Below are 56,966 nucleotides of genomic sequence, written 5' to 3'. Positions count from 1 at the left end.
CTTGTGGAACTGGCCGGTGGAGTGCAGGAACCGCGGTCCCCAGCCGAAGGTGACCGGCCGGCCGCTCACGGCGGCGAGGTCGTCCCGGACGCCCTCCAGCTGGGAGTAGGCCAGACGGTCGAAGTAGGCCTGAACGCTCAGGTAGCCGTCGCCACCCAGCTGCCCTAGAAGAGCGGAGACCGCAGCTGCTGCCGTGGCGGCGTCGCCGAGCCACTCGCCGCCGCGGACCTCGATCGCGCCGTCAACGAACTTGGCCGGGGTCGGTTCCGGCTGCGCGTCCAGCAGTCCGCGGGCAGCCACCTTAGCGGCCTCGACGTCGGGCTGGTCGAACGGGTTGATGCCGAGCAGGCGCCCGGCCACGGCGGTGGCGAATTCCCACACCATCATCTGCGAGGCAAGCCCGCCGGCAACGGCAACTTCGTTCTCGCCGAGTTCGACGTCGGAATCAGCGCTCACGAGGCGGACCACCAGGACGTCTTCAGCGCCGGAGGTGACTTCCGGAGCGTCCGGCCCCGCGACCACCGGCAGGATGCCGGTGCCGAGCTTGCCCGTGGATTCAGCGATGAGCTGTTCGGCCCAGTCAGCAAATCCGACGATGCCGGAGCCGTCCTCCGCGATAACCACCTTGTTCCGCAGCGGGTTGGTGCCGCCCAGGGCAGCACCCAGGGCCAGCCCGATGTTCTCGGGGGCGTCCTCGTTCAGGATCTCGGCAACTTCCTCTGCCTCGTCCAGCAGGGCTGCGATGTCCACACCGGCCAGGCCGGAGGGGACCAACCCGAAAGCGGTCAGCGCCGAGTAGCGGCCGCCCACGTTCGGGTCCGCGTTGAACACGGCGCGGTACCCGGCGTCGCGGGATGCCTTGTCCAGCGGGGAACCGGGATCGGTCACCACGATGATCCGGCTCTTGGCATCGAGGCCGGCTTCGGTGAAGGCATGCTCGAAGATCCGGCGCTGCGAATCGGTTTCCAGGGTCGAACCGGACTTCGAGGAAACCACGATCGCGGTTTCCGTCAGACGGTCCGCAAGGGCAGCACCGACCTGTTCGGGGTCGGTGCTATCCAGCACAGTCAGCTCGACGCCAGCGGTGCCGGCGATGACTTCCGGAGCAAGGGAGGACCCGCCCATGCCGCACAGGACAATACGGGTCACCCCCTCGGCCTTCAGGGCATCCCGGAGTTCCAGGATGCCGTCCACCAGGGGCCGGGAGACGGTGGCCGCCTCGACCCAGCCAAGGCGGATGGCCGACTCGGATTCCGCATCCGGACCCCACAGGGTGTGGTCCTTGGCGAAGATGCGCGTGGCAACGCGGTCTTCCACGAGGGCGGGCAGGTGCTGCTCAAGAGCCTTCCGGGCGGCACCGGTGGCGTCGTAGCTGAGTGTGCTCATTGTGGACTAGGAAGCCTTCCGTGCAGTGGCGAGGGCACCTTCAACATCGGCCAGCAGTTCCTTCCAGCTGGCCACAAACTTGTCCAGGCCTTCGGATTCCAGCAGGGCGACGACCTCGTTGTAGGACACACCGAGGGCGTCGAGGGCGTTGAGGGTGGCGTTCGCTTCATCGTAGCCGTTGGTGATGGTGTCGCCGGTGACCACTCCGTGGTCGAAGGTGGCGTCCAGGGTCTTCTCCGGCATGGTGTTCACGACGCCGGGGGCGACGAGCTCGGTGACGTAGAGGGTGTCCGGGTAGGCCGGGTCCTTCACGCCGGTTGAAGCCCACAGCGGCCGCTGCGGCAGGGCGCCGGCCTCGGCCAGGACTGCCCAGCGTTCGGTGGAGAAGAGCTCCTCGTACACCTGGTACGCGAGACGGGCGTTGGCAACGCCGGCCTTGCCCTTGAGGGCCTTGGCTTCCTCGGTGCCGATCGCGTCCAGGCGCTTGTCGATTTCGGTGTCCACGCGGGAGACGAAGAACGAGGCGACGGAGTGGATCTTGGACAGGTCGTGGCCGTTGTCCTTGGCCTGCTCCAGACCGCTCTGGAAGGCGTTGATGACTGCCCGGTAGCGCTCGAGGGAGAAGATCAGGGTCACGTTGACGCTGATGCCCTCGGCCAGGGTTGCCGTGATGGCTTCCAGGCCCTCAAGCGTGGCAGGGATCTTGATGTGGACGTTGTCGCGGTTGACCTTCTTGTAGAGGTGCTTCGCTTCGGCGATGGTGCCTGCAGTGTCCCAGGCCAGGCGGGGGTCCACCTCGATGGAGACGCGGCCGTCGACACCCTTGGTTGCCGCGGCGATCGGGGCGAAGAGGTCGCAGGCGTCGGCGACGTCCGTCGTCGTGATCTCGAAGATGGTCTCTTCGATGGAGGCGCCGGCAGCGGCCTGGGCCGCGATGGTGGCGTCGTAGTCAGTGCCGGAGGTGATGGCGGCGTGGAAGATGCTGGGGTTCGTGGTGACACCCACAACGTTCTTCTCTTCGATCAGCTTCTGCAGCGTGCCGGTCTTCAGGCGGCCGCGGGAGAGGTCGTCAAGCCAGATGGACACGCCGGCGTCGGAAAGCTGCTGGGTGGGAGTGCTAGTCATTTCTAATCTCCTTGAACTGTGGGGGGTCTGTCAGGACTGGAGTCCGGCGAGGGAATCCTTGGCGGCGGCGGCAACAGCTTCTGCCGTGATGCCGAATTCCTGGAACAGGCGCTTGTAGTCGGCGGATGCGCCGTAGTGCTCGAGGCTGACGGAGCGGCCGGCGTCGCCGACGAATTCCTTCCAGCCCAGGGCAAGTCCTGCTTCGACAGAGACGCGGGCCTTGACCGCTGCGGGCAGGACAGCCTCGCGGTAAGCAGCGTCCTGCTTGTTGAACCACTCGACACACGGCATGGACACCACGCGGGCGGCGATGCCTTCGGCCTGGAGGGCCTCGCGGGCCTGGACGGCCAGCTGGACTTCCGAGCCGGTGCCGATCAGGATGACCTGCGCGTCCACGGTCTTGCCGTCCTTTGACGCCTCGGCCAGCACGTAACCGCCCTTCGCGACGCCCGCCGTCGAACCGAAGGTGTCACCCTCGGCCGCGCCCTCGCCACGCTCGTAGGTGGGGATGTTCTGGCGGGTCAGGACAATGCCGGCCGGGTTCTCGTGGTTCTCCAGCATGGTCTTCCAGGCTGCCGCAACCTCGTTGGCATCGCCCGGACGGACGACGTCGAGGCCGACGATCGCACGGAGGGTGGCGAGCTGCTCAACCGGCTGGTGGGTCGGGCCGTCCTCACCCAGGCCGATGGAGTCGTGCGTCCAGACGTACAGGGACGGCACGCCCATGAGGGCGCCGAGGCGGATTGCCGGACGCTGGTAGTCGCTGAAGATCAGGAACGTGCCGGAGAACGCACGGGTCTTGCCGTGCAGCGAGATGCCGTTCACGATCGACGCTGCGGCGTGCTCACGGATACCGAAGTGCAGCACCCGGCCGTAGGGGTTGCCGGACCAGGCGTTGGTCTGCTTGCCGGCGGGAACGAACGACGGCGAGCCCTCGATCGTGGTGTTGTTGGACTCCGCGAGGTCGGCCGAGCCGCCCCAGAGTTCCGGCATGACCGGACCGATGGCGTTCAGGACCTTGCCGGACGCGGCGCGGGTGGACACATCCTTGCCTGCCGGGAAGACCGGCAGGACGCCGTCGAGCTCGGCGGGGAGCCGGCGGGCCTCGACGCGCTCCAGCAGGGCAGCGGCTTCCGGGTTGGCGGACTGCCACGCGGAGAAGGACTCTTCCCACTCCTTGCGTGCGTGGGCACCGCGGTCGACGACGGAGCGGGCGTGGGCCAGTACGTCCTCGTCCACCTCAAAGGACTTCTCGGGGTCGAAGCCGAGGACGTTCTTCAGGGCTGCCACTTCTTCCGAACCGAGGGCCGAGCCGTGGATCTTGCCGGTGTTCTGCTTCTTCGGAGCCGGGTAGCCGATGATGGTGCGCAGCGAAATGATGGACGGCTTGGAAGTCTCGGCCTTCGCAGCAAGCAGAGCGGAGTAGAGCTCCTGAACGTCTTCCTTGTAGTCGCCGGTCTTGGTCCAGTCCACGCGCTGGGTGTGCCAGCCGTAGGCTTCGTAGCGCTTCAGGACGTCCTCGGTGAAGGCGATGTCGGTGTCATCTTCGATGGAGATGTGGTTCTCGTCGTAGATGACCACGAGGTTGCCCAGTTCCTGGTGGCCGGCCAGGGACGAAGCCTCCGAGGTCACGCCTTCCTGCAGGTCGCCGTCGGAAGCGATGACCCAGATGGTGTGGTCGAACGGGCTCTCGCCGGCGGGAGCATCGGCGTCGAACAGGCCGCGCTGGCGGCGCTGGGAGTACGCGAAGCCGACCGAGGAGGCCAGGCCCTGGCCCAGCGGGCCGGTGGTGATTTCCACGCCGGCGGTGTGCTTGTATTCCGGGTGGCCCGGGGTCAGGGAGCCCCACGTGCGCAGTGCCTCAAGGTCCTTCAGTTCCAGGCCGTAGCCGGAGAGGAACAGCTGGATGTACAGCGTCAGGGACGTGTGGCCGGGGGAGAGGATGAAGCGGTCGCGGCCGATCCAGTCCGGGTTCTTCGGGTCGTGCCGCATCAGCTTCTGGAACAGAAGGTAGGCGGCCGGAGCCAGGCTCATCGCGGTGCCGGGGTGGCCGTTGCCGACTTTCTCCACGGCGTCGGCCGCCAGGACGCGCACAGTGTCAACGGCGCGCTGGTCGAGGTCGGTCCAAGTCAGTTCTTGCTCTTTCAAATGTGCCACGTAACCGGGCCCCTCTCTGTGTTAACGGCAACCGGTAAAGACACACAGCGGGAGGGCATAATCGGTGCCCGCTGCATTTGTCCTTACCAGCCGTTCACCATTGAAACGTTTGATCTTCATTCAGTCGCCGGACGGTATGGAATGCGGTTTCTTGCCCGTCTTCCAGTGTGCGCTGATCTGCAGACAGCTTAGCTCTATTCCACACTTCGAGCGGCCAAAATCTCACCAGTTGGACGCAATTTCTCTTTTGTGAATCACCCGTGCCGTGAGGCTGCGTTAATGTGATTGAAGCAAGCGCGAACGAATCATTTTCAGTGATTTCCCGTCACACGCCGATGCCAGCGATCCATGCGGGACCGCGGTATGATATCGGGAGGCCACCGGCGGACAGGGCGGGCTCAATTGCGCACATGACAGCCCCGCGACCGCCGTTGAGGGATCGGTCCGGACCGCGTGTCCGGACGGACTGATCAGATAAACAGCCAGACAGAAACAGAGTGACTGCCACGTGAGCACAACAGATACGCCGCTGACCTCTTCCCGGGTCCACGGAAGAGCCGGACTAGCCCGCAAGGCCAAGGCGTACCTTGCACTCACCAAGCCCAGGGTTATTGAACTCCTGCTGGTCAGCACCCTGCCCACCATGATTTACGCGCAGCGCGGCTTCCCGTCGCTCGGCCTCATTATGGCCACCCTCGTGGGCGGCGCGTTCGCTGCCGGCAGCGCCGGTGCCTTCAACTGCTACATCGACCGCGACATCGACAAGCTGATGCACCGCACGGAGAAGCGCCCCCTGGTGACCGGTGAGGTCACGCCGCGTGAGGCCCTGATCTTTGCCTGGCTGCTGGGCGCCGCTGCCATCGCCATCCTTTGGTTCGGCGCGAACCCGCTCTCCGCCTGGCTCGGACTCGGCGCCATCATCTTCTACGTCGTCATTTACACGATGATCCTCAAGCGCCGCACGGCGCAGAACATCGTCTGGGGCGGTGCCGCGGGCTGTTTCCCGGTGCTGATCGCCTGGTCCGCGGTGACCAACACGGTTGAGTGGCCGGCCTTCGTGCTCTTCATGGTGATCTTCCTCTGGACCCCGCCGCACTACTGGCCGCTGTCCATGCGCTACGGCGAGGACTACCGCAACGCCAACGTGCCGATGCTCGGTGCCATCGCCGGCGCAAAGGTCGTGTCCGTCCAGGTGGTCCTGTACGCCTGGGCCATGGTGGCCTGCTCGCTGCTCATGATCCCGGCGGGCAACGCGGGCTGGGTTTACACTGCGGTAGCCGTGCTGGCCGGCGCCTGGTTCCTGTACGAATCCCACGCGCTCTACAACCGGGCGCAGGGCGGGGACCTCTCCGACAAGGGCGCCATGAAGGTCTTCCACGGCTCCATCAGCTACCTGACGCTCCTCTTCATCGCGCTGGCCGTCGATCCGTTCGTCGGCTCGCCGATTATGGGCTAACCCACCCGCCCGGAACGCCCCCTCACATCCTGCGGGTTTTCCCCGGACGCCCCCTCACGTCCTGCGGGTTTCCCCCGGACGCCCCCTCACATCCTGCAGGTTTCCCACGGACCCTTCCTCAGGTCCTGCGGGTTTCCCACGGACCCTTCCTCAGGTCCTGCGGGTTTCCCACGGACCCTTCCTCAGGTCCTGCGGGTTTTCCCCGGACGCCCGCCCAGGACCTGCTGAATGCAGAAACGCCCCTTCACTTCATATGAAGGGGCGTTTTTCTTGGCCGCAGGATCTGTCAATTATTTGCTGTAATCAGGGTGGTTTCTTGCGCGCCCAGTCAGCTGCCGAACTAGTTCATCGTCCACCGTATCGATCTAGGCGGCCGTCTCATCCGCTACGGCGCTCTCCCTCTCCCTCGGAGATTACGCCAGACAATGTACGCTCCCGCGCGAAGCGACGAAACCTGAGGAAGCGTCCCGCGTGAAGCGACGGGACCTGAGGAAGCGTCAGGAATGCAGCGACGGGACCTGAGGAAGCGTTGTAACTACCCGACGGGGCTGGAGCGGGCGATGTCGGCGGCGTTGGTTGCCGCGGCCATCAGCAGGGCAGCACCCAGCATGTGCGCGCCCACGAGGAGCGCCGGGATGCCGTTGTAGTACTGCGTGAAGCCAATGACGGCTTGGAGCAAGGTGACGCCGAGAAGCATCAGCACGGCCGTCCGGAACGTCCCCGAGATGCCGCGGCGGAACACAAAGTACACGGCGAGCAGCGTGCCGGCGGTGACCAGGTAGGCGGGCACGGCATGGACGTGCGAGAACAGGTCCCAGTCCAGGTTGTTGCGGGGAGCCTTGGCGTCACCCGCGTGCGGTCCGGCGCCGGTGACCACAACGCCCAGCATGACGGCGATCGCGGAGAAGAGCGCGACGGCGGTCATCACCGGCCGCAGGACTCCCGGCAGTGACATGAGCGGAAGGGCCCGGAACCGGCCCGTCCTTCCGTAGGCCCGGTTGACCAGCAGCGTGGCGAAAACCACCAGGGCCATGGACACCAGGAAGTGCAGGCCAACCACCCACGGGTTCAGCCGGGTCAGGACGGTGATGCCGCCGATGATGGCCTGCGCCGGGATGCTCGCCAGCAGACCCAAGGCCAGCAGGAACAGGTCCTTGCGCTCCTTGCGCAGGTTCCACAGGTAGACCAGCATGAGCGCTGCGACGGCGGCCAGGGCGAACGTCAGCAGACGGTTGCCGAACTCGATGAAGCCGTGGATGCCCATTTCGGGGGTGTTCACCAGGGAATTGTTCGTGCACCTGGGCCAGGTGGGGCAGCCCAGGCCCGAGGCGGTCAGCCGGACGGCGCCGCCGGTGACCACCAGGACCGTCTGCCCGATCAGGGACAGCACGGCCAGGCGGCGGACGGTGGAATCGACGGTGACGGGCAGCCTGGATGCCAGGCGGCCGACGAACTGGGGGAGGCGCGAAGCCGTACTCACTTTATTCTCAATTCCATTTGAACCAGCGGATGGCTGCTGCGCCGGCGAGAACCGTCCACATCAGCAGGACAAGGACAGCGTTGCCGTTCACGGCGCCATGCAGGAACGCGTCGCGCAGGCCTTCGCCGAGGGCCCCGGACGGCAGCAGGTGGACGGTGTTCTGGGCAAGTTCCGGCAGCCGCTGCATGGGGATCACGATGCCGCCCAGGGCGCCGAGGAGGATCCACAGCAGATTCGTGATGGCCAGCGTGGCCTCGGGCCGGACAGTGCCGGCCACCAGCAGGCCCAGAGCGGTGAATGCGGCCGCGCCCAGGACAAGCAGGCACAGACCGGGCAGCACGCCCAGCGGATTTGGCCGCCATCCCAGGGGGAAAGCGACGGCGGCGACGATGACTATCTGGATCACCAGGACGGCCAGGACCGCGAGGATCTTCCCGGCGATGAGACCGGCCCTCCCCAGCGGCGTGGTGGACAGGAACCGCAGCACGCCGTACCGGCGGTCGAAGCCGGTGGCGATGCCCTGTCCGGTGAAGGCAGTGGACATGGCGCAGAGCGCGAGGATGCCGGGGACGGCAACATTGATCCGGCTGTCCCCTATGCCGTCCAGCAGCGGAGTGACCGTCAGTCCGATCAGGGCAAGGAGCGGCAGGACCACTGCCAGAATCAGCTGCTCGCCGTTCCGGAGCATTGTGGTGGCCTCGTATTTGCCCTGCAGCAGGATCCGGCGGAGCAGGGGAGCAGGTGCGCTGCCCGTGGCTGTCGTCATCGGATTTCCCTTCCGGAAATGTCAAGGAATACATCTTCAAGGCTCCGGGCCTCCATGCTCAGCGAGCCCGGCATGATGCCGTGGTGTGCCCACCATGCCGTCAGCGCGGCGAGGTCCTCGGGGGTCAGCGCCCCGGTGGCCGAGTAACTGCCCGAACGGGTCTCGCGGATCTCGATCTCGGCGGGCAGCACTCCGGTGAAGTCCAGCCCCGGCAGTGCCTCGAAGTGCAGCGTCCGGACGTGGTCCCGGTGGGGCGTCTCCGGCATGTTGTGCTGGAGCAGCTGGGCCACGGTGCCCTCCGCAACATTTCTGCCGGCGTCGATGATGTAGACGTAGTCGGCGAGGCGCTGCGCATCATCCATGAGATGAGTTGTCAGGATGATGCCCATCCCGCCGTCCCGGAGTTCGGCGATCAGTTCGAAGACCAGCTGGCGGGATTGCGGATCCAGCCCGGCGCTTGGTTCGTCCAGGAACAGCACCTCAGGGTTGCCGATCAGGGCGGCGGCGAGGGCCAGTCGCTGCTTCTGTCCGCCGGACAGCCGGCGGACATTGGTCCGGCTGAGGGTGTCGATGCCCAGCCGCTGCACCAGCTCATCAAGCGGCCTGGGGTTGCGGTACATTCCGGCGATGTGCCGGAGCAGGGGAATGGGACGGGCCGACGGCGGGAGGCCGCCGTCCTGGAGCATGACGCCGACCCGGGCGCGCAGTTGCGCACCGGCGGTGCCGGGATCGGCTCCGAGCAGCGTGATAGTTCCGCCCGTGCGCTTCTGGAGCCCCTGGGCGCATTCGATGGTGGTAGTCTTGCCGGCACCGTTGGCTCCGAGCAGCGCCGTGACTTCGCCGCGGCCGGCGACGAGTGAGACGTCGCTCACCACCCTGAGCATCTTGCCATCGAGGGTGGGGAGCGGACCGACGTCCTTGATGAGCCCGTCGATGGTCAATACGGGGGATTTGGGGGATCGCACCCCAGCATTCTACGGGAAGTAGTACTGCCGCCGGTGAGCGGATGAGCTCAGCCTGCTGGGTGAAGCAGGTCAGCCTTGCCTTACTGGAAGGCGGCAATAAATTACGACATGATTGTGTTGTGTATTCCATGACCAATACCACTTCCGCGCCTTTGGCCGGGCAGGGCGCGCCTGCAGGCGCGCTGCGCGGTGGAAAACGTGCTGCCCTGGCCGCTGTGCCTGCCGCGGCCGACGCCGACGAGCGCACGCGTGACCGCGTCCTCAGCGCCGTCCTGGAGCACGGGCCGGTCAGCGCCGCGGAACTGGGCGACCTGCTCGGGTTCACCCCTGCCGCCGTCCGCCGCCATCTGGACCACCTGTCCCGCGCGGGCGTCATCGAAGTCAAGCGCGTTGCGCGCGCAGGCGCCGGTGCCGGCCGCCCCGCCCGCCGCTACGTCCTCAGCTCCCAGGGCCAGTCCTCGCTGGGTGACGATTATCTGAACATTGCGAGCCTGGCGCTCAAGCAGCTCGGCGCGGTGGCGGGGGATGAAACCGTCCGCCAGTTCGCCGTCGAGCGTTTCGCGGAGATGGAACGCCGCTACGCCCCCGAGGTGGAAGCGGCCGGAACGGACATCACCGCCCGCGCGCAGGCACTGTCCGCCGCCCTGTCCCGGGACGGCTTCGTCGCTTCCACTGCCTCGATCGAAGCCAAGGCCCCGCTGCCCGCCGCGCTGTCCAGCGTGCAGCTGTGCCAGGGCCACTGCCCCATCCAGCAGCTGGCCACCCAGTTTCCCGTGTTCTGCGACGCGGAAACGGAAATGTTTTCGCGCCTCGTCGGTGTCGATGTCCGCAGGCTTTCCACGCTCGCCCGCGGCGGACATGTCTGCACCACCCACATACCTACAGGCCGTCCGGCCGTGCCGGTGGCGCAGGCCGCCGGCAGCCAACCGGACAACCTGAACGAAGTATCCAACCATCTGCAAGAAAGGCCGTGATGACGGACCAACTATCAGAGAAGACGGTTGCCGAGACTGCTGTGATTTCGGAGATTCTGGAAAAGAATCCCGAGCTCCACGGAATCGGCACCTACGAGTACGGCTGGGCCGACAAGAACGACGTCGGAGCCAACGCCCGCCGAGGCCTCAACGAGGACGTGGTCCGCGACATCTCGGCCAAGAAGAGCGAGCCGGAATGGATGCTGGACCTTCGTCTCAAGGGTCTGAAGTACTTCGACCGCAAGCCCATGCCCACCTGGGGTGCAGACCTCTCCGGCATCGACTTCGACAACATCAAGTACTTCGTGCGCTCCACGGAGAAGCAGGCCGCCACCTGGGAAGACCTTCCCGAGGACATCCGGAACACGTACGAGAAGCTCGGCATCCCGGAAGCCGAGCGCAGCCGCCTGGTCTCCGGCGTGGCAGCCCAGTACGAGTCCGAGGTGGTCTACCACCAGATCCGCGAGGACCTCGAGGCCCAGGGCGTCATCTTCCTGGACACGGACACCGCGCTGCGCGAGCACCCGGAGATCTTCCAGGAGTACTTCGGCACCATCATTCCGGTGGGCGACAACAAGTTCGCCTCGCTGAACACGGCCGTATGGTCCGGCGGCTCCTTCGTGTACGTGCCCAAGGGCGTGCACGTCGACATCCCGCTGCAGGCCTACTTCCGCATCAACACGGAAAACATGGGCCAGTTCGAGCGCACGCTGATCATCGCCGACGAGGACTCCTACGTCCACTACATCGAAGGCTGCACCGCGCCGATCTACACCTCGGACTCGCTGCACTCGGCCGTCGTCGAGATCGTGGTCAAGAAGGGCGCCCGCGTCCGCTACACCACCATCCAGAACTGGTCCAACAACGTGTACAACCTCGTGACCAAGCGCGCTATCTGCGAAGAGGGCGGCACCATGGAGTGGATCGATGGCAACATCGGCTCCAAGGTCACCATGAAGTACCCGGCTGTTTACCTGACGGGCGAGCACGCCAAGGGTGAGACCCTTTCCATCGCGTTTGCCGGCGAGGGCCAGCACCAGGACACCGGCTCCAAGATGGTGCACATCGCGCCGAACACCAAGAGCTCCATCATCTCCAAGTCCGTGGCCCGCGGCGGCGGACGGGCGGCCTACCGCGGCCTGGTCCAGATCCGCGAGGGTGCCAAGCACTCCGCGAACACGGTGCGTTGCGACGCTTTGCTGGTGGACACCATCAGCCGCTCGGACACATACCCGTACATCGACATCCGCGAGGATGACGTGCAGCTGGGACACGAGGCCACCGTCTCGCGTGTTTCCGAGGAGCAGCTCTTCTACCTCATGTCCCGCGGCATGCGCGAAGACGAAGCCATGGCCATGATCGTGCGCGGCTTCATTGAGCCGATCGCCCGCGAGCTGCCGATGGAATACGCCCTCGAGCTGAACCGCCTCATTGAACTCCAGATGGAAGGATCCGTCGGTTAATGACTGCCGAAATTACTACTGAAAAGGCCCGCATCGGAGCTCCTTCCATCGCCGGCTTCACCGAGGAAGGCGAGGGGCTGGTCCCCGCGAAGGTGGATCACAGCCATAACCACGGCGTCACCGTCATGTCCTCGCGTGCCGAAAGGCTCACGAGCTTCGACGTCGCCGACTTCGCGCTGCCCACCGGCCGCGAAGAGGAATGGCGCTTCACCCCGGTCCGCGGACTGGCCAACCTGCTCTCCGATGCAGCGACGGACGGCGAAGCGGCCGCGTTCACGGTGGAAGCCCCCGAAGGCTACGTCCGCGACAGCCTGGCACAGGGAGACGCCCCGCGCGGCACCGTCCTGACCCCGGCCGACCGGGCCGCCGTCGTCGCCTCCGCCAACACGGACGAGGCACTGCACGTTGTCATCCCGGCCGACGCCGAACCGGCTGAGCCGGTGCGCATCCTGGTCGACGGTGCGGGCGCAGGCCGCCGCTCCAACGCACACTTTGTGCTGGAAGCCGGCGCCAATTCCCGCAGCGTCGTCATCGTCGAGCACACGGGCGCGGCGGACCACAACGGAAACCTGGAAGTGATCGTCGGCGACGGCGCGCACCTCACGGTGATCTCCGTGCAGCTCTGGGAAGACGACGCGCGGCACCTGGGTCAGCACGACGCCCAGGTGGGCAAGGACGCCGTCTACAAGCACATCGCCGTTTCGCTTGGCGGTTCCGTGGTGCGCCTGAATTCCAACGTCCGCTTCTCCGGCGAGGGCGCCGAGGCCGAGCTGCTGGGCCTCTATTTCGCCGACGCCGGCCAGCACCTTGAGCACCGGTCCTTCGTTGACCACAATGTGGCCAACTGCAAGTCCAACGTGCTCTACAAGGGCGCCCTGCAGGGCAAGAACGCGCACACCGTCTGGGTGGGCGACGTGCTGATCCAGAAGCAGGCCCTGGGCACCGACTCGTACGAGAAGAACCAGAACCTGGTGCTCACCGACGGCTGCCGCGCGGACTCCGTGCCCAACCTCGAAATCGAGACGGGCCTCATCGAGGGTGCCGGCCACGCCAGCTCCACCGGACGCTTTGACGACGAGCACCTGTTCTACCTGATGGCCCGCGGCATTCCCGAAGAGGTGGCCCGCCGGCTCGTCGTGCGCGGCTTCCTCAACGAGATCATTCAGCAGATCAAGGTTCCGGCACTCGAAGAGCGCCTGACCGAGGCTGTTGAGCGCGAACTCGCCGCCACGAATTCCTAAGCAGCCCCGAAAGTACAGGACACCGGATGACTGAACAGCCAAAGGGCGAACTCGTCTGCCATGTCAACGAGATCCAGCCCAAGCAGGCCCTGCGGATCCTGATCGACGACTTTCCCGTCGCGATCGTCAAGGACTCCATGGGAGAGATCCACGCCATTGGGGACACCTGCTCGCACGCGGACATCTCCCTCTCCGAGGGTGAGGTCGAAGGCTGCGCCATCGAATGCTGGGGACACGGTTCGCAGTTCGACCTGCGCAGCGGCGAACCGCTCCAGCTTCCGGCCTACGACCCCGTTCCCGTGTTCGCGGTGGAGATTGTCGGAGACGAGGTCTATGTGGACTTCACCAACGTCCTGAACGGCGCCGAAGCTCCGAACTTCAGTTAGCCCGCCCTGTACCAGAACTTAATAACTTCCAGACCAAAAGACCGCACCGCCGCCCCAACGGCACGGTGCAGAGGAGAACAAGACACATGTCTACTCTTGAGATCAAGGACCTGCACGTCAGCATCGACACCGAGCAGGGCACCAAGGAGATCCTGAAGGGCGTCAGCCTGACCATCCGCACCGGTGAGACCCACGCCATCATGGGCCCCAACGGCTCCGGCAAGTCCACCCTGGCGTCCACCATCGCGGGCCACCCCCGCTACAACGTTACCCGCGGTACCATCACGCTGGACGGCGAAGACGTGCTGGCCATGAGCGTTGACGAGCGCGCCCGCGCCGGCGTCTTCCTGGCCATGCAGTACCCGGTGGAGGTTCCCGGCGTCACCATGACCAACTTCCTGCGGACCGCCAAGACCGCCATCGACGGCGAAGCACCCGCACTGCGCACCTGGACCAAGGACGTCAAGGCAGCCATGCAGCAGCTGCGCATCGACGCCGACTTCGCCCAGCGCAACGTCAACGAAGGCTTCTCCGGCGGTGAGAAGAAGCGCGTGGAGATCCTGCAGCTGGAACTCTTCAAGCCGAAGTTCGCCGTACTCGACGAGACCGACTCCGGCCTGGACGTTGACGCGCTCAAGGTCGTCTCCGAAGGCGTCAACCGCGCCCACGCCACCGGCAACATGGGCACGCTGCTCATCACGCACTACACCCGCATCCTGCGCTACATCAAGCCTGACTTCGTGCACGTCTTCGTGAACGGCCAGGTTGTGGAAGAGGGCGGCCCGGAACTCGCCGACCGCCTGGAAGAAGAAGGCTACGACCGCTACGCCGCGGGCGCCGGATCAGCCGCGGCTGCCGCAGCGGTCCAGGCCTAGTTAGGACTGACTGACCATGACCGAAATCGACGCAGCCCGCACCGGGCTGGAGGATGTCGAAGAGGCGCTCAAGGACGTCATCGACCCCGAGCTCGGGGTCAACATCGTGGACTTGGGCCTGCTGTACGGCCTGAAGTACTCGGAGGACGACGGCGCCCTGCTGATCGACATGACCCTCACCACGGCCGCCTGTCCGCTGACCGACGTGCTCGAGGAGCAGGTTGGCAAGGCACTTGACGGCGTTGTGGACGAGTGGCGCCTGAACTGGGTGTGGATGCCGCCATGGGGTCCGGAGCGGATCACCGACGACGGCAAGGACCAGATGCGGGCCCTCGGCTTCAACATCTAGAATCCCAAAAATTACGACGGCGGCCGGTCACCTTCTCAGCGAAGGTGGCCGGCCGCCGTCGGCGTTTAACTGCTACAGTGTTGCGGCGCTGAACGTGTCGCACTGGTTGATGTCGCCGGTCTTATAGCCCTGGTAGAACCACTTCTGCCGCTGCGCGCTGGACCCGTGCGTCCAGCCCTCGGGATTGACCCGGCCCGTGGCGGCCTTCTGGATCCGGTCGTCGCCGACGGCGGAGGCAGCCGACAGCGCGTCGTTCAGGTCCTTCTGCGTGAGCGGCTCAAGGAAGGGCTTGCCGGTCTTCGGGTCCTTCTGCGTGGTGGCGTACCGCGTCCAGAGCCCGGCGTAGCAGTCGGCCTGAAGTTCCACCCTGACGGCGCCGGAATCCGCGCCCTGCGGATCCTGCTGCGCCTTGTCCAGATCCCCGAGGATGTTCTGGATGTGGTGGCCGAACTCATGTGCCACCACGTATTCCTGGGCCAGCGGGCCACCCGAGGAGCCGAAACGGGTCACGAGGTCCTGGAAGAACCCGGGATCGAAGTAGGCCGTGGTGTCCGGCGGGCAGTAGAACGGGCCCACCTCGGACGTGGCCGTGCCGCAGCCGGTGCGGGTGGCGCCCTCGAACAGCACAGCCTTCGGCCGCGGGTATTTCACGTTGTAGTCAGCGAGATAGGCCGGCCAGAACACGTTGAGGCTGTTCACCGTTCCGGCAATCCGGCAGTCGAGGTCCTTGTCGGCATCGGAACCCAGCTTGCACTGCGTGAGGGGCGTTCCTGTGCTCTGCGCTGGCTGCTCTTGGCCGGTGCCCAGGAGCCCGCCAAGCAGCTGCGGGTTGATGCCGAACAGGGCCGCAAGGAGCAGGACGACGCCGCCGCCGATGCCTCCGCCGATCTTTGTGCCGCGGCCAACTCCACCGCCGCGCCGGTCTTCCACCTGGGATGGGTCCAGCTCGACCCCGTCATTGAAGCTCATGTTGTCACAATAGTCTTTGCCACAGGGCCGTGGCGGGTTCAGGCCGGTAAAGTTGGTCCGATGCCTTTTCTCAACAACCTTCAGCGCTGGGCCGATGAACGCCCCGACGACACCGCCGTCGTCGTGGCCGGAAAACGGCTCAGCTGGGCCGAACTGCGCGATGGTGCGCAGGCCGCCGCAGCCGTCAGCACGGCTCCCGTCACAGTCCTCGCCCAGCCCAATTCCACCCGGTTCGCGGTTGATTTCGCCGCTGCCGTTGCCGGTGACCGTGAGTGCGCGGTCCTGGACCCGACGTGGCCCGAAGCCCTGCAGGACGAGATTGTCCAGCGGCTGGGCAGCAGGGTTGACCCCATGCCCGGCAACGCCGGCACAGAGCTGGCGGACGGGGATCCTGCAGCCTCGTTCCTCATCGGCCTGACCTCCGGCACCACCTCCGTGCCCAAGGCCTTCACCCGTTCGCGCCGCTCCTGGCAGCAGTCCTTCGAGGCCTCCATGGAGTTTTTCGGGCTCAGCCAGCAGGACAAAACGCTTGCACCGGGCCCGCTGGCCGCCAGCCTAAACCTGTACGCGCTAGCCGAGTGCCTATATGCCGGGTCTGAGTTCCACACGCTCGAATCCTTTGACGTCGGGGACGTCCACGCCGCCATCACCCACGACGGCATCACCCGGCTGGTGCTGGTACCCACCATGCTGCGGCTGCTCAGCGAACGCGGGCTCCTGGGCTGCGTGGACGCGTCGGGCGTCCGGACCATCATCTGTGCGGGCTCGAAGCTGGACGCACGCACGCTGGAGGCTGCCCGCCGGTGGGCCCCGCACGCCACCATCTTCGAGTACTACGGTGCGTCGGAGCTGAGTTTCGTCTCCGGCGCCGGACTTGCCGCGGGGGAACCGTTCGCCGCCGGGAGCACCGCGATCGGCCGGCCGTTCCCGGGCGTCGAAGTGCGGATCCTGGACGACACCGGGGCTGAACTTCCCGACGGGGCCGCCGGCAACATCAGCGTCCAAAGCGGCATGGTCAGCAACGGCTACCTCTGGGGCGACGACGGCCAGGCGCTGCGCTGCTTCGACGGCTGGTTCACCGTGGGGGACCAGGGCTACCTGTCCGGCGGGGTGCTTCACATCCTCGGCCGCCGCGCCGACATGATCATCACCGCGGGCAAGAACGTTTACCCGCACGAGGTGGAGCTGGCGCTGTCCTCCGTGCCGGGAGTCGCGTCTGCGATAGCCGCCGGCATGGACGATGACCTCCGCGGCCAGCGCGTGGTGGCCGGAATTGTCCCGTCCCATGGCGGGGTCACGGCGACGCAGCTCAAGACCGGCCTGGAGGACGTCCTGGCCAAGGACAAGCGGCCGCTGCAGTACTACGCCCTCGACGAGCTTCCGGTGACGGACCGTGGAAAAGTCAGCCGCCGCCTGCTGCTTGACTGGATCGCAGCCCGTGACAGCCGGGTCCGGCACCTTGTCTAGGAGCGCGGGGGCGGGCGGTGCGGAGTCCAGCCCCGGGGGGTTCCAGCTCCCGGACGACCGGCAGCCGGTGATCATCGCGGCGCTGCGCACACCCGTCTGCCGGGCAAGCGGAGCGCTGAAGCACCTGCGCTCCCACGAGCTGCTGGCCCCGGTCCTCACGGCACTGCTCGCCGAAACGGGAGTGGCCGCGGACGGGATAGCGGACGTCGTCATCGGGAACGCGGTGGGTGCCGGCGGCAACGTCGCACGGCTCGCGGCCCTTGAAGCCGGCCTGCCGGTCACCGTTCCCGGCCTTACCGTGGACCGGCAGTGCGGCTCCGGCCTGGACGCCATCGTCCTCGCCTCGCGGCTTGTCGCCGCCGGCGGCGGCACCTATCTCGCCGGCGGCGTCGAAAGCATCAGCACCGCGCCGCTTCGCGCTCACCGGAACGACGACGGCGAGCCCGCCTTCTTCAGCCGCGCCCAGTTTGCGCCGCACAGCCACGGCGACCCGGACATGGGCGTCGCGGCCGAGAACGTGGCACGGGAGTACGGCATCAGCCGCACCCGGCAGGACGAGTTTGCGCTGCGCAGCCACCGCAGGGCAGTGGCCGCGCAGGTTAACGGCAGGTTTGCCGGGGAGACAGTTGCGCTCCCGGCTGCTGCTGGACCAGTCCCGGCTGCTTCGGGTGCAGTGACCACTGACGACGGTCCGCGCCCCAAACTCAGCGAGGCCCTGATGGCGCGGTTCCCCGCGGCGTTCGTGGAGTCCGGAACTGTCACGGCCGGAAACTCGTGCTTCGACGCGGACGGCGCTGCCGCCGTCGTCATCACCTCCCTGGCCAGGGCCAGGGAACTGGGCGCTGCCGACGGGCTGGCCGTGCTGGGCACGGACACGGCCGGGGTGGAACCGCAACTGCTGGGCATCGGTGCCGCAGCCGCAGCCTCGAGACTCCTGGCAGCACAGTCGGTGGATGCCGTGGACCTGGACCTCGTGGAGTTCAACGAGGCATTCGCCTCGCAGACCCTCGCCTGCCTGGACCACCTTGGAATTGACGCCCTCCGGGCCAACGCCGACGGCGGTGCGCTGGCTTTGGGGCATGCCTACGGGGCGTCCGGAGCCGTGCTGGTCACCCGGCTGCTGGCGCAGGCCCGGCAGGAACCGGCCGCTCCTGGCCAGGGAGCGTTGGCCCTGGCCATGATCAGCATCGCCGGCGGCATGGGCACCGCGGCGCTGTTCCGCCACATCCGGCTATAGACGGACGGAAGCAGCCAAGAACCACCGGAGACCGTAGCGCTACAGAGCCGCCGGGTCGGGGAAAAGCTGCTGCCGGAGGTCCTTCTTGCGGATCTTCCCGCTGGCCGTGCGCGGCATGTCGTCGACGAATACCACCGTCTTGGGGATCTTGTAGCGCGCCAGCCGGCCGTCGAGGTGTGCCCGGACCTGCTGTTCTGTGAGGCTCGCACCTTCGCGGACCACCACAACGGCCCGCGGCACTTCACCCCATTTGTCGTCCGGAACACCGATCACCGCGACGCTCCCAACTGCGTCAATCTCGGCGATGGCCTGCTCCACCTCGGCCGGGTAGATGTTCTCGCCGCCGGAAATGATCATGTCCTTGAGCCGGTCGGAAACGAAGACAAACCCGTCCTGGTCCCGGTAGCCCATGTCGCCGGACTTGAACCAGCCGCCGTCGGCGTAGGACCCGGCGGTGGCGTCCGGCCGGTTCCAGTATTCGGGGATGACGTTGGGGCCCTTGATCTGGATTTCGCCCACGGTGCCCTGCTGCACCGGACCGCCGGCCGGGTCGGCGATCCGCACATCGGTGAAGAAGTGCGGAAGGCCGGAGGAGCCTGCTTTGTCCCGGGACCGGGAGGCGGGCAGGGTGGTGGCCCCCGGGGCGGTTTCCGTCATGCCGTAGCCGTTCGAGAAACGCAGTCCCCGGGCTTCATAGGCTTCCAGGACCCGCAGCGGTACGGCGGATCCGCCGCAGGTGAGCTTGTTCAGGGAGGAGATGTCCGACGTCGGCCATTCCGGATGCTCGCAGAGCATCTGATAGGTGGTGGGCACCCCGCTGATGGTGGTCACCCGGTGGCGTTCGATGAGCTGCAGGGTCCGCTGCGGATCGAACCTGGGCTCGAGGATCACCGTTCCGCCCTTGAGCAGGGTGGGCAGGACGCCCATGTCCAGCGATGCCACATGGAACATCGGGGAGATCATCAGGGCAACGTCGGTGGAGGCGAAGTCGAAATCGGTGATGACGTTGATGCAGTTCCAAGTGATGTTTCCGTGCGTGAGCAGGGCGCCTTTGGGATTGCCGGTGGTTCCGGAGGTGTAGAGGATCATGGCGCCATCGTTCAGGGTGATGGCTTCGTCAACGGGCTCGGTGCTGCCCGATGCCACGACGGCTTCATAGTCCTCGGCTGCCGCAGCGGTGCCAGCCGCCGGGCCGTCGCCAACAGCCGTGCCGTCGCCAACCGCCGTGCCGCCGTCGGCCTCGGTGCCGTCGACGGCGATGAGGTGGAAGAGCGCCGTCCCCTCGGCCGCCGCCCGGGCCAGGGTAGCCAGATCCCCGGCGTAGACCAGGGCGGCGGCGGAGCAGTCGTCCAGCTGGAACCTGATTTCAGGCGGTGCGAGTCGGGTGTTCAGCGGAACGAAGATCGCGCCCAGCTGGCCGCAGGCGAAGAGGGTCTCCAGGAAGGCGGGGTGGTTCTCGCCGAGGTAGGCCACCCTGTCGCCCCTGGCCACGCCGCGGTCCCGCAGTGCGTTGGCGAGCCGGCAGCTGCGGTCGGCGAACTGTTCATAGCTGAGCTTCCGGTTCCCGGCGATGAGCGCCGTCTTGTCCCCGGATTTCGGGCGGCGCCGTTGCAGCCACGAGCCGATGCCAAAATTTTCCATCGAGCATCCTTTCTTGTCTCAAACTAGTCCTTGCGCGGCTGCTTAGAGCCGGGCGGACTCCAAATCGTTGTTCTTGGGTTCCCGGGTGAGCAGGATGAAGATGATGGACACCACGGACATCCCGGCCAGGTACAGGGCCACGGAGTTGGTGTTCTGGCCCGAGTCCTTGAAGATCTGCGCCACGATGCCGGGCGTGAAGCCCGCACCCAGCAGAGTTGCAAGCTGGTAGCCGAGGGACGCGCCGGTGTAGCGGGAGGTGGTGGCGAACTGTTCGGAGACGAACGCAGCCATGGGTCCAAAGAGGGTGGAGTGGATCATTAGCCCGATGGTGAAGGCCACGAAGATCAGGAATATGTTGTTCGAGGACAGCAGCTGGAACATCGGCACGAGGTAGAGGATGAAGAGGACCAGCCCGCCGATCATCACCGGACGGCGGCCCAGCCGGTCCGAGAGCCTGCCGCCCAGCACCACGAACGCGATGGAGATGAGCGAGGCGGCGGCGAAGGCGTACAGCACGCCCTGCCGTTCGGCGCCCTTGGAGACGGCGAAGGTCACCGAGAAGGTTGCCATCACCACCTGCAGGGCGAAGCCGGCGGCTCCCGCAAGCATGGTGAAGACCAGCGTCCGGGGGCGGCGCAGGACCTGCAGCAGGGGAAAGCGCGCGGCCGCGGTGCCTGTCCCAGGAGAGCCGTGGCTCTTTGCCAGCGCTTCCTGTTCGATGGCGGCCCTGAAGATGGGGCTCTCGGAAACCTTGAGCCGGACGAACATCCCGACGATCAGCAGGACGAATGAGAGCAGGAACGGCACCCGCCAGCCCCAGGACAGGAACTGCTCGTTGGGCAGGGCGGCGAAGGCGCCCATGATGAGCGTGCCCAGTACGGCGCCCGAGGGTGCGCCCGCGTTGACGAAGGAGGCCGCGAAGCCACGCCGTCCGGACTCGGAATGCTCCAGTGCCATCAGCGCCGCTCCGCCCCATTCGCCGCCCACGGCAATGCCCTGGAACACGCGCAGCAGGACGAGCAGGACGGCGCCCCACGGGCCGGCCACCGAAGCGTCGGGAATGACGCCGATCAGGGTGGAGGCCACCCCCATGACCGCCATGGAAACGATCAGCATCCCCTTGCGGCCCACTCGGTCACCGAAGTGTCCGAAGATACTACCGCCGAGGGGCCGGGCCACATAGCCCGCGGCGAAGGTGCCGTAGGCGGCCACAACGCCCACCCAGTCGTCGAGCCCGGAGAAGAAGACTTTCGGGAAGACCACTGCTGCCGCGGTGGCGTAGAGCAGGAAGTCGTAGTACTCGATGGTGCTGCCCAGATAGCTGGAGGCGATGACGGTGCGGGCTTCCCTGCGCCGGGCCGTCACATCCATGGTCTGAAGCTGCGAAGTTTGGGACATCGTTGTTCCTTACTGCACGTGCGGGTTGGGGGAGGGTGAAGCTGCTTAGGTATAAATGCGCTTACTTGTAGAAGCGGGCGAGGAATTCCGCCACGACCGCGGGGCGCTCCTGGCCTTCGATCTCGATGGTGTTGGACACCTTGATCTGGGCGCCGCCCTTGACCTCGGTGACCTCGGCGATGGTGGCCCGCATGCGGATCCGGGAACCCACCTTCACCGGGGACGTGAACCGGACCTTGTCCAGGCCGTAGTTCACCTTGGTGGTGACGCCGTCGACGTCGAACAGCTCGCCCCAGAACGGGATGATGAGCGAGAGCGTGAGGAAGCCATGGGCGATCGGGGCACCGAACGGGCCGTCCTTGGCGCGCTCGGGGTCCACGTGGATCCACTGGTCGTCGCCCGTGGCGTCGGCGAATTTGTTGATCTGTTCCTGGGTGATTTCGCGGTATTCCGTGACGCCGAGGTCGGTGCCGGCGAGGGTGAGCAGTTTGTCGAAGTCGACGACGAGGTTGGGCATGTGGTGCCTCCTTAGGCGATGGCTTTTGGTTGGTTTAGGGTTGCGGAGGTACGACGGCGGTGCGGTGCTGCCGCCGTCGGGTTTGGGTTGGTGGTGATTCAGTTACCGGGCGAAGGCACTCTCGCCGGTAAGGGCGCGGCCAATGATGAGGGCGTTGATGTCGTGCGTGCCTTCGTAGGAGTAGACGGCTTCAGCGTCGGCGTGGAAACGGGCAACATCGGTTGCGAGCGTGATGCCGTTGCCGCCCACCACTTCGCGGGCCAGTGCGACGGTCTCGCGCATGAACAGGCTGGTCTGCATCTTGGCCAGGGCGGAGTCCTGGTCGCGGTAGATGCCCTTGGCCTGCTGTTCGGTCAACCGGACTACGAGGGAAAGGCTGGCTGTGATGTTGCCGAGCATCCGGGCGAGCTTTTCCTGGACCAGCTGGAAGGAGCCGAGTGGGCGGCCGAACTGGTTGCGTTCGGTGACGTACCGGAGGGCGGCTTCGAACGCACCGGCCTGCATGCCGGCGGCGATCCAAGCGACGTCCGAGCGCATCGCCCGGAGCATCGCTGCGACGTCACGGAACGAGTTCACGTTGTGCAGCCGCATGGCCTCCGGCACCCGCACGCCGTCGAGCGTAATGTGGGCATTCTGCATCATCCGGAGCGAGGTCTTGCCGTGGATTTTCTCCAGGGTTACGCCGTCGGATTTCCGGTCGACGAGGAAGGCTTTGACCTGGCCGTCGGACACGTCGCGGGCGAACACGGCCAGCACGTCCGCCGTGGCGGCGCCGCCGATCCAGCGCTTGGCGCCCTCGATGATCCAGCCGCCATCGGAGTGCCGGCGTGCGGTGGTGGCCAGCCCGCCGGCGATGTCCGAACCGGATTCCGGCTCGGTCAGGGAGAACACGCCTTTGAGCGAGAAGTCGGTGACTTGGGGCATCCATTCGCGCTGCTGCTCCGGTGACGCGCCCACGTGGATGGCGGTCCGGAAGAGCCCGGCCTGGGCCGTGTACCAGGTGGCGAGCGAAGCGTCCGTGCGGGCAAGCTCGAAGATCCGGAAGCCCTGGTAGATGCCGCGGGCGGGCGCCTCGAATGGCTCCATGAGATTGAGGTCGATGAGCGGCTGCGCCAGCTGCTCCGGGAATTCGCCGCGCTCCCAGTAGTCGGCCAGCAGCGGCTGGGCCTCGCGGTCCAGGAAGTCCCGGAGCCGCGCGAGGATCTGGCGCTCCCCGATCGTGAGCAGGGCTTCGGCGTCGTACAAGTCAGCCACAGCGTAGAGCCTGGTTTGCTCAGCGGTGGTGGTGCTCATCTCAGGCACCCAATCCGAGAAGCCGGACGGCATTGTGCTTGAGGATCTTCGGCCGCACTTCGTCCTTCAGGGGCAGGTCCGCGAAGGCACCCAGCCACTTCTGCGGCGTGATGAGGGGGAAGTCCGTGCCGAAGAGGACCTTGTCCTGCAGGAACGAGTTGGACGCCTTCACCAGGGACTCCGGGAAGTACTTGGGCGACCAGCCGGAGAGGTCGATGAACACGTTGGCCTTGTGCGTGGCGATGGAGTTGGCCTCGTCCTGCCACGGCACGGAAGGGTGGGCCATGATGATCTGCAGCTCCGGGAAATCCGCGGCCACCGCATCCAGCAGCAGCGGGTTCGAGTAGGCCAGCTTGATGCCGTACCCGCCGGGCAACCCGGCGCCCATGCCGTTCTGCCCGGTGTGGAAAATGGCGGGCAGGCCAAGTTCCTGGAGGGTTTCCCAGAGGGGGTAGAAGCGCTCGTTGGAGGGATCGAATCCCTGCAGGCTGGGGTGGAACTTGAATCCCCGGGCGCCCAGTTCCACGGCCTGGTGCTTGGCACCGGCGATTGCGTCCTCGCCGGTTCGGGGGTCGACGCTGCCGAAAGGGATGAGGACGTCGTTGTTCCGCGCGGCGCCGGCGATGAGTTCGGGGATGCTGTTGGGCTCGTGCTTGAGCTGGGTCCGGGCGTCCACGGTGAAGACGACGGCGGCCATGTTCAGTTCGCGGTAGGCCTCGGCGATGCGATCCAGGGACGGGGTGCGGTCTTCGGCCTTGAAGTACTTCGCGGAGGCCTCGGTCAGGGCTTCAGGCAGGGAGCCGTGGCCGCAGCTGTCCACTTCAAGGTGGACATGCATGTCGATCGCGTCAAGCTTTGCAGCGTCGATGCCCAGTTCGTAGCGGGTGGTGGCCATGTCAGCGCACCTGCGCCGGTTCGGGCTGGACAGGTTCGGGCTGCAGCTCAACCGGCAGCGGCAGGAATTCCTCGCCAACGCCCTGCAGCGTGTCTTGGGTGAAGAGGGCGCCCGCGTTCTCGCGCAGGGCCTCGTAGCTCCAGCCGCCGTCGCGGTATTCGGTGGTGGCTGCCGTCGGGTGTGTCCAGACCTGCAAGCGGTCCCCGCCGGCGCCGATGGCCTGGCCGGTGATGCCGGCGGCTTCGTCGGAGGCAAGGAAGGCAACCAGCCCGGAGACGTCGTCGGCCGTTCCGAATCCCAGGTCGTGACGGAAGAAGGACGGCATGGCCTCGCCGCGCTCGTCCGCCTCCACAGCCTTCTGGAAGTAGGGGACCGTCTTGGTCATGGCGGTGGCGGCGATCGGGATGACGGCGTTGGCCGTGACGCCCGCCTTCTTCATTTCCAGGGCCCAGGTCCGCACCATGCCCACGATGCCGGCCTTGGCGGCCGCGTAGTTGGTCTGGCCGAAGTTGCCGCGCTGCCCGGTGGGGGAGCCGATGGTGATGATGCGGCCCTGAACGTTGTTTGCCTTGAAGTAGGCGAAGGCCTCGCGGACACAGGTGAAGGTGCCGCGGAGGTGGACGTTGATAACGGCGTCGAAGTCCTCATCCGTCATCTTCAGCAGGCTCTTGTCGCGAAGGATGCCGGCGTTGGTGACCAGGATGTCGAGCCGGCCAAAGGCGTCGACCGCCGCCTGGACCAGCTGCTGTGCGACGTCCGTGCTGCCGACGGGCGCGACGACGGCGGCCGCCTTACCGCCGTCGGCCTCGATGGTCCGGACCGCTTCCGCCGCGACGTCGCCGTCAACGTCGTTGACCACGACGGCGGCACCCTGGCGGGCGAGTTCGCGGGCGTAGGCCAGGCCCAGACCGCGGCCGCTGCCCGTGACGATTGCTACTTTGCCTGACAGGCTCATTGCTGCTCCTTTGCTAGCGGATCGTGCATCCTGCCCTCCGGCATGGGATGCTGTTCTGTATCCATGAAAATCTGGATAGTTGAAAAAGTCAATGATTATTTTTGATCACTATTGGAGATTCCATGACTGAGACGGTGACGGGGCAGCAGTTCGCCCCTGCGGCGGAGAAGCTTGTTCCTGCCTCCATCAGCAGCGACGCGGGCTTTCTCCTGGCGAAGCTCCATGCCGCGGGATCGGTGGTTAACAACCGGGCGCTGGAGGAGTTCGATCTGAAGGAGCGCTCGTATTCGGTGCTGGCCCTGGCCGCGAGCGGCCTTGAGCCGAGCCAGCGCGAGATGGCCGATTTTCTCAGCCTGGACCCCAGCCAGATCGTCTCCCTGGTCGATGACCTGGAGAAGCGGGCCCTGGTGCTGAGGGCGCCTGGAAAGCAGGACCGGCGGGCCAAGATCGTGACGGCGACCGCCGAGGGGCAGCGGTTGTTCAGTGCGGCCACGGAATCCACCCGCCGGGCCGAGTCGGAGGCGCTGGACCGGCTGGACCCGGAGGAAATAGCCGAGCTGAAGCGCCTGCTCCGCAAGGCGCTGTGGCCCGGCCTGGAAGACTAGCGGAGCCGGCGTTCGCGGGTCCTGGCGATTGGCCGAGTAGGGCTGTTCTCGTAGTGTTTGTTGAATGACGGGGGAACGCACAGGCTGGGTCGAAGTACCGGGGGCAAATATCTACTGGGAGGCCTCGGGGAATCCCGCGGGAATTCCCGTACTCTTCCTCCATGGAGGTCCTGGCGCCCCATTAGGACAGGGCTACCGAACGCTTCATGATGCCGCACGGTTCTGGACCATTGGGCTTGACCAGCGTGGCTGCGGGAGGAGTACGCCAGCCGTCCAGGACGACCTGGCCAATTTGTCCGCGAACACCACCCAGGCCCTGATCCAGGACATCGAAGCCGTCCGCAGGCACCTTGGGGTGGAAAAGTGGATCGTTACCGGGGGCTCGTGGGGAAGCACACTTGCCCTGGCTTATGCCCTCACACATCCTACTCGCGTATACGGAATCGCCGTGGCGGCCGTGACCACCTCAAGCCGCGATGAGGTCCAGTGGATTACGGAAGGCGTGGGGCGGATCTTCCCGGAAGCCTGGGAAGAGTTCTCGACGGCAGCCAAGTGCAGACCCGGTGAGCGGGTGGTGGAAGCGTACGCCCGGCGCCTGGCCGGAAGGGACCGGGACGACGCCGAGGCCGCAGCCTTGGCGTGGGACCGGTGGGAATCGACGCACGTCTCCTTGGATCCGCGGTGGCAACCGGGTGCCATGTTCGACGACGACCGTGAGCGCATGACCTTCGCGATTCTCGTTACCCATTACTGGTCCCATGACGCTTTCCTCAGCGATGGGGAAACCGTCATGGAAAGGATCCACGAGCTCAACGGTATCCCCGGCCACCTCATTCACGGCCGGCGGGACGTGAGCGGGCCCGTCATCACGCCCTGGAAACTTCATCAGCGCTGGGCAGATAGCCGGCTCATTGTCATCGAGAACGAAGGGCACGGTGGCCCGGAATCGGTGGCCGCGCTTGTCCGCGCCGTTGAGGAAATCGCGGCTGGTTTGTTCTGAACATGCTTACCAGGGGGCATAACAGAACGGCACATCGTGTTTTAGGCTTACTCCACTGCCCGCGTCTGCCCGTCGCGAGCTGAATGAAGAGAGGGAGAACCTATGCAGCCGGACCTTGGCCAGCGCGCCGCGAACGAGCACGCCGACGCCGCACAGTCCCTTCTTTCCGCCGCGGAGCAAGCCCTCTCAGGCGCCGATGTCGACGCCGAGCTGCAGATCAGGCTGGCCCAGGCGCACGCCACCCTGGCCCTCGCATTCGAAACCCGCGCCGCGGCCTATGACACCCGGACCGCCGCGTACGTCGGATATCTGGCGACGCTGAAATCTGAACCTCGATCGGACAAGAATCAGCACGCCGCCATCGTCGCGAAGCTCGTCCGCGACCGCCTCGGGTTCGAAGCCGAGTAGGCGGCGGCCCAGGGCGAGGCCAAGGAGGCTCCCGTGGCAACCATGTGGTGGAAACGCCTGTCAGACTTTGAACATGACCTGCGCACTGCTAGTGATGAAAGGGTTGAAGTGATGCGCCGGTGGGCAAGCGACAAGGAAGATTCTGCCGACGCTCCCGGCATGGGACGGGCACCTAAAGCGCGACGCCATTTCAGGCAGATGCGTGTCGCCGCCGAACACGAACTCTTTGAACGGGGCAAGTGGTGAAAGCCCGTTATTCGTCGATACCCGTGCTGAGGCTCAGCCCGCGCCATTGGTCCAGTTCCGCACGCTGCGCGTCGGCGACGGCGGCAAATGCACCGTAGGCGTCCTGGCCGAGAACCAGCAGCGACGGCGGGTTGGGGCTTTCGACGACGGCGATGATCGCCTTCGCCGCTTTGGCCGGGTCACCGGGCTGCGTGCCGTGGACGGTGTCATTCTCCTTGCGGCGTTTGCCTGCCGTCTCCGCATAGTCCGGAATCGGCGCCGCCGACTGCGTGAGGGAGCGCCCGGCGAAGTCGGTGCGGAACGCGCCGGGTTCGATGGCCGTGACACTGATGCCGAGCGGTTGGAGTTCCTTGTGCAGCGAACCCGACAGGCCCTCCAGGGCCGCCTTGGTGGCGGAGTAGTAGCCGGAACCGGCCGGCGAAATGCGCGCACCAATAGAGGAGATGTTCAGGACCGCCCCCGCCCGCTTGGCGCGCATGTCCGGCAGGACTGCTTTGATCATGTCGACGGCGCCGAAAAGGTTCGTGTCGAACAGCTGGCGGATGTCGGCGTCGTCCGCTTCTTCCACGGCGGCACGGTAGCCGTAACCGGCGTTGTTAACGAGGACGTCGATGCCGCCGAACCGGTCCTGCGCCTGCTGCACCGCAGCGGTGATCTGTTCTTTGTCGGTCACGTCGAGGGGGAGGGCCAGCGCGGTGTCGGGGAAATCGGCCGCGATGTCCTTCACCGCGTTGACGTTGCGTGCGGTCACGACGGCGTTGTGGCCATGGGCGAGCACCGCCTGGGCGAGGGCCCGGCCCAGTCCGGTCGAGCAGCCTGTGATCAGCCATGTAGTCATTGGATCTACCTTTCGTTGGTTGTTTGGGACTGTTAAGAAGTCTGGTGCGGGGCGGGCCGGATGAAAAGGCTGGCGACTGTGGTGGCAAGCAGCGCGCCGAATACCGCCACACCAATGGCGCCGCCGAGTTGGCGGAACGTGTTGAAGACCGCGCTGGCGGTGCCGGCCCGGTCGGCGGGAACGCTGTCCAGCACGTGGGCCGTGACCGGCGGGATGGCCAGGGCTCCGCCGATGCCGATGGGGATCATCAGGACGGTCACCAGGGCCAGGGACCCAAGCGGTGCGGTGGCGAGCATGGCCGTCAGCCCGAGCACCATGGTCAGTTGCCCGGCAGCCGCCGGCAGACGTGCCCCAAAGCGTGCCGCGATTCGGCCGGCGACGACGTTACTGGCCGCGATCAGTACCGAGGTGGGGAGGAACGCCATCCCGGTGACCAGCGGGGACAGGCCGAGGTGCTGCTGGAGAAAGAGGCTGACCACGAAAACCATGCCGTACCAGCCGACCATGAAGGCGAAGCCGACGGAGAGTGCGATCCGCAGCCCGGCGGAGCGGAACAGGTCCAGCGGCGTCATGGGGTGGGCGCTCACCACTGCTGGCCCACGGTGCCGCCGCCAAGCTGCCGCCCGATCGCCGCGAGGGCGACGTTGACGATCAGCGCATCAAGGGTGATGACGAAGAAGCCCAGCAGGGACACGGTGAGCGCCGTCCGGCTTTTGCCGGGATCCGGCTCGCGGGCGGGCGGGCCGAGAGGGGTGGCGGCGCTGGTCCCGAGGTTTTCTTGTCCACGGTGGGGAGGTCGGAGTGTCACCCCTCCAGAAAACCGCACTCCCGGCAGGCGTGGGAGTGCCTGTTAAGACAGGTAACGGCAGTGCCTCCCACCGCGGGGAGGCACCTTCTCGACCGTCAGGACTGACCGAGCACGGTGAGAACGATGAGTACGCAGTTCAGGCCGACGATGAGCGTGGCGCTGGTCCAGCCCGCAATCTTCAGCGGCATCGAATCTGTGTGGATGCCCATGACCTCGCGCTTCCCCGTGAGCCGGATCAGGGGAATCAGCGCGAACGGAATGCCGAAACTGAGGAGCACCTGGCTCAGGACCAGGGCCAGCGTCGGTTCGATGCCCGCGCCGAGGATCACCAGTGCCGGAATCAGGGTGATCACCCGCCGGGTCAGCAGCGGTATACGGACCTTCAGCAGACCGCCCATGATGGTGGCGCCGGCGTAGCAACCCACTGAGGTGGACGCCAGCCCCGAGGCAAGCAGGCCGATGGCGAACACGACGCCGATGGCCGGGCCCAGTGCCGACGTCACCGCAGCGTGCGCGCCGGCAATGGTGTCGGTACCTTCCACGCCGCGCAGGCTGGAGGCTGCCAGCAGCAACATGGCAATGTTGACGACGCCGGCCAGCATCAGGGCGCCGGCTACGTCGAACCGGGTGGCCCGGATCAGGCGGGTCCTGATGGCAGGATTCTCGGAGAAGCCGTGCCGGTCCCGGGCGAGGGCGGAATGCAGGTAAATGGCGTGCGGCATCACCGTGGCACCGAGCATGCTTGCGGCGAGCAGGACAGTGTCGGTTCCCTCGAAACGCGGCATGAGCCCGGACAGCGCACTGCCGGCGTCCGGCGGATTGACGAACAGCCCGGACACAAACCCGACGGCGATCACGCCGAGCAGGATCAGAATGGCCACTTCAAAGGACTTCTGGCTGCGGTTCGACTGCAGCGACAGCAGGAGCATCGACGCGAGGCCGATGATGATCCCGCCGGCCAGCAGCGGAAGTCCGAACAGCAGGTTCAGTGCGACGGCACCGCCGATCACTTCGGCCATGTCCGTGGCTCCGGCCACGATCTCCGCCTGCGCCCAGTACGCCCGCCGGCGGCGGGTCCCCAGGCGCTTGCCCAGAATCTCGGGAAGACTCATGCCGGTGGCCAGGCCCAGCTTGGCGGACTGGTACTGGACCAGCACGGCCATGGCATTGGCTGCCACGAGCACCCAGACCAGCAGGTAGCCGTAGCTTGCCCCGGCCGTCAGGTTGGCCGCAACGTTGCCCGGGTCGACGTAGGCGATGGCCGCCACGAACGCCGGACCCAGCAGCAGCAGGCGCGACCAGACCCGTGCCGGCGCGGTGCGCTCTGAAAGGGTCGAAACAGCCATCATTCATCCTCGTCATTGGGGGTACCGATAAGTCGAGGATAGCGGAGATTTAGGCATACCGAAAAGTAGGGATTAGGCGCACAAACGGATGCTGGTTTTGATCAGTACTCATCCCTTCCTTTGCCCTTGAGAGGAAAGTGCCCCGCACGCCCCGGTGGGGCAGTGCGGGGCCTTCCTAGCGGCAGTCCCACGAATCTGTGTGGCAACTGGGGACAAGGTACTGGAGCAATCCTTCGGGCAGGCTTGTTAACAACTGGGAATTCCCTGAGAATCAGGGCGATTCGGCACCTGGTCCGGCGCACTGCCCGGCGGCCGGGCCCCGCAAGACGGGCGAGCGTAGAGAGCCGGACTTGAGGAAACCCCCGGCCAAGCGGGCCGTCTGATGTGGGTACACCCCCTGATCTGGGGGAGGACGTGGCCGCCTCGCGGTAGAAACGCCCCAGTAGGCGCCGGGCACAGTCCCTTGCCGCCGGTACGAACGGCGTCTCTGTCGGCAAAAACGGCCCAAGGTTTCCGCAAGGCAGCGTCCGCACTCTTGCACCGTCCAATGCAACGTTCAATCAGGGCGTTCAATCAACAAAATAGGCAGGTGCGTCATGAAAGCGTTCCACCCAATCAGAACAATTGGAGGTGATCGGACGGCGTCCCGTGGTGCGCCACGGCGCCCGAAGCACCCTCAAGGGAGCCGGCGGCGCCTGTTCGGCGTCCCTAACCGCGTCGTCGCGGCCGGCGTGGTCATGTCACTGGTGGCGGCCATCGGCCAGTCAGCAACCATCGCCGCCCAGGCAGTGACCGCCCCGGTGGGCGAGGGCTTCACCGTCACGGCGTCGGACCTTGCCTTCATCCTCAAGCAGATCAAGATCGCTGAAGCCCATGTGGCCAATACGACGTCGGCCACCGGCCCCTGTGGCGCCCTGATCGGCACGGGTCCCAACCAGATCCCCGACGCACTGACCTCGTACGGTCTCCGTACGGTCGACGGATCCTGCAACAACCTCTTGGCCGGGCGTGAAACCTACGGCGCCGCTGATCAGAAGTTCCCCCGCTACACCACGCCGGTCTTCAACGATGCAGACCCCGTGCCCGCCGGCTTCGGTCCCGCCGGCCCCACCTCTTACAAGCAGAAGACCGGGAACGTTTTTGACAGCAAGCCGCGCGACATCAGCAACCTGATCGTGGACCAGACCTCCACCAACCCCGCAGCCGTGGCTGCCGCCGGCTTCCCGGTCCGCACCCAGGGCAATGTGGGCGTCCACCCCTGCACCACCGACCCCGACCCGCTGGCCACCCCGCCGGTGGAGGGTGTTCCCGCCGGTTGCGTGCCGTCGCACAACACGCTCTTCATCCCGAACGTCACCACCGACGTCGGCCTCTCGCCACCGTACAACTCGATGTTCACGCTGTTTGGACAGTTCTTCGACCACGGCGTGGACCAGACCGTCAAGAGCGGCGGCAACGTTTTCGTGCCGCTCCGCGCTGACGACCCGCTGGTGGCCGGCAAGGACCACATCTTCGGCAACGCCGATGACCTGCCCGCCAACCAGCGCTTCATGGTGCTGACCCGTGCGCAGAACCTCCCTGGCCCCGACGGCGTCATGGGCACCGAGGACGATGAGCAGAATGCGTCGAACACGGACTCGCCCTACGTGGACCAGTCGCAGACCTACACGTCCCACCCATCCCATCAGGTGTTCCTGCGGGAGTACGTCAACAACACCGACGGCAAGCCAGTCGCCACGGGCAAACTGCTCGGCGGAGCAGCCGGCACCAATTCAGCCAACGGAATGGCAACGTGGGCAACCGTGAAGACCCAGGCGGAAACGCTGCTCGGCCTCAAGCTCGCCGACAAGGACGTCCTGAACGTTCCCCAGCTGGCAGTTGATCCCTACGGCAAGTTCATCCCCGGCCCGCTCCGCGGACTGCCGCAGTACGTGACGGCTACCGGCTTGGTCGAGGGCGATACGGCAAACCCGGTGCCGGTTCCCGCGAATGTCCGGTACTTCGATACCCCATTCCTGACGGACATCGCGCACAACGCCGACCCGTCCCCGCAGGACACGGACCATAACCCGGCAACCCCGCCGGTTACGCCGGCGCCCGACGCCGACAACGTGGCCTCTGCCGACTTCGCCAGCCAGGCCCCCGGCACCTACGACGACGAAATGCTGAATGCGCACTTCATCGCCGGTGACGGCCGCGTCAACGAGAACATCGGCCTGACCACCATCCACCAGATCTTCCACTCGGAACATGACCGGCTCGTGGACGATTTCAAGAACACCCTGACCAACGACACCTCGGCGACCGGCGTCGCGGCACTGGCGGAATGGAAGCTGGCCGCCGGCACCACCGACGGCTGGAACGGCGAGCGCCTCTTCCAGGCCGCCCGCTTCGTCACCGAGATGGAATACCAGCACCTCGTCTTCGAGGAGTTCGCCCGCAAGGTCCAGCCGGCGGTCCAGCCCTTCCACGTCTACCACACGGACGTGAACGCCGCGATCCACGCGGAGTTCGCGCATGCGGTGTACCGGTTCGGCCACTCGATGCTGACGGAGACCATCGCCCGCACCAACCCGGACGGGACGGACAACTCGATCCCGCTGCTGAACGGCTTCCTGAATCCGCCGTCGTTCACCGATGACGGACACGGACACCAGCTCACGTCCGAGCAGGCCGCAGGCGCCGTCGTCATGGGCATGAGCGACCAGGCGGGCAACGAGCTCGATGAGTTCGTCACCGACACCCTCCGCAACAACCTGCTGGGCCTGCCGCTGGACCTCGCGACCATCAACATGACCCGTGCCCGCGAAGCCGGCGTCCCACCGCTGAACGAGGTACGCCGCCAGATCCACGACTCCACCGGCGACGGGCAGCTTGCCCCGTATACCAGCTGGGCTGACTTTGGCCAGAACATCAAGCACCCCGAGTCGCTGATCAACTTCGTGGCCGCATACGGCACCTACCCGAGCATCGTCAACGCCGCCACCCTGGCGGACAAGCGTGCAGCGGCGAAGGCGATCGTGGATCCGGGCCCCGATGCTGTGCCTCCCACGGCGGACATGATCGACTTCATGAACAGCTCCGGAGCGTGGGCCAACCAGGAAACCGGCCTGAACAAGGTTGACCTATGGGTCGGCGGCCTCGCTGAGAAGACCAACCTCTTCGGCGGCCTCCTGGGCAGCACGTTCAACTACGTGTTCGAGAACCAGCTGACGGACCTGCAGAACGGCGACCGGCTGTACTACCTGGCCCGCACGCCCGGCATGAACCTGCGCACGCAGCTCGAAGGCAACAGCTTCTCCGAGATGATCATGCGCAACACCGACGGCGTGAATACGCTCAAGGCCGATGTGTTTGCCACGGCAGACTGCAAGTTCCAGCTGGGCAACCTGTCCGGCACGTCAGCTGGGTTCACCTCATTCGGTCCGACGGTCGCGGACGACACCACGACCACCGACTGCAACGAGAACGCTCTGCTCCTGCGGAAGCCTGACGGCACCATCCAGTACCAGGAGAAGAACACCGTCGATCCGTCCGGCATCAACGGCCAGTCCGTCTACAACGGCACTGACGGCGTGGACCGGGTCACCGGCGGCAACGACAACGACACCTTCTGGGGCAACGCCGGAAACGACGTCATCGAAGGCAACGGCGGTGACGACGTGGCGCTTGGCGGCGACGGCAACGACAGGATCACAGACCTGTCCGGTGCCGACGTGCTCAAGGGCGGGCCCGGCAATGACTACGTCAATGCCGGTATCGGCGACGACATCACGATGGGCGGCGACGGCCAGGACTTCATGAACGGCGGCGCCAACGACAACGAGACGTTCGCCGGGCCCGGCAACGATTTCGTCCGGGCCGGCGACGGTGCAGACGCCGTGTTCGGCGACGGCGGGGACGACTGGATCCAGGGCGGCTCCGGCCAGGACCTGCTCCAGGGCGACCACGGGGCACCGTTCTTCGATGACCCGGCACAGACCAAGCCGGGCAACGACATCATGGTTGGCCAGGTCGGTGAGAACGATTACGACGCTGAAGGCGGAGATGACCTCATGGCCTCCAACGCGGCGATCGACAGGTTCGCCGGTGCGGCCGGGTTCGACTGGGCCATCCACCAGTACGACACGGTGGGCGCCAACGATGACATGAAGATCAACCAGAACCTGGGCGGCCTGCCGCTGCAGATTGTGGTCAACCGCGACCGCTGGCAGGAGACGGAAGCCAACTCCGGATCCGCGTTCGACGACGTGATCAAGGGTGACGACCGTGCCCCCAGCACCGTAGGCGGCGCCGGCTTCAGCGGCTGCGACGTCCTCGACCAGGCAGGTATCGACAGGATCGCCGGCCTGGGGGACATCCTTCCCGTGCCCAGCACTCCGCTGGAACCGATTGCGGCGGCTTCGGCAATGGGAGCCTGCCCGCTTGAGGGTCCGGTCTGGGGCGACGGCAACATCCTGCTCGGCGGCCTCGGCAGCGACCGGTTGGAAGGCCGCGGCGCCAACGATGTCCTCGACGGCGACCGCTACGTCCAGGTCCGGATCAGCGTCCGCACCAACCCGAGCGACCCGGCTACCGAGATCGGCAGCACCGACCTCATGGAGCACACCTACCAGGCGGGCAACCCCCACACCCTGGAGGCCGACGTCGCCGCCGGTGTCATCGACCCCGGCAACCTGGTGGCAGTCCGTGAAGTCATCACGCCGACGGCGGCCCAGACCTCGGGCAACATCGACACCGCAGTGTTCTCCGGTCCGGAGGCCAACTACACCGTCACCACCACCGGCGGCGACGGCACCCTCGGCTCAGCCGGCTCGACCACGACGGTGACCGACAACGTCGGCGCCGACGGCACCGATACGCTGCGGAACATCGAGTCCCTGGCCTTCGCCGACACGGTGGTCACCAACGCTCCGGTCATCGGCGTCGCAACCGCCGGCAACGCCCGGGCAACGGTTACCTGGACCGCGCCGACCATCGGCATCGCCAGCAGCTTCAACGTGAAGACGCTCGATGTGACGGTGAACCCGGCCGGCGTCCAGGTGGGAAGCCTGCTGACGGCGCCAGGCACGGACACCAGCCTGGTGGTGCCGGGACTGACCAACGGCAACAAGTACGTGTTCCAGGTTTCGGCAACGAACGCCCAGGGCACCAGTCCGTTCTCGGCAGCGTCCAACGTGGTGATTCCGGCAGCAACCGTCGAAGTTCCCCCGCCGCCCGCGGCCACCGCACCCGGCGCTCCCACCGGAGTGACGGCAGTGGCGGGCAACGCAGCCGCCACGCTGGCCTGGACTGTCCCTGCCTCCGACGGCGGTGCACAGATCACAGGCTACGAGGTCCGCACCTTCATCGGCGCCGCAACCACCCCGGCAAGGACCCTGACGGTCGGAACCGGCACGGGCGCCGTCGTGGACGGACTGATCAACGCCACCGGCTACACCTTCGACGTGGCAGCGATCAACTCCGCCGGCACCGGCGCCAGGTCGGCCCGGACGGCAGTCACCACGCCGCGGACGGAATTTGTCGCCCCGACGATCACCGCACGCACCCCGGCAGCCGGGGCAAAGTCGGTCAGCCAGGCCAACAACCTGACTGTCACCTTCAGCGAGCCGGTTGCGAACGTCAACAGCGGAACAGTGGTGCTGCGGCTCGGAACCAGCGTGGTCCCGGCAACGGTGAGCTACAACAACGCGACCCGGACGGCAACGCTGAACCCGACTGCCGACCTCCTGGCGGACCGGAACTACAGCGTGGCTGTATCCTCCGTCCGCGACACGGCCGGAAACGCGATGGCGTTCACCTCATGGCAGTTCACCACAGGACCGGCCCCCACGCTGGTCTCGGTGAGCCCCGCGATCTCGGCACGGGGCGTGTCACGGACGGCCAACGTGACGGCCCGGTTCAGCGAACCGATCACCGGAGCCAGCACGGGAACGGTGGTGCTGCGGCTCGGCACAACGGTCATCCCCGCTGCGGTGAGCTACAACAACGTCACCCGGACAGTGACGCTGAACCCGTCGGCCACTCTGGCAGCGAACCGGACCTACTCCATGTCGATCTCGTCCTCGATACACGACCTGGCCGGCAACCCGTTCGTCCCGCGGAGCTGGACCTTCACCACCGGAACGCGGTGACCGGGTACAACTGCTGATCTGAAATCAAGGGTGCGGGGACCGTCTGTTTTGCAGACGGTCCCCGTTCCGTTGTGCCGTTGGGGCCATAATGGCGGAGTGGTTTCCCGCCCGCACTGCCAAGGGCCAAGCAACGGTCACGGCGGTGCCGGACAACATTGACTGGTGTGACGACACCGGCAGGAACAACCGGGTGGCGGGGGCCGTCGTCGTTCTCCTGCAGCGGGCATCGTGTGTATCGCCGGTGAAGCCGTTGACCATCAGCCGGTAATGTTCCGATTCCCTTATGGATTTAAGCGCGTTTTCCGGTCGTTGCCCCTGCTGCTTTGCACTTGGCCCTGAGAAAGGACTGCTCTGCTTGTGAGAGCAGGTGTTCGCCGTGCTGGTCCTGGGCGACGTGGCCGCCCGATACCTGGTACACCACGTTTGCCACGGTCCGCGGAAGAACCACGCAACCGGGATTTTCTATGAGCCACTTCTTCGTGGGCTCATCAAGCTCATTCCACCACTCATCAATCGGCCGTTGGCCCATGATGTGCTCCTCGGATTTGAGACCCTACATAAATTGACTGCGGCGTCGGGGCTTGCGCTTCAGGCCGCCGCATGACGTGCAGATATCGCCAAAACACACATCGCCTAGTTACTCATGCCCACCTGCCCCCAATCGCGGCACCGGTCCGTCGACATCCCGCTGTCCCGTCCCGGGCACGGCGCTGTGCATGCGGTGTCGACAGGAATTCACGAATCTCTAAATTGGTAATCAGTATCGAGTGTGGTCCCGATGCGGGGAGGGGTCAAGGGGTACCCGTAACGTCGCGCAACCCGGCGGCGAAAGCCATTCTTGGTGGTCAAACACTATGCGGGGCAAGTGACGGTGGAGTAGCTTTTACACGTCCGGATGGCCGTGCGGCGTCCGCCAGCGAAGACCCAGCTGCCACCGCCACGAGGAGCACCGGATGACACGTAAGACAACGGGCCCCCTCGCTGACTTCGGCAGCGGGGACCTCGCCGCCGCTGGCGGGAAGGGTGCCGCCCTGGGCGAACTGGTGCGGCAAGGGTTTCCGGTGGCTGAGGGATTCGTCATCACCACGGACGCCTACCGGTTGCTTCTCGCCGAGACGGGGCTCGGGGCAGCCATGGACGGCATGGATCCAAACATGCCCGACGGCGGCGCCCTCCGTGCGCTGTTCGCGCACTTTGGCATGCCCGCAGCCTTGCGGGCGGAGATTGGCGGGGCATATTCGGCGCTGGGAGGGGGCGCCGTGGCAGTGCGTTCCAGCGCCACCGCCGAAGACCTGCCCGGGGCGGCGTTCGCCGGCCAGCAGGACACGTTCCTGAACGTCGTCGGCGAGGAGGCAGTGGCCCGCGCGGTCTCTGACTGCTGGGCGTCCCTCTGGACGGACCGGGCCATTGCCTACCGGCGGCGGCAGGGGATCGACCCCCGCGAGGTGGCGATCGCCGTCGTCATCCAAAAAATGGTGCCGGCCGACGCCGCCGGCGTCATGTTCACGGCGAACCCGGTCACGGGTGAGCGCAGCGAGACCGTTGTGGACGCCAGTCCGGGGCTGGGGGAGTCGGTGGTCTCGGGAAGAGTGACGCCCGAACACTACGTGCTGGACCGCGCGGGCAGGATCCGCAGCTTCCGTCCCGGCGGCGGCGAGGTGGTGATCAGCCCGGACGCAGGCGGCGGCACTCGGGAGCAGCCCGGCAGCCGCAGCCAGGTTCCCACCCTGGCCGACGCCCCACTGCGGGAGTTGGCTGACCTGGGCCGCAGGGCGCAGGAGCACTTCGGCCGGCCACAGGATATCGAGTGGGCGCTGGCCGGCGGCCGCATCCACGTCCTGCAGTCGAGGCCCATGACGGCGCTGCCGCCGCAGCCGCTGCGGCTCAACGCGGTACAACGGCGGGTTGGGCCGTTCTTCATCGAAATGTTCCAGGAACGGCCGTACCCGTTGGATGTGTCCGGCTGGATGGAGCAGGGGATCCTGGCCATGCTGCACCAGATGGCCGGCAGCGTCGGGGTGCGGTTCCCGGGGGTCGGGGATCTGCTGCCTGAGGAGGACGGCGTGGTGGTGCAGCTGGTACCGCCGGTCCCGCGGCTGACGCTCCGCGCGCTGGCTGCGCCGCTGACCCTGGCCCGCCGTGCGAGGCTGTTCAAAATGGCCGGCTGGAAGAACGATTCCCGGTTCACCACCTTCCTGGAGCAGGTGGCCCGGCTGAACGCACGGGATCCGGAGCCCCTCCGCTGGTCGGAGGTTGTGGGCCTTGCGGGGGAGTGCTTCGCCACGATGCAGGGCATCACCGACCTGCGGAGCTCCTACATGCCCGGAATATTCCTGCCCATGCTTCGGCTGCGCCTGATGCTCCTGCTGCTGGGCCGGATGAGGCTGGCCTCCGCGCTGATCGCGGGCGCGGAAACCCGGACGAGCCAGGCGAACCGGTCCCTGGCGCAGCTGGCCGCGATGGTCGGCGCGGATCCCGGGCTGGCCGGCGCCTTTGCATCATCTGACGCGCCGGCCCTGCTGCAGCTTGTGCAGCATGACCCGGAGCACGCTGCCTTCCGCGAGGCGTTCGCTCAGTTCCTGCGCGACTACGGGAACCGTGAAACGGTCAGCGTTGTGCTGAGCAGTTCGCCCACCTGGTCCGACGCGCCCGAGGTTGTGCTGGGGCTCGTCAAGGCGCTCCTGGGCCAGCGGCCCCGCACGGCCGACCAGACGGGCGCGGCGCTGGCCGAGCTGAAGCGCCATCCGCTCGTTCGGTTCAGGCGCATCCGGCGGCACGTGCTGGCCGCCGTCGACGATGCCCGGGCAGGCATGGCGTTCCGCGAGGACAGCCACTTCTACGCCACCAAGGTCATCCCGCCCCTGCGCCGCGCGTACGGGGAGCTTGGCCGGCGGCTGGTTGCCGCCGGTGTCATTGATGACGCCGGGGACGTCTACCACCTCAGATTTGCGGAACTGGAGACAATAACGGACGACGGCGGCGCGCTGCCGGCTTCCGTCCGGCAGCGTTACCGGCCGCTCGTGCAGGCCAGGGCGGCCAAACGCCGCGAACTCGAGGGGATTCCGCTGCTGGACACGGCGCTGCTGTTCAGGAACCGCCGCAGTGCCGCCGGCGTTCTGGTCTCCGGTACGCCGGCCAGCCGCGGCCGCGCTGAGGGGCCGGTAAAGATCATCAGGCGACCGGAGGAGTTCGGCCGGCTGCACAGCGGCGACATTCTCGTTTGCCCCTACACGAACCCGTCCTGGACGCCGCTGTTCCAGCGCGCGGCCGCCGTCGTCGTCGACATGGGAGGGCTCGGCTCCCACGCGGCGATTGTGGCGAGGGAGTACGGTATCCCGGCCGTCATGGGGACCGGCACGGGCACGGGCATCCTGGCCGAGGGGCAGCGCGTCATCGTGGACGGCGCTGCCGGCACGGTGGTGGCCGCCGGGGCTGACGATTAGGGGCCGAGCACGACGCCAACCAGAATGGCCGCGGTCGGCCGTGCCAGAATCGCCGCAGACAAGACCTTCGCGTATCTTGCCCGAAACTTTCGCCGATCTTGCCCGAACGGGGTGAGCATAAATACGAGGCTGAGAGGGGTGAACATCATGGCTGACGACAAAGAAGTGCTGGACTGGGTCTCTCCCCGCAAGCAGCGGGAAATCGACAACCAGGCCGCGTTCCTGCGCTTCCTCCTGGAGCGTGAAGAAGCGATCGCTCAAGAGAGCGAGAAATTGTATGGATGATTGGCTGCCCCAACCGCGATCGCCCGAAGTGAAAAGAGCTGAAGAGGCACAATTGCCAAGGGCATAGCAGCCGGCGGGCTCGTCGTCGTACTCCTTAGGGCAGACTGGTGGCATGAGCGGAATCCGGTGGGTACTGCACGTCGATCTCGACCAGTTCATCGCGGCGGTCGAAGTGCTCCGGCGGCCGGAGCTTGCGGGCAAGCCGATCATTGTCGGCGGTCGGGGTGACCCCACGGAACGTGCTGTGGTGTCGACCGCATCCTATGAGGCCAGGGCGTTCGGCGTAGGTTCCGGAATGCCGTTGCGCATTGCGGCCCGGAAAGTGCCCGACGCTGTGATCCTGCCCGTCGATCACGAGGCCTACCTCGCTGCGTCTGAAACTGTCATGGCTACCCTCCGCGCGCAGCCGGGTGCCACCGTGCAGGTGCTGGGCTGGGATGAAGCCTTTATGGGCACTGAGACAGACGATCCGGAAGCCTACGCCAGGCAGGTGCAGGCTGCTGTCCTGGAGCGAACGCAACTGCATTGCAGCGTGGGCATCGGCGACACCCTGGTCCGCGCCAAGGTCGCCACCGGTTTCGGCAAGCCGGCCGGGGTCTTCCGTCTCACTGCCGGGAACTGGCTCGACGTCATGGGCAGCCGGCCCACCAAGGACCTGTGGGGCGTCGGAACCAAAGTGTCGGGCCGGCTGGCCAAACTCGGCGTCAACACAGTCGCCGAGCTCGCCGCAGCCGACCCTCAAGACCTGGTCCCGGAGTTCGGCCCCAGGATGGGTCCCTGGTACGCGGAGCTCGGACGCGGGGACGGCGCCAGCGTTGTGGACGACACCCCGTGGGTTGCCCGTGGGCATAGCCGGGAGACAACCTTCCAGCACGACCTGACGGAGCCCGCCCAGGTGGACGAGGCCGTGCGGGAACTGACAGCGCGTGTCCTTGAGGATGTTGTGGCCGAAGGGCGGCCCGTGATTGGGCTGACCCTCAAGGTTCGGTATGCGCCGTTCTTCACGAAGACCCACGCGAGGAAGGTTCCCGAGACATTCGACCGGAACGAAATCCTCGCCCGGGCCTTGGATCTCGCCACCGCAATCGAAGCGGGCCGTCCAATCCGGCTCCTGGGCCTCCGCGCCGAAATGGCCATGCCCGACGATGCCCGTACGGGACATACGCCGACGCGCGGTGGTTGGTGACGGCGTCGCTCACTTCCCTATTCTCAGGCGGGGTAGGTTTGTGAAAAAAGGAGAGGTCAATGAGCGAGAAATTGCGTTGGGGCGTCCTGGGCACCGCCCGCATCGTCCGCAAGACAATTCCGGCGTTGCAGCAAACGAAAAACGGTGAGGTCGTAGGCATCGCTTCCCGCACCGAGGAAAAGGCCAGGGAATACGCCGACAAGCACGGCATCCCACAGGCGTTTGGCTCTTATGAGGCGCTGCTCGCCTCACCGGACATCGACGCCGTCTACATTCCGCTGCCGAACGCACTGCACCTCGAATGGATTCTCAAATCCTTGGACGCGGGAAAGCACGTCCTCTGTGAAAAGCCCTTGGCGATGAGCGCCGCCGAGTGCGAGGAGATTGCGCGCAAGGCAGACGAGACCGGGCTCAAAGTCCTGGAAGGCTTCATGTACCGTTTTCACCCGCGTTTCGAGAAGCTGCAGGAGCTGCTCGCAGCTGATGCAGTGGGCAAATTGACGTTTGTCCACGTCGGTCACTCCTTCGATGCGGGCAGGGACGACAACATCCGCTGGTATTCCGGGCTGGGCGGCGGCGCGCTTTTCGATACGGGATGCTACTGCGTCAACGTGAGCCGGATGGTCACGGCGCAGGAGCCGGCCCGTGTCGCCGCCTTTGGCAACTACCGCGACGCCAACGACGGAGGCCGGATTGACACCAGTATTGCGGGGATGCTGCGCTTCCCCGGCGCCGCAACCGCGCTTTTTGATACCGGAGTAAACCTCGAGCGCCGCAACTTTTTGGAAATCACAGGCACCGAGGGCCGGCTCTACCTCGACAATCCTTTTGGGCTCTTGGAAGAGGATTCGGTCCTGGAGGAGCATCACTTCGGGCAGGACACCATCTACCACGAGGTCAAGGGCGAAAACCACTTCGTACGGATGGGCGAACACTTCGCCGACAGCGTCCTAAACGGTACGCCGCTGCGCTACGATCTCACGGACGCGGCCAACAACGCGCGGGTGTTGGAAGATCTCGACACGGCAGCGCGGAACCAAGAGGGCATCTGAACCGAGAGCACATCCGGATCCCGGCTAGCTCGCCGGGTCGTACCCGAACTCGCGGAGCTCCTGCGCGCAACGGCAAGCCACCGCGATCTTCCTCGCCCACTCCACCGCGTCCTCGCGCGTCGGCAGCTCCAGCACGGTGAATCCACCGTTGAGTTCGGAGCCCGGATAGATCTCGGTGCTCACCGACCCGTCGGCGGAGACCAGCACGGGATCGACTTCCTCCTGAATCCCGCCGCCGAATACGTAGACGCCGGCAGCCTTCGCCTCCTCGATGACAGCGTGGGATTCGGCGGAGACGATCGGGAACTCCTCGTCGGTGATTACCATGGCTTCGCTCGGGAAGGAGATGAGGTATTTGGTCATGTCTCGATGGTGCCCCGCGGGCTGGCCGGACAGCAAGGGTTGTGGATCGGAGACCGCCACGACGCACTGGCACCCCGGCTCGACTCCCTACTCTGATCCTCAGAATCGCTATATGTGTGCCTTTACCGGTACCTCCCGCGCGAGGAGGACCGCCACCAGGCCCAGCGCCGAGCCCGTGACGCGTCGCTGCCACTTCGTCCAGCTTGGTCGGCCGGAGAGGAAAGCAGAGATCGACCCGGCACCGAGGACGATCAGTGCGTTCACGAGTATGCTCACGGCGAGCTGGATCGCTCCGAGGGAAAAGCCCTGGACAGTTGTTGCTCCACGGCCCGGCTCGATGAACTGCGGAATGAGCGCAAGGTACATCACGGCTGTTTTTGGGTTCAGCAGGTTCGTGAGAAGGCCCATGCGGAAGAGCTTGCGTGCGGAATCGCGAGAGAGTGCGCGGACTTCGAAAACGCCGCGACCGCCGGGCTTGAGTGCCTGCCACGCGAGGTAGGCCAGGTAGAGGACTCCTGCGGCTTTCATCCCGGCGTAGAGCCACGGCACCGCGACGAATACCATCGCGAGCCCGAGGTTCGCCATCGTCATGTAGACGAGGAAGCCAACACAGGTCCCTGCGAGAGAAATCATTCCCGCCACTGGCCCTTGACTCACACTGCGCGAGACCAGGTAGACCATGTTCGGACCCGGAGTGAGCACCATGCCGAGTGCCGTCAGAGCCATCCCGCTTGCCGCGGCCACCGAGACCCCTATTCCGGGGTCTATGGCCGGGATCACGCGCGCACCGTCCTGCCCGCTGGATACTCGTATCGTGTCTGCGGATCGGCAACCCAAGGAAGAATCATCATGACTCCAACAATGATGTAATGGCCTTATGCATCTCAACCCTTACGGTGAGTACGCGGTTCTCCTCGCAGCCTCGTTGGCCAACGATTGGCCTGCCGACAGAGACGGTCTCGTGCAGCGGACCCGTGAGTTCGGTATGACGATGGAGTACAAGCTCTCGGCCGGAGACGATCACGAGCAAACCCGCGCCGTCATTGAGGCGTGGCTCTCAGTCGTCGATGGAGGCGATCCACAGAACAGGGCCGCCCTGCTGAACGCCCAGATGGCTGCTGCCGCCGCCTATCCGCGCCTCACCGATCACGACGGTGAAGGATGGCATCTTCACTACCGCGACCCCGACCAGACGCTTCCGCAGGTACTGCTCGCCGTGATCAGTGTCGGAACTGCATTGCACCTGAGCACTCGCGGCGCTCATAGGCTCAGCCGCTGCGCCGCCGGGAAGTCATCAGGCGATCCCTGCAGGGCAATCGTTGTCGATGTCACCCGCAACGGTCGCCAGCGCTACTGCTCCCTGCGCTGCGCAAACCGTGACAACGTCCGCAAGCACCGCGCCCGCGTGAAACAAGACCGCATCGCGACGTAAGAGGGGCAGCATACGAACCGGCTGATTCCGTTCTAGCCCGAGCCGACGCCCGGGTCGAGTCCCGCCTGCCACTGGAGCTATTTGGTTTGCCTTGGTAGCTTTCAACGCATGGCCATCAAACTTGAGAACGTCGGTATCGCCGTTCGCGACCTCGAAGCAACCATCGCCTTTTTCACCGATCTCGGTCTCACGGTCGTGGGCCGTGACACGGTCAGCGGGGAGTGGACCGATACCGCCGTCGGACTTGATGGCAACCACGCCAAGATTGCGATGCTCCAGACCCCAGACGGTTACGGCCAACTCGAGCTCTTCGAATACATCCACCCCGAAGCGATCGAGACGAACCCGACTCGTCCCAACGACATCGGCATGCACCGCGTGGCCTTCTCGGTTGACGACATCGACAAAGCCCTTGAGATAGCCGCCAAGCACGGATGCCATCCGCTCCGCGGCGTGGCGACGTACGAGGACCTCTACAAACTCACGTACCTCCGCGGTCCCAGTGGCATCCTCGTGATGCTGGCGGAGAAACTGAAAAACGACTGACACTCAGGCCTTGGCTAGCGGCAGCACCAGCATGTAGCCGGTTGGCAGACTGCTGCTCCAACGCCGCGGCTCGCGCACGACGAACTGGGTCGCCAACTGCTTGGGGGTGAGCAGGGCGTTGGGCGCGGGGGACGGTCCCCACCTCTCGTCGCCGTACGGGTAGAGGGGATCCTGGACGCGGATACCTGTGACCGAGAACTCCGGGAACCGGTCGGGATCGCCGAGTGATGTGAAGCCGCTCATCACCCATACGTGGCGGCCGCGCCACATGACCAGCCCGACCGGCCGGCCCGTGTCGGCGATGGCGCGCGCAGCGGCCCGCAGCGCTGCCTTGTAGTCGGCGATGCTGACGACGGTGTACGGCCCCATCCCGACCTCGTTCAGGACTTTCGCCCAACCCAAGGGGTTGGCGCCGTTGAACGAGTTGGACGAGCGTGCCCGGGCCATCTCCCACAGCTCGCCCTGCTGAACGCGATCGGCCCACGTGCGGGCCCTTGTGTCGTCGATGAGGTTGTGCATGATCTGGATGCTCGCCGCGACGCACCATTCAAAGGTGTACTGGGGAACGAAGTCCCCCTCCTGGTAGAGGTTGAGGGCGAACGCCCGGGGCACCGGGGTCGGCGTGGGTGCCGATGTCGGGGTGGGAATCGATGTCGAGGTGGGAACCGATGTCGAGGTGGGAACCGATGTCGAGGTGAGGGACGGGGTCCGGTGAGGAGTGGGGACTTCATCGCGCGCGGCAGGCGGGGCCGAGGAACTCTGGATCGGTCGATCGGTGGCGACTTCATCGAGTCTGATAGCGGGCGCGCAGGCCGAGAGAAAGGTCGCCAGGGCGACGAACCAAGCCAGGATACGGAGCTGGGCACCGATCATGATCGATCCATTTTATCCTTGTTGTCGGTTCTCGCGTGCGGGAATCTTGGTGAGTCAAGTCAGATCACGTTCTACAGGGAGACCAGTCGTGTCATCCACCCGCACCAGCGTGGCGTTCCAAGTCTCAGAGCAAGTGGCCGCAGCCGTTGCTGGAGGGCGCCCTGTCGTCGCTTTAGAATCGACCATTTTCACACACGGCCTTCCCCGTCCGCGCAATCTCGAAGTTGCTTTGGAAGCCGAGGAACGCCTCCGCAGTCAAGGGGTCGTTCCTGCAACGATCGGTGTCTTCGCCGGTGTTCCGACGGTGGGGCTCAGCCTTGAGCAGATCACCGCGCTTTCCAATGACGGGGCGGTCAAGAAAGTCAGCCTCCGCGATCTTCCCGTCGTCGCTGCTCTCCAGCTCCACGGCGGCACCACCGTGGCAGCGACGGCGTTCCTGGCACACCGTGCCGGCATCAAAGTGTTCTCAACCGGCGGCTTGGGTGGAGTTCACCACGGTGCGGCAACATCCTTCGATGAATCGGCCGATATGACTACCCTGGCTACTACGCCGATCGTCGTCGTCAGCGCCGGCGTGAAGTCCATACTGGATGTCGCGGCCACCCTCGAACGGTTCGAAACCCTCAATATCCCGGTCGTCGGCTACAAGACCAGGAAGTACCCTGGCTTCTATGTTTCTGACTCAGGGTTTGAGATCGAGTACGCGGTCAACACTCCCGATGAAGTTGCAGCAATCTGCAGCGCACGCGATGACCTGCAGATCGAATCGGCCATCCTGTTGGCAAACCCGATCGCAGAGGACAAGCAGTTCCCTCCGGCCGAGCTGGATGACATTCTCTCCCGGGCGTGGGCGCAGGCAGAGAAGAACGGGATCAAGGGCAAGGACACCACACCGTTTCTTTTGGACTTCATTCAGCGCGATACGAACGGCCGCAGCCTGAATGTAAATGTCGATGTGTACCGCAGTAACGTGTCCCTCGGTGGCGAAGTCGCCACCGCGCTGACCCGGCGCAGCCCCAGTTGATATGTTGCCGTAAGCCCTAATCCGAGTTGAGGACTTGAAGGTCGTCAACGTCAAGGATCGAGTGCACCTCAGGTGCGGCGAGCAGTGGAGGTTCCGTTAAATAGCGCATCAGTTGTGCATCCGACGTGTCACAGATCGGGTGCGGGTGGTGTCTTCATGTCGTAGGACCCAGAACCGACCCGCAGGAGGAGTCATGACCAGCAGGATCCCGGCCGCAGAGATCACCGGTTTCTACGGCGCACTGATTAAGAAGTTCAGCGTCAAGATGTTCGGCAAAGTCCCGGAATCGCTGGGCGTCATGTGGCACAACCAGCCCGTTCTCAAGGCATCCATGGGCTTCGGACAGAAGCTGCGGAAGTGGAACAGCTGCGATGAGTCACTGAAGTCCTACGCTCACATGGCCGTGGCCTCCTTCATCGGCTGCACTTGGTGCCTGGACTACAACTACTTCATGGCGCACAACCACGGCCTGGACCTGGAGAAGGCCCGGCAGGTCCCGTGCTGGCGCGAGTCGGACGTCTTCACGCCGCTGGAGCGGGACGTCCTGGAGTATGCCGAGGCCATGAGCGCCACGCCCGTCTCGGTGACCGACGGACTGTCGGCCCGGCTGCTCGAGCAATTGGGCGCGCCGGCGCTGATCGAACTGACCAACGTCATCGGCTTCGCCAACCTCACGACCCGCGGCAACGTGGCCCTCGGCATCGAATCCGAGGGATTTGCGGACTCCTGTGAGCTGAAGCCGCTCGCAGCCCGCAGCGGCCACGGGGTAGCCTGAGCGACATGATCAGCCTCGGCGCCCCTGACAGGGCGGACCCGTTCGTCGCCCACCGCAGCCTGCTCTTCACTGTCGCCTACGAGATGCTCGGCTCCGCCGCGGATGCCGAGGACGTGGTGCAGGAGGCCTGGCTCCGGTGGGCTGAACTGGGCCCCGACGTCCGCGCGGAGGTGCGTGATCCGCGGGCCTATCTCGTTCGCACCGTCACCCGCCAGGCGCTCAACCGCCTCCGCACGCTGTCACGACGGCGGGAGGATTACGTCGGGGAATGGCTGCCAGAGCCCCTGCTCACCGTGCCGGATGTCGCCGAGGACGTGGAACTGGCCGAAAGCGTCTCGATCGCCATGCTCACGGTTCTCGAATCGCTCGCCCCTGTGGAGCGGGCGGTCTTCGTCCTGCGCGAAGTTTTCGACGTGCCCTACGAGGAGATTGCCGAGGCCGTGGGCAAGTCAGCGGCGGCCGTGCGCCAGATCGTCAGCCGTGCGCGCTCTCATGTGGCCGCCCGGCGCCCCCGCATGCGCGTGGACCGCAGCGAGCAGCAGGAAGTCGTCGAACGGTTCCTGGCGGCGGTCACCACCGGGGATGTGCAGGGCTTGATGGACGTGTTGGCCCCCGACGTCGTACTCATCGCCGACGGCGGCGGCGTGGCCCAGGCGGTTCGGGTGCCAGTGTACGGGGCGAAGAAGGTGACAAATCTGCTGCGGTCCTTCCCACAGGCCGCGCTCAACCCGAAAATCGCTCTGCTCTGGCTCAACGGCGGCCTCGGCATCCGGATCGACGACGAAGCAGGCGGTCCGTCACTCATCAGCCTGGTGGTGGAGGACGGCAGGATCGCTCGGATATTCGCCATGCGGAATCCGGACAAGCTCGGCCACCTGGAGGAGGAGACCCGGCTGGCGCGTTAGCCGCTAAGACCCGCCATGGCGATCTCGGCGGATTCGCGGCTGGGGCGCCCGCCAACACGCAGCCACCAAGTGCGAATCTTGGGCGCGTGCGCATCGGGGCGACGCAAAGCATGAATTCTCCTTTCGATGGTCAAAGCAAAGGGCAGGTGCTTTCCGGTCTCCCGGAAAGCACCTGCCCTTGCAGGCGTGTTTCTTGCCTAGAGCCTAGGCCGCGGCTTCAGCATCCTTGGCGCGGCGCCGGACCACCGCTGCGGATGCTGCGCTGGCGGCCAGGGCGCCTGCGCCGACCAGCGACCACAGGACCAGGTTGGAATCGGCAAGGACGTTGACCTGGCCGGTTGCGGTGCCAGCGGCGGTAACGCTGGAAACAGCAGCGAAATCGGAATTACCCTTGCCGTTGCCGACGCCGTGGTTGCCGCCGCCGCTGTTGTTGCCTCCGCCTTTGCCGGAATTCACGACCACGGCTGCCGAGCGCGTGGTGCCGGACGTGGCCCCGACGGCGCCGATCATGTAGTTGCCACCGTCCATGAAGGTAATGGTGGTGGAGAAAGCGCCGGTGCGGTCAGCGATGACGCTGAAGTTGGGCGGAGCGGGCCGCTCGCCTTCTGAATTCTTCCTGCCGCCGGTCCGCTGGAATGTGATGTTGATGGCTTCGCCGGCGATGTAGCCGCTGCCGGCGAAAGTGATAGATTCGCCGGCAGCTATGGTGCCGTCGGAAATGATTCCCTGCTCATTGCCCGGCGCCGGGTAGGTAGCCGCCACGGCCGGAGCGGTGCCAGCCAGTGCGATTGTTCCTGCAAGTGCAAGCGCTGCAATAGACTTCTTCATTTGTCCCCCCTGAGACGAATTACGAAATTCGCGTGATGTTGGGGATACAGATCCCCCATGCGATAGTGTGCTGAAATCCCGAATGTCTAACCAGTGACGACGGTATCAGCCACAGGTTGCTCTCAGCAGAATAAGTTCAGAGTGGTTACAAGGGTTTAACCTACGGTCTATCTGGTCGACTCGCAGCCAGGGAGCGGCCATGGGGCCGCAGGTTGTCCTGCGCACTCAGACTTATGTACTACGCTTTCTCGGCGCTGAGACAGACCCTGATCGGACAGATCAGCAGAATCGGCGGCGCGCCGGCAACCTCCCGGGCCAAACGATCACGTACCGGTCTTCATCGGCCAGCTTGTATGCCGGCCGTACGTTCGCCCAAAGCCGGTTAGAGCCCAGCGATATCATCGCGTCCTGAAACCCTTCGAGTGGTCGGTCGGTGTGGACGAAGATGTTCATCTCGCCCTGGCCGAAGTCGTGGCCGTCTATGAAGCCGTGTGCATCCGGGAGGCCGGCCTCAAACTGGTGCTCCATCGAGATGAGCGCGTCAAAGTCGGCCTCAAAGATAGCTGGCCACTGCAAAACGAGGATGAATTTCACATCTGCGTAATCAATTAAAGACAGCACCACACCCAAGTGGGAAGCTACAACACTGATTCTGGAACCGTGAAAAGCTCTTACTGAACCATTACGCGAACCGCAAACGGATCAATAAATCTAACCGGTTCCATCACAACGTCCCTCAGTATTCGTGGTCTGCTCTGTATACCAAGAACTGATCCGCCTATCGCCGGACCGGAAACATCAAGTTCGTCAGTAACGACCGCTCTGAGGGAAGAGCGAAGACGTCTCAAATCGTTAGAGTTTTAAGACGCGGGGTCATAAGAAGAGCAGGATTTGGAGAAGGATTCGGCTTGCCCGCAAGACATCCCTAACGCTGCTGAAACTTCAGCAATCAATCGGTCGCCCGGCTCGCGGGGTAGGCCATCTCGCCGTACGAGTTTCTAGATTCTGCAGGTGGATGAATCAGCCCACCGCGTTATCCCGCAGGATTTGCAAATGCGCAGCCCAAGACTCGCGGCCGTCGCCGTCGGCATCAGGCCTCGGGAGGAGTGCAGATGTGTCCGTCGGCGTCTACGGGGTACCCGCAGAGCGGGCATATGGGACGTCCGGCGTCTACTACCTCACGTGTGCGCTTGGCGAATGCGCGAGCGGCGCCCACCGGCATCCGCACCAACAGCATTTCGGGTACTTCATCGCCGTCGTGATCAAGGGATTCGCCGTTGTCACCAACGTCGACATTGGTGATGGGGTAAGCCTCTATGACCACATGCGCCGTCGTCGGATCCCAACCTAGGCTCATTGCGCCGGCTCGAAACTGCTCCTGAACGGCCTCGAGTGGATCATTGTCGACCAATTCGATGGGAGTCCTGGTGGGAACACTGAAGCGGTTGCCTTCGACGGTGATGAGCTGATCGAGAATCTCGTCAATTTTCTCGGCGAGCAGAGCGGATTGCTGCTTCTCCAGAGCGATAGAAACAATTTGCGTGCCAGTGCGTACCTGCAGATAGAACGTGCGCGCGCCCGGAACGCCGACGGTGCCGATGACGACGCGATCAGGCCAGACAAACTCGTGAACACGTGTAGGCATGGCAGTATTTTAGGCGACGTGAGGTGCATTAGACGTTCCATTGGCCTGATGTGAGTGCCTGGCCGGCGGCGGCTGGGAGGCGCCCTGGTATCGGAAGGCGCCTTCGCCGCCGGCCCTGCACTCCAAGTTGCTGCTCGAACACTGTGTAATCCCGCATACCCGGCACCGAGGAAGCATCCGTATCTAGGCGGCGCGGTCACGCTGGTTGGGAGCCCTTCACCGGGTGAGAAAAAAGAAGAAGTAGCCCGAAGAGGTCAATCCGCTGGATATGGGCGGATTGCCCTCCACCTACACCCAATGGTTACGTGACGATCGGATCGCCCGTCAGCCGTGGCCGCTTCATGTCGCACCCAGTTGAACTAGGCTCACCGAATGGGGCTCCCGAAGGTCAAATTGCAATGGCTGTCTGGAGCTTCTTCAACCGCTTCTAAGCGGTGGCGGCCAGGTCACCGCTCAACTGCGCCCGTTAGCCGGTCCTTTACCCCGCGGCTACTTCAACGGACTCTCGTGCAGCCATATTGCTCGGTCCAAGTCCCGGGGTTCAACATTGAGCTTCGCGGCGGCCAGCTGGAGGAGCTGCCGAGTTCGGGCGGGGGTAAGTCTGTTGTGATCGCAGAGAACTCGGGCGAGGTAGCGCTGCACCATCACATCTGGTTTTGTTTCGGTGCCGACTCCTGCATTCATGATCAGGTATGACCAGGCAAGGGGGCCAAAGCCTTTGACTGAAAGCCATGCTGTCTTTGCGGAGGTGCTTCCGTTGGTCGCGGCGGTTCGGAGGTGGTCTGCACTCGTTACTGCTGTGTCCAGGGCTGCGAGCCGGGAAAGGCCCTCGTAAATGCCCTCAGGCCGCAAACGGTTTGTACCAGGCAGCTTGCTTCGTAGGAGTATGCGGAGTTCAGAGCGCAAAGCGCAAGTGAGTCACGAAAATCCACGGGGCGCTCCAACCGGAGGGATCGCCGAGATCCTCAGCGATGGCCTTCAGGAGGAGATCCAATTCAGTCATGCCCGGATCATATCTGGCACTTTCTACCGCCGCGGGCCTCTCTCGCCCAAAAAAACAAGCCGATTATGGCAAGGGGCTGGCAGACTGCCCGTCCCTTGCCATGCCGCTGCCGTTCCGCGGTCCTGGGCTCCCGCAAGGCCCGCCCGAAAAACGCCAGGTGATGGACCCCAAACGTTACGGTCAATAACGACCGTTTCTGGGATGACCACTTGGGCGCGATGGGGGAGTGGCGACTGGAGCGGGGTACTTCCGCTGCACGGACTCTGATTCGGCAATAGCCCATTAAAGATTGTTTCGTGGTCAACTGGACTGGCCGAGGCTGACGACGAGGTTGATGGCCACTGCGACCACGAAGGTGCCGAAGAAGTAGGAGAGCAAAGCGTGCCCCAGGGCGATCCTGCGGGAGGGAGTGGATGACTCGTTCACATTGCTCGCGTTGTATGCCATGCCGATAGAGAATGCTGCGTAGGCGAAGTCGCTGTACGACGGGTCCTCGTCCTGGTTGAAGCGGAAGCGATGGCGGTCGTCGTGGTAGTACATCCGAGCGTACTTGAACGCGTAGACAGTGTTGACGAGAGCCCACGCGAGCACCACGCCGAGGGCTGCCAGGAGCGCCGCGGCCACGCCGATGAGGTCCTTCTGCTGGCTGCGGATCAATGCAAAAACGACCGCCACGAGACTGACGAATGTCGCGCCTATGATGAGGGAGTCAACGAGCCGTCGAGACCGGCCCTCCTGGCGGGCGAGTTCACCCGTGGCGTCTGGACCAGCGGGCCATGCCTTAGTCCACGCCCAGACCAGGAAGACGCAGCCGGCGACAGCCCATCCGATCAAGGGTGCGAGTTCGGGAGCACCGAGCAACGCCGGAACGAGTGCGATAACGAGACCGATGGCGGCCGAGACTAGAGCCTTGAGATCTATGTGCGACATTGAAGAAGTTGCCCTCCAGCCTCGATTGACCGTGAAGGGTCCGATGGCCCGCCGCCCGGGTCAGAGCGAATCTCAACATCACGGAATATCTCAGGACCTACGGATTCCTTTGTGTTCACAAGGAATGGGGCGGCTCACTGCCCCCGATTGTACGCGGAAATGCTCGGGTCTTTCATGATTTCAATTGAGTAAGTGGTGGGCGTGCAATCCGTGTGGAGGATCAGGGCGATCCTAGACGGCACCGGATAGCTCGGGAACTTGCGGGTTTCCTTGCGCCACGCGATCTTGTGCCCAACCGGATCGTCAGCACCTCCCTAAGAGCCGCCCGCAATGCGCAGCCCAACGCCGGCAGTCACGCCAGCTTTCGACTCCTACCTGTCCAAGAACGCTAGCGTTTTGAGCCACCGAGGTTTTGAGACACTGGAACTAGGGGTTAGGAGCTCGGTGGGAATCGCGGCTTTGTTTGCCCACCGGCTCATAGATGTATCGGTCAGGCGCTGCTGCTGTTACGGCACCCGCTTCCCGTCGTAACCCCAGAGGCGCCCTATCAGGGCGAGCGAAAGGTACGGTGGGTTCCATTCGACCGGGGTGCCAGCCAACCACTCCTGCAGATCCTCAAGGGTGTCAAATGATGGATCAGGGTCGTCATCGCCAGGACCAGCATTATCCTCGTCGACCAGCCAGTAGTCCGCCGAGTATAAGAAATCGTGGGCTGGTACTCCCGGTCCAGCGCGGAATCGCCATTCACAGTGATTAAAAGATCACGACCAACATACGGCCGCTGAGTACTTTGCCGGTGAACTCACGACGACCAGCGATTACGGAATCCCAGTGTGATCCGTATCCATAGTCTGGCTCCGACATGGATTCGAACCACTTGTTCAGCCATCCCATGAATCAGTTGTACCAGCCCTCAACGATCCGTGAACGTTTTGCCGTCCCACGTTCCCTGCAGCAGGTAATCCCCATGCGTGACCGTCCCTACGGTCGTCGATCCGGTGACCGAGTCCCAGTTCCAGCCGTCGATGACTGGACCCCTACACATGGGGGGATCAGACGTCGCGATGTAGCCCAAGCAGAATTCGGGCGCTGCGGGTCGCCGTTGAAGCACTGTTCCCTGCCCCATAAGTTCCGTTCTCGCGATGGAGGACTTCGACGCCTCGACAGAGACGGTCGTACGGTCGCCTGGTTGAGCGGTCGGGGTGCAGCCAGCAAGCACAACGGCGAGACCGCCAATCAACGCGCTTCTGGCAATTCCGCCCCTCCTCATGCCTAAAGTATCGCTCTTGTATCCCTGAGGAACCACGGGGAGTTTACGGATCGAAGGCCCACAAACCCTACCCGGTTCGGGCCGGCGCTTCAGCCCCGTGAGTTGACGGCTCCTCGGCTCTTGCGGGGAACGTTGAAGGGGGCAGAAATTGGATGGCCCGATCAGTAGAGTGACTGCATGGATGAAACGCCGCGATTCCTTTCACCGCGATGGTGGCCCTGGGCGCTCGCCATCCTGCTTGTGATCATCGTGAACATCGCGTTTGTGGGGTATAAAAGCGGCGAGTGCGTTGGCCCCACAATCGATGGCGCGTGTACCAGCGGCCCCGCGCTCAGCGCGGATGGCACGTGGATTTTGGTGGTGGTGGTGAGTGTGGCCGCCGTCATCTACTTGGCGCGGCGCCTTATGCAGGCAGTTAGAGCCCGGAGGACCTAAGCCTCGCACTAGCGGGGCTTTCCCATTTAACCGGCGTGGCGGGGTTTCCCTGCCAGCTGACAGCGGGCACCGGCGATACCGTGGAAACAATGACAGCCCCTTCCACGGTGAAGCCCACCAAATCGCCGGTGAAATAGCCCCAGGCCCACACCAAAGCCGAAGGATGCCAGCTATAACCGTAAGCCGGTGATCGCCCGGCCCTTCGTGGCTTCGGGGAACCCCGAGCGGTACGTCTGGTGACGTAGGCTCGATCGTGGCGGTAGGTCTTGGCCGTCCAAGCTCAGGGGAGCCGTCCGATGGGCTGCACCTACGAGCCTCTTCTAACCGGAAAGGGATGACCGATATCTACGGTTTTACTTTTGATTACACTCCGTCAGATAAGTTTGACCGACCGGATAAAGAAGTTGCACGAGACGTTCACGGCTGGGCGTGACGCTCCAACGCGTCCAGAGTCGTCTCGGGCGATGTGTTGAAGCAGAAGGTGATTCCGGGCGATTCCTCATTGCAAACGTTGATGATCCGTTCGAAGAGCTCGGTGTACTCCGGGATCATCCTGATGCCGCCCCCGATCATCACGAGGCCGAAACGATCACGACCGAACGCCGAGCGGATCTCTGCTTCGGCCTCGTCCGGGGAGGTGCCGATCAGGCAGTTGACGGCGTCGAAGCCGGCGGCCGTAGTGGCCCCGAACCCCGCTTCGATCCGTTCGGTCATCGTGGCCTCGTCGAGGCCAGGAGGCAGCTTGCTATAGTCGAGGGCTCGGGCGTGGATGCCGATCATGAGGATTCGAGTCATGGGCCTCATTGTGGCATGCACGCCTCACCAACGAATTAGCCAAACCGCAGCACCAATCAGGTGGGCCGCTGGATCCTTGCTCGACCCGCCCCGCCCCAGATGAGCTGTTCCTGTAGTGCAGAGGACTCCTGACGTTCCGTGCAGACGGCAACGATCGAACTTGGGGACCCGCCACGGGGAACCACGGGGATTCAGGTGGATCTGAACTGCCTGACCGCCGGCCGCTTCGAATTTCAGGACGGTGCCTACACCGTTTGTGATGCGGCGGACATTGGGACGCCACAGGATTGGAGCGGTTACACACTTCCTCTGACTCCTGGGCTGAACAGCGTCACGATTAAGGCCGATCCTGAAGCACGCTGGCGTTTGAGCGCAAAGTACGTAAACAGTGAGACGACAGATTGGGCAGTCAACGTCGACGGCAAGTCGTACGGTGCCGAAAATGAAACGGGAGCGCCTGACCTCACTGCCGTCATTGCAACCAATGGAGTTCCCGGGTACGTGTACACACGTGAGCTGGAAGACGCGACTGGCACCGCTGCTATTAAGACCTTCAAAACAAGGGAAGAAGCACTCGCCTGGCAAGAAGCCCGCCGTGGCAAGACGTTCTCGGTCCCTGTCTACGATTCCACCGGTAAAACAGTCGTGGGCGAATTCGTCATCAACAACACGCCAGGGCAAATCGTGAACACAACTGCCCCACCTGCCAAGCCCACGCAATAACAACTTCCTCTCACCCCGTGGAGGAACGATGAACGAGACGTCTAAGAGCGCCGAGCAGCAGCAAGGTGCGGGAACAGCGTCAAAGAAGCCCGACGCTGGGTTGCCAGATGATCCAACTGACGATGATCGCTGCAACCACCAGGACCAACAGCAGCGCGGCCATGAGGATGAAACGAGGCTTCATATCGCGAAGCTTAGGCCAGTCTGCAGGGGTAAAGAAGACCCAGCTGCATCACCTGAACGGGTCGCTTCCCTTCGGGAACGGCAACCGGAGCGATTTCGATGGACTAGCCCAATCGGAGCCAGTCACCCAACCCCACTTCCAGGCGTCGTCGCTCGGCTATCTAGGCGACTGGCCAGGATCACCCGGCCACGGTCCAGGATCTCGCTAATAACACGCTGCTCATGGTCATCGAAATACGGGCCGTAGTGCTCACTTGGTGGAGTGATGCTGGGGAGATTATTGCCGTAGAAGAGTTTGTCGTAACACTTGTCCGCCTCCGGTCCGCGGTCATCAAGCGATGCATTCACACTGCGTGCAATGTCACCTAGGAGGTTCCACGCATTCATGAGCTGCGCACAGGTGTCCTCTGATGCCGGCAACTGCAGAAGGCCTTCGATCCCGTCAAGGTTCTGAGGTTCCTCGTTGCCTGCTTCCAAGGTGAGGTTGTGCACGCGGGCCAACTCCGAAAAATCCTCTTCAGTGCCGGCCCACACGATCTGGCCGTTGCAGACGAGAACGCCATCAGTATCGCCTTCGTCGCCAGCCACATCGTCCGTTTGCCACACGAGGCCAAGCCTCTGACCTTGAAATTGGATCCAGTGCGGGTACGACATCCTCATCCGCGAATCCTATCCATTGATTCGCATACTCTGACGATCGGACTACTCGGAGCCGAACCCTTTACGGCACCAGCCACGCCTTGGCATACGCACTGTTCCTTCTGCCGAGTGGGACTGTCCGATAAACGGTGTGTGGAGTCCGGCCGGTTTTCATTATTGAGTGGTTCTTTCGAACCGGCCGGCGAAGGTAATAGCGAACGCGTTCAGCGCAGGCTTCCACCTCATCACCC

Annotated in this window: 54 protein-coding genes (1 of these 54 running past the window's edge); 26 read left to right on the top strand and 28 right to left on the bottom strand. The window is 64.9% G+C overall.

All coding sequences use genetic code 11. The features are described 5' to 3' along the window. The 3 genes in view from AC57BR_RS07545 to tkt are tightly spaced (at most 30 nt apart) and all read right to left on the bottom strand, a layout consistent with a single transcriptional unit that may run on beyond the window. Positions 1-1,386, bottom strand: the 5' portion of a protein-coding gene (locus AC57BR_RS07545; protein ID WP_496359154.1) for a phosphoglucose isomerase-related protein. Its footprint begins 249 nt before the window's first position; 1,386 of the gene's 1,635 nt are visible here — the first part of the coding sequence; its start codon is at positions 1,384-1,386; its stop codon lies beyond the left edge, outside the window. A 6-nt stretch (positions 1,387-1,392) separates the two neighbouring features. Next, positions 1,393-2,511 carry a transaldolase gene (gene tal, locus AC57BR_RS07540; protein ID WP_496359153.1) on the bottom strand — a complete coding sequence of 373 codons (1,119 nt, stop codon included), beginning with the start codon at positions 2,509-2,511 and terminating at the stop codon, positions 1,393-1,395. Positions 2,512-2,541: 30 nt separating this feature from the next. Continuing rightward, a complete protein-coding gene (gene tkt, locus AC57BR_RS07535) occupies positions 2,542-4,659 on the bottom strand; it encodes a transketolase (protein WP_496359608.1) in 2,118 nt (705 codons plus the stop codon). Between the two features lie 517 nt (positions 4,660-5,176). Between tkt and AC57BR_RS07530 the strand changes: the two genes are divergently transcribed. Next, positions 5,177-6,124 carry a heme o synthase gene (locus tag AC57BR_RS07530; RefSeq protein WP_496359152.1) on the top strand — a complete coding sequence of 316 codons (948 nt, stop codon included), beginning with the start codon at positions 5,177-5,179 and terminating at the stop codon, positions 6,122-6,124. 535 nt (positions 6,125-6,659) lie between these two features. On the opposite strand, the gene AC57BR_RS07525 is transcribed toward AC57BR_RS07530, so the two are convergent. The 3 genes from AC57BR_RS07525 to AC57BR_RS07515 are packed head-to-tail and all read right to left on the bottom strand — an operon-like array spanning position 6,660 to position 9,335. After that, positions 6,660-7,604 (bottom strand): COX15/CtaA family protein, encoded by a 945-nt coding sequence (locus tag AC57BR_RS07525; RefSeq protein WP_496359151.1) that lies wholly within the window; start codon positions 7,602-7,604, stop codon positions 6,660-6,662. A gap of 7 nt (positions 7,605-7,611) precedes the next feature. Next, a complete protein-coding gene (locus tag AC57BR_RS07520) occupies positions 7,612-8,370 on the bottom strand; it encodes an ABC transporter permease (protein WP_496359150.1) in 759 nt (252 codons plus the stop codon). Beyond that, entirely contained in the window at positions 8,367-9,335 is a 969-nt protein-coding gene (locus AC57BR_RS07515) for an ABC transporter ATP-binding protein (RefSeq protein ID WP_496359149.1), read from the bottom strand. The genes AC57BR_RS07520 and AC57BR_RS07515 overlap by 4 nt, the downstream gene beginning before the upstream one ends. 128 nt (positions 9,336-9,463) lie before the next feature. On the opposite strand from AC57BR_RS07515, the gene AC57BR_RS07510 reads away from it, so the two are divergent. The 6 genes from AC57BR_RS07510 (at position 9,464) to AC57BR_RS07485 (ending at position 14,623) form a co-directional block, all read left to right on the top strand. After that, positions 9,464-10,309 (top strand): helix-turn-helix transcriptional regulator, encoded by an 846-nt coding sequence (locus AC57BR_RS07510; RefSeq protein ID WP_496359148.1) that lies wholly within the window; start codon positions 9,464-9,466, stop codon positions 10,307-10,309. After that, positions 10,309-11,772 carry a Fe-S cluster assembly protein SufB gene (sufB, locus tag AC57BR_RS07505; protein ID WP_496359147.1) on the top strand — a complete coding sequence of 488 codons (1,464 nt, stop codon included), beginning with the start codon at positions 10,309-10,311 and terminating at the stop codon, positions 11,770-11,772. The genes AC57BR_RS07510 and sufB overlap by 1 nt, the downstream gene beginning before the upstream one ends. After that, the gene (gene sufD, locus AC57BR_RS07500) at positions 11,772-13,013 is read left to right on the top strand and encodes a Fe-S cluster assembly protein SufD (protein ID WP_496359146.1); all 1,242 of its coding nucleotides are present in this window, start codon (positions 11,772-11,774) and stop codon (positions 13,011-13,013) included. Before sufB ends, sufD begins: the two co-directional genes overlap by 1 nt. A 26-nt stretch (positions 13,014-13,039) precedes the next feature. Beyond that, positions 13,040-13,399 carry a non-heme iron oxygenase ferredoxin subunit gene (locus AC57BR_RS07495; protein ID WP_003798945.1) on the top strand — a complete coding sequence of 120 codons (360 nt, stop codon included), beginning with the start codon at positions 13,040-13,042 and terminating at the stop codon, positions 13,397-13,399. 86 nt (positions 13,400-13,485) lie between these two features. Continuing rightward, a complete protein-coding gene (sufC, locus tag AC57BR_RS07490; protein ID WP_377950964.1) occupies positions 13,486-14,274 on the top strand; it encodes a Fe-S cluster assembly ATPase SufC in 789 nt (262 codons plus the stop codon). A 16-nt stretch (positions 14,275-14,290) separates the two neighbouring features. Further along, the gene (locus AC57BR_RS07485; protein ID WP_003798940.1) at positions 14,291-14,623 is read left to right on the top strand and encodes a metal-sulfur cluster assembly factor; all 333 of its coding nucleotides are present in this window, start codon (positions 14,291-14,293) and stop codon (positions 14,621-14,623) included. 72 nt (positions 14,624-14,695) lie between these two features. Here the strand turns inward: AC57BR_RS07485 and ypfJ are convergent, their stop codons facing one another. After that, positions 14,696-15,592, bottom strand: a complete 897-nt coding sequence (gene ypfJ, locus AC57BR_RS07480) for a KPN_02809 family neutral zinc metallopeptidase (RefSeq protein ID WP_496359145.1) — start codon at positions 15,590-15,592, stop codon at positions 14,696-14,698. Between the two features lie 60 nt (positions 15,593-15,652). Here ypfJ and AC57BR_RS07475 point away from each other — a divergent pair, with 60 nt between their 5' ends. Both AC57BR_RS07475 and AC57BR_RS07470 read left to right on the top strand, forming a co-directional pair. Next, a complete protein-coding gene (locus tag AC57BR_RS07475; protein WP_496359144.1) occupies positions 15,653-17,059 on the top strand; it encodes a class I adenylate-forming enzyme family protein in 1,407 nt (468 codons plus the stop codon). Continuing rightward, positions 17,052-18,296: a thiolase family protein gene (locus tag AC57BR_RS07470; RefSeq protein WP_496359143.1), complete on the top strand. Its 1,245-nt coding sequence runs from the start codon at positions 17,052-17,054 to the stop codon at positions 18,294-18,296. The genes AC57BR_RS07475 and AC57BR_RS07470 overlap by 8 nt, the downstream gene beginning before the upstream one ends. 39 nt (positions 18,297-18,335) lie before the next feature. Here the strand turns inward: AC57BR_RS07470 and AC57BR_RS07465 are convergent, their stop codons facing one another. The 6 genes from AC57BR_RS07465 to AC57BR_RS07440 all read right to left on the bottom strand — a co-directional run bounded on the left by AC57BR_RS07465 (position 18,336) and on the right by AC57BR_RS07440 (position 24,995). Beyond that, positions 18,336-19,937 (bottom strand): acyl-CoA synthetase, encoded by a 1,602-nt coding sequence (locus AC57BR_RS07465; RefSeq protein ID WP_496359142.1) that lies wholly within the window; start codon positions 19,935-19,937, stop codon positions 18,336-18,338. A gap of 42 nt (positions 19,938-19,979) precedes the next feature. Then, positions 19,980-21,335 carry an MFS transporter gene (locus AC57BR_RS07460; protein ID WP_496359141.1) on the bottom strand — a complete coding sequence of 452 codons (1,356 nt, stop codon included), beginning with the start codon at positions 21,333-21,335 and terminating at the stop codon, positions 19,980-19,982. Positions 21,336-21,396: 61 nt separating this feature from the next. Continuing rightward, the gene (locus tag AC57BR_RS07455; protein WP_003798928.1) at positions 21,397-21,852 is read right to left on the bottom strand and encodes a MaoC family dehydratase; all 456 of its coding nucleotides are present in this window, start codon (positions 21,850-21,852) and stop codon (positions 21,397-21,399) included. Between the two features lie 102 nt (positions 21,853-21,954). Then, positions 21,955-23,145 carry an acyl-CoA dehydrogenase family protein gene (locus AC57BR_RS07450; RefSeq protein ID WP_496359140.1) on the bottom strand — a complete coding sequence of 397 codons (1,191 nt, stop codon included), beginning with the start codon at positions 23,143-23,145 and terminating at the stop codon, positions 21,955-21,957. A 1-nt stretch (position 23,146) separates the two neighbouring features. Further along, positions 23,147-24,040, bottom strand: a complete 894-nt coding sequence (locus tag AC57BR_RS07445) for an amidohydrolase family protein (RefSeq protein WP_496359139.1) — start codon at positions 24,038-24,040, stop codon at positions 23,147-23,149. A 1-nt stretch (position 24,041) separates the two neighbouring features. After that, on the bottom strand, positions 24,042-24,995 hold the full coding sequence (locus AC57BR_RS07440; protein ID WP_496359138.1) for an SDR family NAD(P)-dependent oxidoreductase: 954 nt from the start codon (positions 24,993-24,995) through the stop codon (positions 24,042-24,044). A 122-nt stretch (positions 24,996-25,117) separates the two neighbouring features. Here AC57BR_RS07440 and AC57BR_RS07435 point away from each other — a divergent pair, with 122 nt between their 5' ends. From AC57BR_RS07435 to AC57BR_RS07420, 4 genes are all read left to right on the top strand, one after another. Then, a complete protein-coding gene (locus AC57BR_RS07435) occupies positions 25,118-25,600 on the top strand; it encodes a MarR family winged helix-turn-helix transcriptional regulator (RefSeq protein ID WP_496359137.1) in 483 nt (160 codons plus the stop codon). A gap of 64 nt (positions 25,601-25,664) precedes the next feature. Further along, positions 25,665-26,600 (top strand): alpha/beta fold hydrolase, encoded by a 936-nt coding sequence (locus AC57BR_RS07430; protein ID WP_496359136.1) that lies wholly within the window; start codon positions 25,665-25,667, stop codon positions 26,598-26,600. A gap of 102 nt (positions 26,601-26,702) precedes the next feature. Continuing rightward, entirely contained in the window at positions 26,703-27,008 is a 306-nt protein-coding gene (locus AC57BR_RS07425; protein WP_496359135.1) for a hypothetical protein, read from the top strand. Positions 27,009-27,041: 33 nt separating this feature from the next. Next, positions 27,042-27,254 (top strand): hypothetical protein, encoded by a 213-nt coding sequence (locus AC57BR_RS07420; RefSeq protein WP_496359134.1) that lies wholly within the window; start codon positions 27,042-27,044, stop codon positions 27,252-27,254. Positions 27,255-27,261: 7 nt separating this feature from the next. On the opposite strand, the gene AC57BR_RS07415 is transcribed toward AC57BR_RS07420, so the two are convergent. The 4 genes from AC57BR_RS07415 to AC57BR_RS07400 form a co-directional block, all read right to left on the bottom strand. Continuing rightward, complete coding sequence (locus AC57BR_RS07415; RefSeq protein WP_496359133.1) at positions 27,262-28,092, bottom strand: oxidoreductase; 831 nt, start codon at positions 28,090-28,092, stop codon at positions 27,262-27,264. A gap of 32 nt (positions 28,093-28,124) precedes the next feature. Continuing rightward, on the bottom strand, positions 28,125-28,679 hold the full coding sequence (locus AC57BR_RS07410) for an MFS transporter (RefSeq protein ID WP_496359132.1): 555 nt from the start codon (positions 28,677-28,679) through the stop codon (positions 28,125-28,127). Beyond that, on the bottom strand, positions 28,676-28,900 hold the full coding sequence (locus AC57BR_RS07405) for a hypothetical protein (protein WP_496359131.1): 225 nt from the start codon (positions 28,898-28,900) through the stop codon (positions 28,676-28,678). The genes AC57BR_RS07410 and AC57BR_RS07405 overlap by 4 nt, the downstream gene beginning before the upstream one ends. Before the next feature lie 95 nt (positions 28,901-28,995). Continuing rightward, positions 28,996-30,246 (bottom strand): Nramp family divalent metal transporter, encoded by a 1,251-nt coding sequence (locus tag AC57BR_RS07400; protein ID WP_496359130.1) that lies wholly within the window; start codon positions 30,244-30,246, stop codon positions 28,996-28,998. Between the two features lie 737 nt (positions 30,247-30,983). Between AC57BR_RS07400 and AC57BR_RS07395 the strand changes: the two genes are divergently transcribed. After that, positions 30,984-36,380 carry a peroxidase family protein gene (locus AC57BR_RS07395; RefSeq protein WP_496359129.1) on the top strand — a complete coding sequence of 1,799 codons (5,397 nt, stop codon included), beginning with the start codon at positions 30,984-30,986 and terminating at the stop codon, positions 36,378-36,380. Positions 36,381-36,468: 88 nt separating this feature from the next. Continuing rightward, entirely contained in the window at positions 36,469-36,648 is a 180-nt protein-coding gene (locus AC57BR_RS07390) for a hypothetical protein (RefSeq protein WP_496359128.1), read from the top strand. Positions 36,649-36,669: 21 nt separating this feature from the next. Here the strand turns inward: AC57BR_RS07390 and AC57BR_RS07385 are convergent, their stop codons facing one another. Beyond that, positions 36,670-36,909 carry a hypothetical protein gene (locus tag AC57BR_RS07385; RefSeq protein WP_496359127.1) on the bottom strand — a complete coding sequence of 80 codons (240 nt, stop codon included), beginning with the start codon at positions 36,907-36,909 and terminating at the stop codon, positions 36,670-36,672. 424 nt (positions 36,910-37,333) lie between these two features. On the opposite strand from AC57BR_RS07385, the gene AC57BR_RS07380 reads away from it, so the two are divergent. The 4 genes from AC57BR_RS07380 (at position 37,334) to AC57BR_RS07365 (ending at position 42,346) form a co-directional block, all read left to right on the top strand. Beyond that, complete coding sequence (locus tag AC57BR_RS07380) at positions 37,334-39,823, top strand: PEP/pyruvate-binding domain-containing protein (RefSeq protein WP_496359126.1); 2,490 nt, start codon at positions 37,334-37,336, stop codon at positions 39,821-39,823. 147 nt (positions 39,824-39,970) lie between these two features. Beyond that, entirely contained in the window at positions 39,971-40,108 is a 138-nt protein-coding gene (locus AC57BR_RS07375) for a hypothetical protein (RefSeq protein WP_496359125.1), read from the top strand. Positions 40,109-40,220: 112 nt separating this feature from the next. After that, positions 40,221-41,294 (top strand): DNA polymerase IV, encoded by a 1,074-nt coding sequence (locus AC57BR_RS07370; protein WP_496359124.1) that lies wholly within the window; start codon positions 40,221-40,223, stop codon positions 41,292-41,294. 59 nt (positions 41,295-41,353) lie between these two features. After that, positions 41,354-42,346, top strand: a complete 993-nt coding sequence (locus AC57BR_RS07365; protein WP_496359123.1) for a Gfo/Idh/MocA family protein — start codon at positions 41,354-41,356, stop codon at positions 42,344-42,346. A 24-nt stretch (positions 42,347-42,370) separates the two neighbouring features. On the opposite strand, the gene AC57BR_RS07360 is transcribed toward AC57BR_RS07365, so the two are convergent. Together AC57BR_RS07360 and AC57BR_RS07355 are read right to left on the bottom strand one after the other, a co-directional pair. Continuing rightward, the gene (locus AC57BR_RS07360; RefSeq protein ID WP_496359122.1) at positions 42,371-42,709 is read right to left on the bottom strand and encodes a YciI family protein; all 339 of its coding nucleotides are present in this window, start codon (positions 42,707-42,709) and stop codon (positions 42,371-42,373) included. Positions 42,710-42,817: 108 nt separating this feature from the next. After that, positions 42,818-43,489: a LysE family translocator gene (locus AC57BR_RS07355; RefSeq protein WP_496359121.1), complete on the bottom strand. Its 672-nt coding sequence runs from the start codon at positions 43,487-43,489 to the stop codon at positions 42,818-42,820. Positions 43,490-43,586: 97 nt separating this feature from the next. Here AC57BR_RS07355 and AC57BR_RS07350 point away from each other — a divergent pair, with 97 nt between their 5' ends. Beyond that, positions 43,587-44,141, top strand: a complete 555-nt coding sequence (locus AC57BR_RS07350) for a CGNR zinc finger domain-containing protein (RefSeq protein WP_496359120.1) — start codon at positions 43,587-43,589, stop codon at positions 44,139-44,141. A 108-nt stretch (positions 44,142-44,249) separates the two neighbouring features. Then, positions 44,250-44,687, top strand: a complete 438-nt coding sequence (locus AC57BR_RS07345; RefSeq protein WP_496359119.1) for a VOC family protein — start codon at positions 44,250-44,252, stop codon at positions 44,685-44,687. Between the two features lie 3 nt (positions 44,688-44,690). On the opposite strand, the gene AC57BR_RS07340 is transcribed toward AC57BR_RS07345, so the two are convergent. Further along, on the bottom strand, positions 44,691-45,299 hold the full coding sequence (locus AC57BR_RS07340) for a hypothetical protein (RefSeq protein ID WP_496359118.1): 609 nt from the start codon (positions 45,297-45,299) through the stop codon (positions 44,691-44,693). A gap of 349 nt (positions 45,300-45,648) precedes the next feature. On the opposite strand from AC57BR_RS07340, the gene AC57BR_RS07335 reads away from it, so the two are divergent. The 3 genes from AC57BR_RS07335 (at position 45,649) to AC57BR_RS07325 (ending at position 48,264) form a co-directional block, all read left to right on the top strand. After that, on the top strand, positions 45,649-46,584 hold the full coding sequence (locus AC57BR_RS07335) for a pseudouridine-5'-phosphate glycosidase (RefSeq protein ID WP_496359117.1): 936 nt from the start codon (positions 45,649-45,651) through the stop codon (positions 46,582-46,584). 193 nt (positions 46,585-46,777) lie between these two features. Beyond that, complete coding sequence (locus tag AC57BR_RS07330) at positions 46,778-47,359, top strand: carboxymuconolactone decarboxylase family protein (protein WP_496359116.1); 582 nt, start codon at positions 46,778-46,780, stop codon at positions 47,357-47,359. 5 nt (positions 47,360-47,364) lie between these two features. After that, on the top strand, positions 47,365-48,264 hold the full coding sequence (locus tag AC57BR_RS07325; RefSeq protein ID WP_496359115.1) for an RNA polymerase sigma-70 factor: 900 nt from the start codon (positions 47,365-47,367) through the stop codon (positions 48,262-48,264). A gap of 204 nt (positions 48,265-48,468) precedes the next feature. On the opposite strand, the gene AC57BR_RS07320 is transcribed toward AC57BR_RS07325, so the two are convergent. The 5 genes from AC57BR_RS07320 to AC57BR_RS07300 form a co-directional block, all read right to left on the bottom strand. Next, positions 48,469-49,092 (bottom strand): hypothetical protein, encoded by a 624-nt coding sequence (locus AC57BR_RS07320; RefSeq protein WP_496359114.1) that lies wholly within the window; start codon positions 49,090-49,092, stop codon positions 48,469-48,471. A gap of 279 nt (positions 49,093-49,371) precedes the next feature. Further along, entirely contained in the window at positions 49,372-49,722 is a 351-nt protein-coding gene (locus AC57BR_RS07315; RefSeq protein ID WP_496359113.1) for a hypothetical protein, read from the bottom strand. A gap of 460 nt (positions 49,723-50,182) precedes the next feature. After that, positions 50,183-50,737 (bottom strand): DUF3090 domain-containing protein, encoded by a 555-nt coding sequence (locus AC57BR_RS07310; RefSeq protein ID WP_496359112.1) that lies wholly within the window; start codon positions 50,735-50,737, stop codon positions 50,183-50,185. A 489-nt stretch (positions 50,738-51,226) separates the two neighbouring features. Continuing rightward, positions 51,227-51,589, bottom strand: a complete 363-nt coding sequence (locus tag AC57BR_RS07305; protein ID WP_496359111.1) for a DUF8548 family protein — start codon at positions 51,587-51,589, stop codon at positions 51,227-51,229. 451 nt (positions 51,590-52,040) lie between these two features. Beyond that, the gene (locus AC57BR_RS07300) at positions 52,041-52,670 is read right to left on the bottom strand and encodes a DUF1345 domain-containing protein (protein WP_496359110.1); all 630 of its coding nucleotides are present in this window, start codon (positions 52,668-52,670) and stop codon (positions 52,041-52,043) included. A gap of 1,447 nt (positions 52,671-54,117) precedes the next feature. On the opposite strand from AC57BR_RS07300, the gene AC57BR_RS07295 reads away from it, so the two are divergent. Then, positions 54,118-54,375 (top strand): hypothetical protein, encoded by a 258-nt coding sequence (locus AC57BR_RS07295; protein ID WP_496359109.1) that lies wholly within the window; start codon positions 54,118-54,120, stop codon positions 54,373-54,375. Between the two features lie 417 nt (positions 54,376-54,792). Here the strand turns inward: AC57BR_RS07295 and AC57BR_RS07290 are convergent, their stop codons facing one another. After that, positions 54,793-55,170: a hypothetical protein gene (locus tag AC57BR_RS07290; RefSeq protein ID WP_496359108.1), complete on the bottom strand. Its 378-nt coding sequence runs from the start codon at positions 55,168-55,170 to the stop codon at positions 54,793-54,795. 138 nt (positions 55,171-55,308) lie between these two features. Here AC57BR_RS07290 and AC57BR_RS07285 point away from each other — a divergent pair, with 138 nt between their 5' ends. After that, complete coding sequence (locus AC57BR_RS07285; RefSeq protein WP_496359107.1) at positions 55,309-55,893, top strand: peptidase M56 family protein; 585 nt, start codon at positions 55,309-55,311, stop codon at positions 55,891-55,893. Between the two features lie 306 nt (positions 55,894-56,199). Here the strand turns inward: AC57BR_RS07285 and AC57BR_RS07280 are convergent, their stop codons facing one another. Then, positions 56,200-56,736 carry a hypothetical protein gene (locus AC57BR_RS07280; protein WP_496359106.1) on the bottom strand — a complete coding sequence of 179 codons (537 nt, stop codon included), beginning with the start codon at positions 56,734-56,736 and terminating at the stop codon, positions 56,200-56,202. Positions 56,737-56,966: the final 230 nt, after the last annotated feature.

The sequence above is a fragment of the Arthrobacter sp. BGA-UO-ETr-C19 genome, assembly GCF_059568005.1.
The sequence above is the reverse complement of the archived record's forward strand: the minus strand, read 5'-3'. Positions and strand labels throughout refer to the sequence as shown.

Coding starts and splice junctions, on each gene's coding strand:
- AC57BR_RS07350 (WP_496359120.1), top strand. CDS start 43,587: ATGCATCTCAACCCTTACGGTGAGTACGCGGTTCTCCTCGCAGCCTCG.
- ypfJ (WP_496359145.1), bottom strand. CDS start 15,592: ATGAGCTTCAATGACGGGGTCGAGCTGGACCCATCCCAGGTGGAAGAC.
- AC57BR_RS07320 (WP_496359114.1), bottom strand. CDS start 49,092: ATGAAGAAGTCTATTGCAGCGCTTGCACTTGCAGGAACAATCGCACTG.
- AC57BR_RS07435 (WP_496359137.1), top strand. CDS start 25,118: ATGACTGAGACGGTGACGGGGCAGCAGTTCGCCCCTGCGGCGGAGAAG.
- AC57BR_RS07295 (WP_496359109.1), top strand. CDS start 54,118: ATGGATGAAACGCCGCGATTCCTTTCACCGCGATGGTGGCCCTGGGCG.
- AC57BR_RS07465 (WP_496359142.1), bottom strand. CDS start 19,937: ATGGAAAATTTTGGCATCGGCTCGTGGCTGCAACGGCGCCGCCCGAAA.
- tal (WP_496359153.1), bottom strand. CDS start 2,511: ATGACTAGCACTCCCACCCAGCAGCTTTCCGACGCCGGCGTGTCCATC.
- AC57BR_RS07460 (WP_496359141.1), bottom strand. CDS start 21,335: ATGTCCCAAACTTCGCAGCTTCAGACCATGGATGTGACGGCCCGGCGC.
- AC57BR_RS07445 (WP_496359139.1), bottom strand. CDS start 24,040: ATGGCCACCACCCGCTACGAACTGGGCATCGACGCTGCAAAGCTTGAC.
- AC57BR_RS07310 (WP_496359112.1), bottom strand. CDS start 50,737: ATGCCTACACGTGTTCACGAGTTTGTCTGGCCTGATCGCGTCGTCATC.
- AC57BR_RS07345 (WP_496359119.1), top strand. CDS start 44,250: ATGGCCATCAAACTTGAGAACGTCGGTATCGCCGTTCGCGACCTCGAA.
- AC57BR_RS07325 (WP_496359115.1), top strand. CDS start 47,365: ATGATCAGCCTCGGCGCCCCTGACAGGGCGGACCCGTTCGTCGCCCAC.
- AC57BR_RS07370 (WP_496359124.1), top strand. CDS start 40,221: ATGAGCGGAATCCGGTGGGTACTGCACGTCGATCTCGACCAGTTCATC.
- AC57BR_RS07430 (WP_496359136.1), top strand. CDS start 25,665: ATGACGGGGGAACGCACAGGCTGGGTCGAAGTACCGGGGGCAAATATC.
- AC57BR_RS07440 (WP_496359138.1), bottom strand. CDS start 24,995: ATGAGCCTGTCAGGCAAAGTAGCAATCGTCACGGGCAGCGGCCGCGGT.
- sufC (WP_377950964.1), top strand. CDS start 13,486: ATGTCTACTCTTGAGATCAAGGACCTGCACGTCAGCATCGACACCGAG.
- AC57BR_RS07395 (WP_496359129.1), top strand. CDS start 30,984: ATGTCACTGGTGGCGGCCATCGGCCAGTCAGCAACCATCGCCGCCCAG.
- AC57BR_RS07400 (WP_496359130.1), bottom strand. CDS start 30,246: ATGGCTGTTTCGACCCTTTCAGAGCGCACCGCGCCGGCACGGGTCTGG.
- AC57BR_RS07300 (WP_496359110.1), bottom strand. CDS start 52,670: ATGTCGCACATAGATCTCAAGGCTCTAGTCTCGGCCGCCATCGGTCTC.
- sufB (WP_496359147.1), top strand. CDS start 10,309: ATGACGGACCAACTATCAGAGAAGACGGTTGCCGAGACTGCTGTGATT.
- AC57BR_RS07385 (WP_496359127.1), bottom strand. CDS start 36,909: ATGGGCCAACGGCCGATTGATGAGTGGTGGAATGAGCTTGATGAGCCC.
- AC57BR_RS07360 (WP_496359122.1), bottom strand. CDS start 42,709: ATGACCAAATACCTCATCTCCTTCCCGAGCGAAGCCATGGTAATCACC.
- sufD (WP_496359146.1), top strand. CDS start 11,772: ATGACTGCCGAAATTACTACTGAAAAGGCCCGCATCGGAGCTCCTTCC.
- AC57BR_RS07425 (WP_496359135.1), top strand. CDS start 26,703: ATGCAGCCGGACCTTGGCCAGCGCGCCGCGAACGAGCACGCCGACGCC.
- AC57BR_RS07330 (WP_496359116.1), top strand. CDS start 46,778: ATGACCAGCAGGATCCCGGCCGCAGAGATCACCGGTTTCTACGGCGCA.
- AC57BR_RS07455 (WP_003798928.1), bottom strand. CDS start 21,852: ATGCCCAACCTCGTCGTCGACTTCGACAAACTGCTCACCCTCGCCGGC.
- AC57BR_RS07495 (WP_003798945.1), top strand. CDS start 13,040: ATGACTGAACAGCCAAAGGGCGAACTCGTCTGCCATGTCAACGAGATC.
- AC57BR_RS07510 (WP_496359148.1), top strand. CDS start 9,464: ATGACCAATACCACTTCCGCGCCTTTGGCCGGGCAGGGCGCGCCTGCA.
- AC57BR_RS07280 (WP_496359106.1), bottom strand. CDS start 56,736: ATGAGGATGTCGTACCCGCACTGGATCCAATTTCAAGGTCAGAGGCTT.
- AC57BR_RS07365 (WP_496359123.1), top strand. CDS start 41,354: ATGAGCGAGAAATTGCGTTGGGGCGTCCTGGGCACCGCCCGCATCGTC.
- AC57BR_RS07475 (WP_496359144.1), top strand. CDS start 15,653: ATGCCTTTTCTCAACAACCTTCAGCGCTGGGCCGATGAACGCCCCGAC.
- AC57BR_RS07415 (WP_496359133.1), bottom strand. CDS start 28,092: ATGACTACATGGCTGATCACAGGCTGCTCGACCGGACTGGGCCGGGCC.
- AC57BR_RS07380 (WP_496359126.1), top strand. CDS start 37,334: ATGACACGTAAGACAACGGGCCCCCTCGCTGACTTCGGCAGCGGGGAC.
- AC57BR_RS07485 (WP_003798940.1), top strand. CDS start 14,291: ATGACCGAAATCGACGCAGCCCGCACCGGGCTGGAGGATGTCGAAGAG.
- AC57BR_RS07390 (WP_496359128.1), top strand. CDS start 36,469: ATGGCGGAGTGGTTTCCCGCCCGCACTGCCAAGGGCCAAGCAACGGTC.
- AC57BR_RS07450 (WP_496359140.1), bottom strand. CDS start 23,145: ATGAGCACCACCACCGCTGAGCAAACCAGGCTCTACGCTGTGGCTGAC.
- AC57BR_RS07290 (WP_496359108.1), bottom strand. CDS start 55,170: ATGACTCGAATCCTCATGATCGGCATCCACGCCCGAGCCCTCGACTAT.
- AC57BR_RS07375 (WP_496359125.1), top strand. CDS start 39,971: ATGGCTGACGACAAAGAAGTGCTGGACTGGGTCTCTCCCCGCAAGCAG.
- AC57BR_RS07520 (WP_496359150.1), bottom strand. CDS start 8,370: ATGACGACAGCCACGGGCAGCGCACCTGCTCCCCTGCTCCGCCGGATC.